45 protein-coding genes, 4 tRNA genes and 1 pseudogene (1 of these 50 cut by a window edge) are annotated in these 57,671 nt (G+C 60.9%); 32 read left to right on the plus strand and 18 right to left on the minus strand.

The window, feature by feature from the left end; genetic code table 11:
* Positions 1-63: 63 nt before the first annotated feature.
* From rpmG to C3Y91_RS26935, 9 genes are all read right to left on the minus strand, one after another.
* A complete protein-coding gene (gene rpmG / locus C3Y91_RS26895; RefSeq protein WP_003547442.1) occupies positions 64-231 on the minus strand; it encodes a 50S ribosomal protein L33 in 168 nt (55 codons plus the stop codon).
* Positions 232-323: 92 nt separating this feature from the next.
* On the minus strand, positions 324-1,508 hold the full coding sequence (locus tag C3Y91_RS26900) for an MFS transporter (RefSeq protein WP_018069489.1): 1,185 nt from the start codon (positions 1,506-1,508) through the stop codon (positions 324-326).
* Between the two features lie 259 nt (positions 1,509-1,767).
* Positions 1,768-2,220, minus strand: a complete 453-nt coding sequence (locus C3Y91_RS26905) for a DUF983 domain-containing protein (protein WP_024321100.1) — start codon at positions 2,218-2,220, stop codon at positions 1,768-1,770.
* A 127-nt stretch (positions 2,221-2,347) separates the two neighbouring features.
* Positions 2,348-4,720 (minus strand): ribonuclease R, encoded by a 2,373-nt coding sequence (gene rnr, locus C3Y91_RS26910; protein ID WP_130664417.1) that lies wholly within the window; start codon positions 4,718-4,720, stop codon positions 2,348-2,350.
* 1 nt (position 4,721) lies between these two features.
* A complete protein-coding gene (topA, locus tag C3Y91_RS26915) occupies positions 4,722-7,376 on the minus strand; it encodes a type I DNA topoisomerase (RefSeq protein WP_168576031.1) in 2,655 nt (884 codons plus the stop codon).
* Positions 7,377-7,624: 248 nt separating this feature from the next.
* Positions 7,625-8,767: a DNA-processing protein DprA gene (dprA, locus tag C3Y91_RS26920; RefSeq protein ID WP_018494098.1), complete on the minus strand. Its 1,143-nt coding sequence runs from the start codon at positions 8,765-8,767 to the stop codon at positions 7,625-7,627.
* Positions 8,767-9,387, minus strand: coding sequence for a glycerol-3-phosphate 1-O-acyltransferase PlsY (gene plsY, locus C3Y91_RS26925; RefSeq protein WP_017963882.1), 621 nt, complete (start codon positions 9,385-9,387; stop codon positions 8,767-8,769). Before plsY ends, dprA begins: the two co-directional genes overlap by 1 nt.
* 78 nt (positions 9,388-9,465) lie before the next feature.
* Positions 9,466-10,755, minus strand: a complete 1,290-nt coding sequence (locus C3Y91_RS26930; protein ID WP_024321097.1) for a dihydroorotase — start codon at positions 10,753-10,755, stop codon at positions 9,466-9,468.
* Positions 10,752-11,708: an aspartate carbamoyltransferase catalytic subunit gene (locus C3Y91_RS26935; protein WP_018069495.1), complete on the minus strand. Its 957-nt coding sequence runs from the start codon at positions 11,706-11,708 to the stop codon at positions 10,752-10,754. The genes C3Y91_RS26930 and C3Y91_RS26935 overlap by 4 nt, the downstream gene beginning before the upstream one ends.
* A gap of 179 nt (positions 11,709-11,887) precedes the next feature.
* On the opposite strand from C3Y91_RS26935, the gene C3Y91_RS26940 reads away from it, so the two are divergent.
* Entirely contained in the window at positions 11,888-13,546 is a 1,659-nt protein-coding gene (locus tag C3Y91_RS26940) for an acyl-CoA dehydrogenase family protein (RefSeq protein WP_168576032.1), read from the plus strand.
* Positions 13,547-13,716: 170 nt separating this feature from the next.
* Here the strand turns inward: C3Y91_RS26940 and C3Y91_RS26945 are convergent, their stop codons facing one another.
* Positions 13,717-16,578: an Rne/Rng family ribonuclease gene (locus C3Y91_RS26945; protein ID WP_024321095.1), complete on the minus strand. Its 2,862-nt coding sequence runs from the start codon at positions 16,576-16,578 to the stop codon at positions 13,717-13,719.
* Positions 16,579-17,202: 624 nt separating this feature from the next.
* Between C3Y91_RS26945 and C3Y91_RS26950 the strand changes: the two genes are divergently transcribed.
* The 11 genes from C3Y91_RS26950 to dhaL (C3Y91_RS27000) all read left to right on the plus strand — a co-directional run bounded on the left by C3Y91_RS26950 (position 17,203) and on the right by dhaL (C3Y91_RS27000) (position 32,105).
* On the plus strand, positions 17,203-18,459 hold the full coding sequence (locus tag C3Y91_RS26950; protein WP_168576033.1) for an N-acetylmuramoyl-L-alanine amidase: 1,257 nt from the start codon (positions 17,203-17,205) through the stop codon (positions 18,457-18,459).
* Between the two features lie 374 nt (positions 18,460-18,833).
* The gene (locus C3Y91_RS26955) at positions 18,834-21,293 is read left to right on the plus strand and encodes a penicillin-binding protein 1A (protein ID WP_024321094.1); all 2,460 of its coding nucleotides are present in this window, start codon (positions 18,834-18,836) and stop codon (positions 21,291-21,293) included.
* Positions 21,294-21,395: 102 nt separating this feature from the next.
* A protein-coding gene (prfB, locus tag C3Y91_RS26960) for a peptide chain release factor 2 (RefSeq protein WP_128404385.1) occupies positions 21,396-22,527 on the plus strand; the annotation gives its coding sequence in 2 pieces (ribosomal slippage) (positions 21,396-21,464 and positions 21,466-22,527; 1,131 coding nt in all).
* Positions 22,528-23,017: 490 nt separating this feature from the next.
* A complete protein-coding gene (locus tag C3Y91_RS26965; protein WP_024321093.1) occupies positions 23,018-24,496 on the plus strand; it encodes a sugar ABC transporter ATP-binding protein in 1,479 nt (492 codons plus the stop codon).
* Positions 24,497-24,539: 43 nt separating this feature from the next.
* Entirely contained in the window at positions 24,540-25,544 is a 1,005-nt protein-coding gene (locus C3Y91_RS26970) for an ABC transporter permease (RefSeq protein WP_024321092.1), read from the plus strand.
* An 88-nt stretch (positions 25,545-25,632) separates the two neighbouring features.
* Entirely contained in the window at positions 25,633-26,619 is a 987-nt protein-coding gene (locus tag C3Y91_RS26975; protein WP_018494091.1) for a substrate-binding domain-containing protein, read from the plus strand.
* Between the two features lie 58 nt (positions 26,620-26,677).
* A complete protein-coding gene (locus C3Y91_RS26980) occupies positions 26,678-27,448 on the plus strand; it encodes an SDR family oxidoreductase (protein WP_075224171.1) in 771 nt (256 codons plus the stop codon).
* Between the two features lie 22 nt (positions 27,449-27,470).
* On the plus strand, positions 27,471-28,466 hold the full coding sequence (locus tag C3Y91_RS26985) for a dihydroxyacetone kinase subunit DhaK (RefSeq protein WP_024321090.1): 996 nt from the start codon (positions 27,471-27,473) through the stop codon (positions 28,464-28,466).
* A 15-nt stretch (positions 28,467-28,481) separates the two neighbouring features.
* Entirely contained in the window at positions 28,482-29,132 is a 651-nt protein-coding gene (gene dhaL, locus C3Y91_RS26990) for a dihydroxyacetone kinase subunit DhaL (RefSeq protein WP_024321089.1), read from the plus strand.
* 155 nt (positions 29,133-29,287) lie between these two features.
* Positions 29,288-31,387, plus strand: coding sequence for a bifunctional sugar-binding transcriptional regulator/dihydroxyacetone kinase subunit DhaK (locus C3Y91_RS26995; RefSeq protein ID WP_075224246.1), 2,100 nt, complete (start codon positions 29,288-29,290; stop codon positions 31,385-31,387).
* A gap of 61 nt (positions 31,388-31,448) precedes the next feature.
* Positions 31,449-32,105, plus strand: a complete 657-nt coding sequence (gene dhaL / locus C3Y91_RS27000) for a dihydroxyacetone kinase subunit DhaL (protein WP_024321088.1) — start codon at positions 31,449-31,451, stop codon at positions 32,103-32,105.
* Positions 32,106-32,176: 71 nt separating this feature from the next.
* On the opposite strand, the pseudogene C3Y91_RS27005 reads toward dhaL (C3Y91_RS27000), so the two are convergent.
* The 3 genes and pseudogenes from C3Y91_RS27005 to C3Y91_RS27015 form a co-directional block, all read right to left on the minus strand.
* Positions 32,177-33,207, minus strand: a pseudogene (locus C3Y91_RS27005) (alpha/beta hydrolase family protein).
* Between the two features lie 34 nt (positions 33,208-33,241).
* Complete coding sequence (locus tag C3Y91_RS27010; protein WP_024321086.1) at positions 33,242-33,757, minus strand: hypothetical protein; 516 nt, start codon at positions 33,755-33,757, stop codon at positions 33,242-33,244.
* A gap of 4 nt (positions 33,758-33,761) precedes the next feature.
* Positions 33,762-34,535 (minus strand): NAD kinase, encoded by a 774-nt coding sequence (locus C3Y91_RS27015; protein WP_024321085.1) that lies wholly within the window; start codon positions 34,533-34,535, stop codon positions 33,762-33,764.
* Between the two features lie 159 nt (positions 34,536-34,694).
* Between C3Y91_RS27015 and C3Y91_RS27020 the strand changes: the two genes are divergently transcribed.
* Positions 34,695-34,770, plus strand: a tRNA-Thr gene (locus tag C3Y91_RS27020).
* 113 nt (positions 34,771-34,883) lie between these two features.
* A complete protein-coding gene (locus tag C3Y91_RS27025; RefSeq protein ID WP_018069514.1) occupies positions 34,884-35,303 on the plus strand; it encodes a hypothetical protein in 420 nt (139 codons plus the stop codon).
* 31 nt (positions 35,304-35,334) lie between these two features.
* Here C3Y91_RS27025 and C3Y91_RS27030 read toward each other — a convergent pair whose 3' ends face one another.
* The 4 genes from C3Y91_RS27030 to rlmB all read right to left on the minus strand — a co-directional run bounded on the left by C3Y91_RS27030 (position 35,335) and on the right by rlmB (position 37,434).
* Positions 35,335-35,472, minus strand: coding sequence for a hypothetical protein (locus C3Y91_RS27030; RefSeq protein ID WP_018069515.1), 138 nt, complete (start codon positions 35,470-35,472; stop codon positions 35,335-35,337).
* Between the two features lie 65 nt (positions 35,473-35,537).
* Positions 35,538-35,696 carry a hypothetical protein gene (locus tag C3Y91_RS27035; protein WP_003558513.1) on the minus strand — a complete coding sequence of 53 codons (159 nt, stop codon included), beginning with the start codon at positions 35,694-35,696 and terminating at the stop codon, positions 35,538-35,540.
* Positions 35,697-35,824: 128 nt separating this feature from the next.
* Positions 35,825-36,517 carry an AprI/Inh family metalloprotease inhibitor gene (locus tag C3Y91_RS27040; protein WP_168576034.1) on the minus strand — a complete coding sequence of 231 codons (693 nt, stop codon included), beginning with the start codon at positions 36,515-36,517 and terminating at the stop codon, positions 35,825-35,827.
* Between the two features lie 26 nt (positions 36,518-36,543).
* Positions 36,544-37,434, minus strand: a complete 891-nt coding sequence (gene rlmB, locus C3Y91_RS27045; protein WP_024321083.1) for a 23S rRNA (guanosine(2251)-2'-O)-methyltransferase RlmB — start codon at positions 37,432-37,434, stop codon at positions 36,544-36,546.
* 203 nt (positions 37,435-37,637) lie between these two features.
* Between rlmB and C3Y91_RS27050 the strand changes: the two genes are divergently transcribed.
* The 14 genes from C3Y91_RS27050 (at position 37,638) to rpoC (ending at position 53,336) form a co-directional block, all read left to right on the plus strand.
* Positions 37,638-37,722, plus strand: a tRNA-Tyr gene (locus tag C3Y91_RS27050).
* Between the two features lie 25 nt (positions 37,723-37,747).
* Positions 37,748-37,821 (plus strand) — tRNA-Gly (locus C3Y91_RS27055).
* Between the two features lie 347 nt (positions 37,822-38,168).
* Complete coding sequence (gene tuf / locus C3Y91_RS27060; RefSeq protein ID WP_024320555.1) at positions 38,169-39,344, plus strand: elongation factor Tu; 1,176 nt, start codon at positions 38,169-38,171, stop codon at positions 39,342-39,344.
* 202 nt (positions 39,345-39,546) lie between these two features.
* Positions 39,547-39,681 carry a hypothetical protein gene (locus tag C3Y91_RS38470; protein ID WP_018068027.1) on the plus strand — a complete coding sequence of 45 codons (135 nt, stop codon included), beginning with the start codon at positions 39,547-39,549 and terminating at the stop codon, positions 39,679-39,681.
* Positions 39,682-39,852: 171 nt separating this feature from the next.
* A complete protein-coding gene (locus tag C3Y91_RS27065; RefSeq protein WP_024323954.1) occupies positions 39,853-40,746 on the plus strand; it encodes an NAD-dependent epimerase/dehydratase family protein in 894 nt (297 codons plus the stop codon).
* 173 nt (positions 40,747-40,919) lie between these two features.
* Positions 40,920-40,995: transfer RNA gene (locus tag C3Y91_RS27070), tRNA-Trp, on the plus strand.
* Positions 40,996-41,190: 195 nt separating this feature from the next.
* Complete coding sequence (secE, locus tag C3Y91_RS27075) at positions 41,191-41,391, plus strand: preprotein translocase subunit SecE (RefSeq protein ID WP_003547514.1); 201 nt, start codon at positions 41,191-41,193, stop codon at positions 41,389-41,391.
* A 17-nt stretch (positions 41,392-41,408) separates the two neighbouring features.
* The gene (gene nusG / locus C3Y91_RS27080) at positions 41,409-41,939 is read left to right on the plus strand and encodes a transcription termination/antitermination protein NusG (RefSeq protein ID WP_003547516.1); all 531 of its coding nucleotides are present in this window, start codon (positions 41,409-41,411) and stop codon (positions 41,937-41,939) included.
* Positions 41,940-42,115: 176 nt separating this feature from the next.
* Positions 42,116-42,547, plus strand: a complete 432-nt coding sequence (rplK, locus tag C3Y91_RS27085; protein ID WP_003547518.1) for a 50S ribosomal protein L11 — start codon at positions 42,116-42,118, stop codon at positions 42,545-42,547.
* 4 nt (positions 42,548-42,551) lie between these two features.
* On the plus strand, positions 42,552-43,253 hold the full coding sequence (gene rplA, locus C3Y91_RS27090; protein ID WP_018068029.1) for a 50S ribosomal protein L1: 702 nt from the start codon (positions 42,552-42,554) through the stop codon (positions 43,251-43,253).
* A gap of 327 nt (positions 43,254-43,580) precedes the next feature.
* Positions 43,581-44,099, plus strand: coding sequence for a 50S ribosomal protein L10 (gene rplJ / locus C3Y91_RS27095; RefSeq protein ID WP_003547522.1), 519 nt, complete (start codon positions 43,581-43,583; stop codon positions 44,097-44,099).
* 58 nt (positions 44,100-44,157) lie between these two features.
* Positions 44,158-44,535, plus strand: a complete 378-nt coding sequence (rplL, locus tag C3Y91_RS27100) for a 50S ribosomal protein L7/L12 (protein WP_017963902.1) — start codon at positions 44,158-44,160, stop codon at positions 44,533-44,535.
* Positions 44,536-44,798: 263 nt separating this feature from the next.
* Complete coding sequence (rpoB, locus tag C3Y91_RS27105; protein WP_018068030.1) at positions 44,799-48,938, plus strand: DNA-directed RNA polymerase subunit beta; 4,140 nt, start codon at positions 44,799-44,801, stop codon at positions 48,936-48,938.
* 189 nt (positions 48,939-49,127) lie between these two features.
* On the plus strand, positions 49,128-53,336 hold the full coding sequence (rpoC, locus tag C3Y91_RS27110; RefSeq protein ID WP_018068031.1) for a DNA-directed RNA polymerase subunit beta': 4,209 nt from the start codon (positions 49,128-49,130) through the stop codon (positions 53,334-53,336).
* Between the two features lie 139 nt (positions 53,337-53,475).
* Here rpoC and C3Y91_RS27115 read toward each other — a convergent pair whose 3' ends face one another.
* Positions 53,476-53,769: a hypothetical protein gene (locus C3Y91_RS27115; protein WP_003547528.1), complete on the minus strand. Its 294-nt coding sequence runs from the start codon at positions 53,767-53,769 to the stop codon at positions 53,476-53,478.
* Between the two features lie 497 nt (positions 53,770-54,266).
* Here C3Y91_RS27115 and rpsL point away from each other — a divergent pair, with 497 nt between their 5' ends.
* The 4 genes from rpsL to tuf (C3Y91_RS27135) form a co-directional block, all read left to right on the plus strand.
* The gene (gene rpsL, locus C3Y91_RS27120; protein WP_003547537.1) at positions 54,267-54,638 is read left to right on the plus strand and encodes a 30S ribosomal protein S12; all 372 of its coding nucleotides are present in this window, start codon (positions 54,267-54,269) and stop codon (positions 54,636-54,638) included.
* A 76-nt stretch (positions 54,639-54,714) separates the two neighbouring features.
* Positions 54,715-55,185 (plus strand): 30S ribosomal protein S7, encoded by a 471-nt coding sequence (gene rpsG / locus C3Y91_RS27125; protein WP_168576035.1) that lies wholly within the window; start codon positions 54,715-54,717, stop codon positions 55,183-55,185.
* A 29-nt stretch (positions 55,186-55,214) separates the two neighbouring features.
* Complete coding sequence (gene fusA / locus C3Y91_RS27130) at positions 55,215-57,314, plus strand: elongation factor G (protein ID WP_018068032.1); 2,100 nt, start codon at positions 55,215-55,217, stop codon at positions 57,312-57,314.
* A 68-nt stretch (positions 57,315-57,382) separates the two neighbouring features.
* Positions 57,383-57,671: the 5' end (the start) of an elongation factor Tu gene (gene tuf, locus C3Y91_RS27135; protein ID WP_024320555.1), read on the plus strand. Its footprint extends 887 nt past the window's final position; the window shows 289 of its 1,176 coding nt (coding positions 1-289); the start codon lies at positions 57,383-57,385; its stop codon lies off the right edge, out of view.

Below are 57,671 nucleotides of genomic sequence, written 5' to 3' on the forward strand. Positions count from 1 at the left end.
AACCGGCAATAAAAAACGCGCACCGAAGGCGCGCGCTTTTGTGAAATCCGTCAGGCCAAGTGATTACTTGATCTTGGTTTCCTTGAACTCGACATGCTTCTTTGCAACCGGGTCGTACTTCGTCTTCGTCATCTTGTCCGTCATCGTACGGCTGTTCTTCGTGGTGACGTAGAAGAAACCGGTGTCGGCTGTCGACAGCAGCTTGATCTTGATTGTTGTAGCCTTGGCCATGGTCGTCCTGCCTTTAAGAAAATGAAAGCCGTGGAAGCCGGATGGGCTCCACGGCAAATCCTGGCGCGAAACTACGAATCCCGCCCGAAAAGTCAAGCCCGTTTTCGAATGAACATCAGTCTGATGCCGGAAAGTAGGGCGTAAAGACCGAAGAAAGCGGCAATCGCCCAGGCAAACCCGTTATTTCCAGCGACATCGATCGCCGCGCCGATCGCCTGCGGCCCGGCCACGGTTCCCATCGCATAACAGAAGACGAAGGCAGCATTGGCCGCAGCAAGATCGGAGCCCGTCAGCCGCGAGCCGAGATGGCTGAGGCCGACCGTATAGAGACCTGAGACGCAGCCGCCCCAGAAAAGCAGGAGCCCGGCCATCAGCAGCCAGTTGTTGAGCAACAGCGGCAACATCATCGAGCCGATGAAGCCCATCAGCGCCATGCCGGCCAGAAGCGGCCGCTTGTCGGCGATGCGGTCGGAAAGCAGGCCGAGCGGGATCTGAAAGATGACGTTGCCGACGCCCATCATGGTGAGCAGAAGTGCTGCCTGCGATTCGGTGAAATGGGCGCGCACGGCAAAGATCGGGAAAAGCGACAGCCCGCCCGCTTCGACCGCGCCGAAGATGAAGACCGCCGCCGTCGCCGTCGGCACCAGGAAAACGTAGCGCATGAAATGCAGCTCCGGTTTTTCCTCGAGCACCGGGCTCTCGTCGCGGGCGATGAAGATCGGGATGGCCGCAAGCAGGATGGCGGCGGCGCCAATCAGGAAGGGGAAGATGCCGTCGCTGCCGAGGACCGAAAAGAGCAGGGGTCCGGCCGCGAAGCCAAGGGAAAGCACCGTCGCATAGATGCCGAGCACGAAACCGCGCTTGGAAGGCGGCGAAGCCGCATTGATCCAGAATTCGGAGAGGATGAACAGCGTCGTCGTCGCGCCATGGAAGGCGAAACGCAGCGGGAACCACATCCAGAAATCCTGGGCGTAATAGAAACCGAGCGCGCTCAGCGCCGAAATCAGCACGGCCCAGAGCATTGTCGGCGCAACACCGTATTTATGGGCAAGCTTGGTGGTAACAGGTGCGGCGGCCATCGCCGCGACCCCGGCCATCGCCGTGTTGAGCCCGATCAGGGTGGAGGAGATGCCACGTTTTTCGAGGATGATGCTGAGAAGCGGGAGTCCGAGGCCAATTGCTATGCCAACGGCTGATATGGACGAGATGGCTGCCACCAGAGAAGGCCAATGGATTTCTTCGACATCGCCCGGTGTGCCGGTTCTCGGCTGAGACATTTATCCATCCTTAGAAAGCTAAGCGAGCGAAACGGCCGGTCACCTCACACAGAAAGACACAGGCGTGCCAAATCCAGGTGACGGGCAGCGTTTCGCAGTATTTCCGATGTGAGTGACCACCTACGGAATGTAAAGCCTGTTCAGACAAGAAAAGCTTACCATGTCAAGTCGTTGAGGATCGTCGGCTGCCGCGTTCGGGTGGGTGGTGGTCGGTGGAACGCTGGCACTACACGTTAAATATGTCTGGAAGGTGAAGGCGTTAATCCGGCCGGCTGGGGATGTCATAATCGTCCGGGCCATCGCTCTCTCCACCGAAGCCGTGCATGCGCAGCGCCCATTGCAGGCCGATGACTCCGCCCTTGATCGGCTGGATCGAGGCAAGCGCGGTGATGATGGTGATTGGCGCCCAGATGGCAAGATGGACCCAAACCGGCAGCACGAAGGTCATGTCGGTCAGCATATAGCCGCCGACCACGACGTGGCCGAGGACGAGGATGACGATATAGGGCGGCAGATCGTCCGCGCGTTGGTGATGCATCGCCTCGCCGCAGGCCGCGCAATGATCGACCGGCTTCAGGAAGGCGCGAAAGAGCTTACCGCTGCCGCAGGCCGGGCAGCGGTTCATCAGCCCGCGCATGATGGAGCGCCCAAGCGGACGCTCGACCTCGGGCGTATCCCCGTAGCGGGCGACCGGATCGGTCGGTGTGCTCATCGCATGTTCCTCTTCGGATCTAAAACATGTCGTTATCGCGAAACTGTGCAGCGGTTTCGCGGTAACGACATGCGTAAAAACAAGGACCTAAAGCGCGGGGAGCCAATCTGAACGATTGCGACGCGCTTTAGTGCCGTCCGCGCGGCGGCCTCGTTCCGGGCTTCTTGCGAACCTGGCCCCTGTCGCGGCGGCCCGCCTTGTGGAAGGAGCGCACCGCCGCCGGCATCTCGCGGCCCTCGCTGATCATCTCGAAACGCAGCGCACCGGCAAGCGGGATCGCTTCGGCAAGTTTCACGGTGACGCTATCGCCCAGGCGATAACCGAGCCCTGTTCGTTCACCCGAGAGTGCCTGATGCGCCTCGTCATAGATGAAATAATCGCTGCCGAGCGTAGATATAGGGACGAAACCGTCGGCGCCATAGTCCGGCAGAGAGACAAAAAGTCCCGATTTCGTCACGCCCGAGACCCGCCCGGCAAATTCTTCGCCGACGCGGCCGCTGAGGTGATGGGCGATCAACCGGTCGACGGTCTCGCGCTCGGCTGCCATGGCCCGGCGCTCGAAGGTCGAGATTTCAGCGGCGATATCATCGAGCGCTGCCTCTTCGTCGGGCGTGATGCCGCCTTCGCCGAAGCCGAGCGAGCCGACGAGGGCGCGATGCACGATGAGATCGGCATAGCGGCGGATCGGCGAGGTGAAGTGGGCATATTTCATCAGGTTGAGGCCAAAATGGCCGATATTCTCGGGACCGTAGATCGCCTGGCTCTGCGAACGCAGCACCATCTCGCTCACCATGGTCTGATGCGGTGTGCCGTCCGCCTTCGCCAGAATGCCGTTGAAGTTGTTGGCGCGCATGTTGCCGCCCTTGGCAAGCGAGATGCCGAGCGTGGCCAGGAACTCGCGCAGGATTTCCTGCTTGGCAAGCGTCGGGCCGTCATGGATGCGGTAGATCAGCGGCTGACGTTTCTTTTCCAGCGTCTCGGCGGCGCAGACGTTTGCCTGGATCATCATCTCCTCGATCAGCTTATGCGCGTCGAGCCTTGGCGGCACGACGACCCGGTCGACCGTGCCGTCGGACTTCAGCAGGATCTTGCGCTCCGGCATGTCGAGTTCCAGCGGCTGGCGCCTGTCGCGTCCGCGCTTCATCACCTCATAGGCGTGCCAGAGCGGCTTCAGGATCGGCTCGAGCATCGGTCCGGTCTGATCGTCCGGTTTGCCGTCGATCGCCGCCTGCGCCTGCTGGTAGGACAGCTTGGCCGCGCTCTTCATCATGATGCGGTGGAAAATGTGGCCGATCTTGCGGCCTTCGCCAGAAAAGCTCATGCGCACGGCGAGCGCCGGGCGGTCGACGCCTTCCTTCAGCGAGCAGAGATCGTTGGAGATGCGCTCCGGCAGCATCGGCACGACGCGATCCGGGAAATAGACCGAGTTGCCGCGTTTCAGCGCTTCGCGGTCGAGCGGCGAATTCGGGCGGACATACCAGGAGACGTCGGCAATCGCGACGGTGACGACGACGCCGCCAGGATTGTCGGGCGAGGGGTCGAGCTCGGCATAAACCGCGTCGTCATGATCCTTGGCATCGGCCGGGTCGATGGTGATCAGCGGCACGTCGCGCCAATCCTCGCGATGCGACATGCTGGCCGGTTTTGCGGCTTCCGCCTCGGCGATGACAGCCGGCGGGAAGACATGCGGGATGCCGTGCGCATGGATCGCGATCATCGAGATCGCCTTTTCCGAACCGACGGAACCGACGACGGAAAGCACCTTGGCGCGCGGCAGACCGAAACGGCCGAGACGGGCGATTTCGACTTCGACCAGGTCGCCATCCGCGGCGCCGCCGGTGAACTCGGGATCGATCACCATCTCCTCGCCGCGCCGTTCGATCGGCAGCAGCCGGCCGCCGCCACCGGGTGCTGTGCGGAAGACGCCCATCGAGGCGCCGCGGCGCCTGTCGATCACCTTGATGATCCGCGCCGTATAGGCCGGCCCGCCGCGATCGACAGCCGGGAAGATCTTCGCCAGGATACGGTCGCCGAGGCCTGCGACCGGCGCCTTACCCTTGCCCTGCCGGCCTGCTGGAGATTGCTGGCGGATGGCGACGGCGGGTGCCACGCCCTGATCCTCCGGCCATTCCGCCGGCCGGCCGATCAGATCGCCATCCTTATCGCGCGTGGTGATATCGAGAACCGTGACGGGCGGCAGCGCACCGGGACGGATCAGCGACTTGCGGTTCTTCTGCAGCATGCCTTCCTGCTCGAGCTCCTGCAACATGTGCTTGAGCTCGACGCGGTTGTCGCCTTTCAGGCCGAAAGCCTTGGCGAGTTCACGCTTGGACGCTTTCTGTGGATGATCGGCGATGAAGCGCAAGATCACCTCGCGCGAAGGCAGCGCGCCGTGGACGATGTTCAGCGGCTCGACGGCGGGAGCATCCTTGCCGGCGCGGCCGATCTTGCCCGGGCGCTTGCCCGCAGGGTTCGTTCTCTCACGTGGTATTCTGCTCACGTCAGCTCTTTTTCGATTTCGCGGGCGCTTTCGCCTTCGTTGTCTTCGGCTTGGCGGCTGTCTTGGTGGTCTTGGTTTCGGCGGCTGCGGCCTTTGGCTTGGCTTTCGCCTTGGCCGCCTTGCCCACAGGTGCCTTGCCTGCCTTTTCGGCGATCAGCGCAAGCGCCTCCTCGACGGTGATCGCCTGGGGATCCTTGCCCTTCGGCAGTGTGGCGTTGACCTTGCCCCAGTTGACATAAGGGCCGTACTTGCCGTCGCGAACGGTGATCGCGCCACCATCAGGATGATCGCCGAGCGTCTTCAGTGCCGCTGGCGTGCCGCGCGCACCCCGGCCCGGTGCCTGTTTCGCCTTTTCGGCGATGACAGTCACGGCGCGGTTGAGGCCGACCGAGAACACGTCCTCGACGGTTTCCAGATTGGCATAGGAGCCGTCATGCAGGAGGAACGGTCCATAGCGGCCGATGCCGGACGAGATCATCTTGCCCGATTCAGGATGCTTGCCGATATCGCGCGGCAGCGAGATCAGCGCCATCGCCTTTTCATAATCGATGTCCTCGGGCTTCCAGCCCTTCGGCAACGAAGCGCGTTTGGCTTCTTTGCCGTCGCCGCGCTGGATATAGGGGCCGAAGCGGCCGGAACGGAGCGTCAGCTCCTCGCCGGTGGTCGGATCGGTGCCGAGGTTCTTCGGCTCGTTGAGGGCAGCACCGTCCGCTTCTCCACCATTTTCCGAGGAGAGCTGGCGCGTGTAATTGCATTCCGGATAGTTCGAGCAGCCGACGAAGGCGCCGTATTTGCCGAGCTTCAGCGACAAGTTGCCGGTGCCGCAGACCTGACAGATGCGCGGATCGCTGCCGTCCTCTCGTTTCGGGAAGACGAGTGGTGCCAGCGCCTCGTTCAGCGAATCGAGCACGTTGGTGACGCGCAGTTCCTTGGTGTCCTCGATCTGGGCGAAGAAATCCTTCCAGAAATCGCGCAACACCTGCTTCCAGTTCAACTCGCCGGCGGAAATCCGGTCAAGCTTCTCTTCGAGATCGGCGGTGAAATCGTATTCGACATATTTGGTGAAGAAGCTCTCGAGGAAAGCCGTCACCAACCGGCCCTTGGCTTGCGGGATCAGCTTGCGCTTGTCGATCGTCACATAGTCGCGGTCGCGTAGCGTTGCGAGCGTCGCGGCATAGGTGGAGGGGCGGCCGATGCCGAGCTCTTCCATCTTCTTGATCAGCGTCGCTTCCGAATAGCGCGGCGGCGGTTCGGTGAAATGCTGCGTCGAATTGATCTTTTGCTTGGCGAGCGCCTCGCGCGCATTGATCTCCGGCAGGCGGCCATCCTCGTCGCCGTCGTCGCTCTGTTCGCCGTCCTCTTTCTGGTCGGTATAGGCGGCGATGAAGCCGTCGAAGCGGATGACCGAACCGACGGCGCGAAGCCCGGCTTTCTCGCCCTTGTTGTCAGCGGTGATTTCAGCTGTCGTGCGCTCGATCTCGGCCGACGCCATCTGGCTGGCGATGCCGCGCTTCCAGATCAGCTCGTAGAGCCGGATCTGGTCGGCATCGAGGAATTTGCGGACACGGTCGGGCGAACGATAGAAATCGGTCGGACGGATCGCCTCGTGCGCCTCCTGGGCGTTTTTCGCCTTGGTCGAGTAGAAGCGCGGCTTTTCCGGCATGTAGCGCTGGCCGAACTGGTCGACGATGGCACTGCGCGCCGCGTCGATCGCCTCGGGCGCCATTTGCACGCCGTCGGTTCGCATATAGGTGATGAGACCAACGGTCTCGCCGCCGATATCGACGCCCTCATAGAGCCGCTGCGCGATCTGCATGGTACGCGAGGCGGAGAAGCCGAGATTGGAGGAAGCCGCCTGCTGCAGCGTCGAGGTCGTAAACGGCGGTCCCGGGTTGCGCTTGACCGGCTTCGCCTCGACCGTATCGACGACATAGCTCGCACCTTCGAGCAAGGCCTTGAGCCGGCCGGCATCCTCGCTGTTGCCGATTGCGCGCGGCTGCAGCCGTTTGCCGTTCGCCGAAACCAGTCTTGCCTCGAACTCGTCGCCGCGCGGCGTCTTCAGAAGTGCCGAGATGTTCCAGTATTCTTCCGAAATGAAGCGCTCGATCTCGGATTCGCGGTCGCAGACGAGGCGAAGCGCCACCGACTGGACGCGGCCGGCCGAACGTGCGCCGGGCAGCTTGCGCCACAGCACCGGCGAAAGATTGAAGCCAACGAGATAATCGAGCGCGCGGCGCGCGAGATAAGCGTCAACCAGCGGCACGTCGATATCGCGCGGATCGGCCATCGCGTCGAGCACCGCCTTCTTGGTGATCGCATTGAAGACGACGCGCTTGACCGGCTTGCCGTTCAGCACACGCTTCTTGTTCAGCATGTCGAGAACGTGCCAGGAAATCGCTTCGCCTTCGCGATCCGGGTCGGTCGCGAGAAACAGGCCATCGGCAGATTTCACCGCGTCGGCAATGTCCTTCATCCGCTTGGCGGAGGCGCTGTCGACCTCCCAAAGCATTTCGAAATCCTGATCGGGGAGGACTGAGCCATCCTTGGCAGGCAGATCGCGCACATGGCCGAAGGAGGCGAGCACTTTGTATCCCGGACCCAGATACTTGTTGATCGTCTTAGCCTTGGCAGGCGATTCCACCACTACAACATTCATCATGATTCTCTAAAAAGGAAAGGACGCCAGCGTTGAAACCAGCGCACACACACCGCAACTTGGATACCGGCCCTTCGACATGGACAGGGAAATCGCCGCGGTCAAGGGGTTTGCTACAATTTTACCTCTTGCATCTGTTGCAGCCGAGAGGGGATTGTCGGGAAAATACAATTTTAGATGGGTTGGCAAAGGTTTTTCGACACAGGGTTCGGCAATTCGCAAAGCCACCGCCTGATGTCGCGCAAGGTTCAATCGGAAAGCGAGACAAGGCCGCCCTGATGCCGGTGCAGTCTGCCTGATATATCGAGTTCCAGAAGGATGAGATAGACTGCGGATGCCGAGAGGCCGGTATGACGGATGACGTCGTCTATCTCAACCGGGGTCGGCCCGAGCGCATCGATGATGCGGGTTCGATCGGAATCGCCTGGTGGCACCGATATGGGCTTGCCGTCACGCGCAGGCTCCTCTGCCATCGATGACGAGAACAGGTCGAATTGCGTAAGCGGCGCCAGGGCCTCGATGACATCGGCGGGTGCGGTGACGATCGAAGCACCTTCCTTCAGCAGGCCGTTGGTGCCATGGCAGCGCGGATCGAGCGGTGAGCCGGGCACGGCAAACACCAGGCGGCCGAACTCGCCGGCAAGCCGTGCCGTGATCAGCGAGCCCGAACGCGATGCCGCTTCGATGACGACGAGACCGAGTGCGATACCGGCGATCAGCCGGTTCCTGCGCGGGAAATCGCGGGCGCGGGGCTCCCAACCGAAAGGCATTTCGCTCACCGCCAGGCCGTTGCCGCCGGTTATCTCCTCGAGCAGGCCGATATTCTCCGGCGGGTAGGGCTGGTCGAGGCCGCCGGCGAGCGCCGCGATCGTGCCCGTGTCGAGGCTTGCCCGGTGGGCTGATGTGTCGATGCCGCGTGCCAGGCCGGAGACCACTGTATAACCCGCCCGACCGCAGTCGCGCGCCACCATCGCCGCGAATTTCGCACCAGCGATCGAGGCGTTGCGAGAGCCGACGATGCCGACGGCCGGGCGTTTGGCGGCGGCAAGTGCGCCCTTGACGGCCAGAAGCGGCGGCGCGCCGTCGATCTGTTTCAGCGCTTGCGGGTAGTCCGGCTCGCCGATGCCGACGAAGCGGGCGCCGAAGCGATGCGCCGCCTCCAGTTCCCGATGCGCCTCGGCCTCGCTGGCGATGCGGATTGCCCGTGTGGCGCCGCCGCGCGCCGAAAGCTCCGGCAGTGCGGCAAGCGCTGCCTCGGCCGAGCCGAAATGATTGATGAGGTCGCGAAAGGTGGCAGGGCCGATATTGTCGGAACGGATAAGGCGCAGCCAGGCAATTCTCTGCCGTTCGGTCAGCACGACGCCTTTTGGTCCCGCGCTCAGCGCATCCATTATCCCTTTGCCCCGATCTTGCTTTCCGTCCCGCTCATCAGGCGGGAAATATTCGCCTTGTGCTTCCAGTAGGAGATGAGGGTCATGATCGCCATGACAGCCGCAACCTTTTCGTTACCCAGTATCCACAGCGCAACCGGAATGACAAGCATGGCGACCAGCGCCGACAGCGAGGAGTAGCGGGTAGTGAAAGCGACCGCCAGCCAGACGGCAGCGAAGAGCACGACCATGATCGGCGCGACGCCGAGCAGGGTGCCGATATAGGTGGCGACACCCTTGCCGCCCTTGAAGCCGATCCAGACCGGGAAGAGATGGCCGATGAAGGCGAAGAAGCCGGCGATGATCGCGGCCTCCTCACCGAGGAAATAGCCGACGATCCAGGCTGCGGCCGATGCCTTCAACGCATCGAGCAGCAGCGTCGCCGCGGCGAGCGACCGGTTTCCTGTTCTGAGCACATTGGTCGCGCCGATATTGCCGGAGCCGATGCTGCGCACGTCGCCGAGGCCGGCGGCGCGCGTGAGGATCAGACCGAAAGGGATCGAGCCGAAGAGGTAACCGATAACAGCGGCGGCAAGCGCGATCGGCAGCGTGATCTGCCATGACATGAGATTGGATAACATATGCCCCTCAGCCCCTCCGTGACTTATCCTCAGGTCCGACCTTCTTCCGCTGCGGGATGGACGGCGATGGTGTCGATCCTAAATTGCGTGGACAAGCTTTCCCGAGACGTATGTTGCGACCGCCCGTCCGCTGAAGCGCGCATCCTCGAACGGCGTATTCTTCGAGCGGGAGAGAAGCATGTCTTTGGCGACAAGCCAAGGCTCATCGAGATCGATCAGCGCGATATCGGCCGCAGCGCCCGGCTTCAACGTGCCGGCCGCGAGGCCGAAGATTTGCGCGGGGCGGGTGGACATGGCGTCGATCAGGCGCATCAGGCTCACCTGGCCGCCATGGTGAAGCCTGAGGGCTGCCGCCAGCATGGTTTCGAGGCCAATCGCGCCGTCCTCCGCCTCGCCGAACGGCAGGCGCTTTGTATCGACATCCTGCGGGTCGTGTGAGGAGACGATGATATCGATCGCGCCGTTCGCAAGGGCGTCGGCCATGGCCACTCGGTCATCTTCCGGGCGCAGCGGCGGATAGAGCTTGAAGAAGGTGCGGTATTCGCCGATGTCGTTTTCGTTGAGCGCCAGATTGTTGATCGAGATGCCGCAGGTCACCTTGGCGCCGCGGCTGCGGGCGCGTTCGATCGCCTCGACCGATTCCGGCACCGAGATCATCGCGGCATGATAACGGCCGCGCGTCAGCTGCGCGATCCTGAGATCGCGTTCGAGCGGGATGAGTTCGGCTTCCTTTGGAATGCCGGAGAGCCCGAGCCAGCTGGCGAAAAGCCCCTCATGCATGACGCCGTTGGCGCCGAGATATTTGTCGCGCGTTTCGCAGGAGACGACGGCGCCGAATTCGCGCGCATAGGTCATGATCCGGCGCAGCACCTGCGTGTCGTGGACGCTGGAATGGGCATCGGTAAAGGCGACGGCGCCTGCCTGCATCAAGAGGCCGATCTCCGTCATCTCCTCGCCGGCGAGGCCCTTGGTGATGGCGGCTGCCGGATAGACGTTGACGGCGGCTGTGTCCCGCGCCGTCTTCTTGACGAATTCGACGAGCGCGATGTCGTCGATAACAGGATCGGTGTCCGGCATCATGATGATCGAGGTGACGCCGCCGGCCGCCGCTGCCCGGCTCGCCGAGGCGATCGTCTCACGGTGTTCGCCGCCGGGTTCGCCGACATGGACGCGCGCATCGACGAGGCCCGGCGTCGCGACAAGGCCCGTGCAGTCGCGGATGACGGCTCCATCAGGCGCGCCCTGGTTCTGCGCCTTGTGGCCGGCGGTGAGAATCACGCCGTTTTCGGCGATGATCGTCCCGACTTCATCGAGATTGCGAGACGGATCGATGATGCGGACGTTCTTGAGGACGATCGGGTTGCTCATGCCATCATTCCCTCGCTTCGGGGACCCTGGTTCTGCGAGACGAGCAGCGTCTCCATGACAGCCATGCGCACCGCGACCCCCATTTCCACCTGTTCGGCGATCACGCTCTGCGGCCCGTCCGCCACTTCCGAGGCAATCTCGACGCCGCGGTTCATTGGGCCGGGATGCATGACCAGGGCATCGTCCTTCGCCGCTTTCAGCGTTTCGGCGTCAAGACCGTAGAAGTGAAAGTATTCGCGCACCGAAGGCACGAAGGCGCCGGACATGCGCTCACGCTGCAGCCGCAGCATCATCACGACGTCGGCGTCCTTCAGCCCTTCCTGCATCGAATGGAAGACCTCGACGCCCATCTCGGCGATGCCGGCCGGCAGGAGAGTCGCAGGCGCGACGACACGCACGCGGGCGCCCATCGCGTTGAGCAGCAGGATATTGGAGCGCGCCACCCGCGAATGCAGCACGTCGCCGCAGATCGCCACGATGATACGCGAAAGCTTGCCCTTGGCGCGGCGGATCGTCAGCGCGTCGAGCAGTGCCTGGGTCGGATGTTCGTGCTGCCCGTCGCCGGCGTTGACGACCGAGCAGGAGACCTTCTGGGCGAGAAGGGCGGCCGCGCCGGCGCTTGAATGGCGGATCACCAGCACATCGGGGCGCATGGCATTCAGCGTCATTGCCGTGTCGATCAGCGTTTCGCCTTTCTTCACCGAGGAATTGCCGACCGACATGTTCATGACGTCGGCGCCCAGCCGCTTGCCGGCAAGCTCGAAGGAGGCCTGCGTGCGAGTCGATGCCTCGAAGAAGAGGTTGATCTGCGTCAGCCCGCGCAGCGTCGACGTCTTCTTTTCTCTCTGGCGGCTGATCTTGACGGCCTCGTCCGCCTTGTCGAGAAGATAGGTGATATCCTGCTCGGTGAGGCCCTTGATGCCGATGAGGTGGCGGTGGGGGAAAAAGACCATGACCCTGCCTCTTGCTGTCTCTGGCGGGTCTATAAAGAGTGCTGCCCGCCGGGGCAAGCATGTGCTGTGGGCAAAGGCTTATGTCCCCATGCATTTTCGCCCGAATTCCGATAGAGCAGAATGAACCGAATCATAACTTCCGGTTTCCCTTTGCCGGGTTCTTACACTAGAAGCGAATTATGACCTCCGCCAACCGGACTGACGACAAACTCGCAGAACTCAACCAGCCGAGCCTGTGGTCCGGCATCAATGCCTATCGATCCGATCCGTTGATCGTCGATCTGACGGCGGCCCTGCCGCGCGGCATCCGCGAAGACCTGGAAAACATGGGCCGCTACGTCACCTCGCCGGAGGCGCAGGAGATGGCGCGCATGGCAAACCAGGGCGCGCCGCAGCTGCGCACCCACGGTCCGCGCGGTGAGCGCCTCGACGTCGTCGAATTCCATCCTGCCTGGCATGCATTGATGCGCCGCTCCATGTCGGTCGGCCTGCATTCCTCCGTCTGGGATCCCCAGGCCGATACCGATGCCAAGGACGAGGCCCACAAGGTTCGTGCCGCGCGGTTTTATCTGACGTCGCAGCTGGAATCCGGCCATCTCTGCCCGCTGACGATGACGAGCGCCTCCGTTGCGGCGCTCTCGGCTTCGCCCGCGGTCCAGAAGGACTGGGCGCCAAAAATTCTCTCGCGCAAATATGATTCGTCGAACAAGCCCGCCATGCAGAAATCCGCCGTGACCATCGGCATGGGCATGACGGAAAAACAGGGCGGCACAGATGTGCGCGCCAACAGGAGCGCTGCCGAAAAGGTCAGCGAGGGCATCTACCGGCTGTCCGGCCATAAATGGTTCATGTCGGCGCCGATGAGCGATGCCTTCATCATGCTGGCGCAGACGAAGGAGGGCATGGGCTGTTTTCTCGTGCCGCGCCTTCTGGAGGATGGTTCCGCCAACGGCCTGCAATTCCAGCGGCTGAAGGACAAGGTCGGCAACCGCTCCAACGCCTCGTCCGAGGTCGAGTTCAGCGACACGTTCGGTTTCCTGCTCGGTGGGCCGGATGCCGGCATCCGCACGATCCTCGACATGGTGACGCTGACCCGCCTCGACTGCGCGCTGGCCTCGTCAGGCATGATGCGCGCCTCGCTCGCCGAAGCCGTGCACCACACCCGCGGCCGCAGCGTCTTCGGCAAGATGCTCGTCAACCAGCCGATCATGACGCGCGTGCTCGCCGACATGGCGCTCGATGTTGCCGCCGCGACGGCACTGTCCTTCCGTCTTGCCGACGCCTTCGACAAGGCGCGCGGCAATGCCGAGGAAGCAGCCTATGCCCGCGTCATGACGCCGGTCGCCAAATACTGGTGCTGCAAGATCGCGCCCGCGCTGATCTACGAGGCGATGGAATGCATCGGCGGCAATGGCTACATCGAAGAACGCCCGATTGCCCGCCATTACCGCGAGGCTCCCGTCAATGCCATCTGGGAAGGCTCCGGCAACGTCATGGCGCTTGACGTGCTGCGCGTGCTCAACCGCGGCAAGGATCTGTTCGAAACGGTCTTCGCCGGCCTTGCCCGCGATCTCGGCCCTGCCGGCAAGAAGACGATCGACGTGCTGCGCGCCGCAATTGCGCTGTGTGAACAGGATGAGGGCGCCGCGCGCCTGCTCGTCGAACAACTGGCGCTCGCCGCCGGTGCCGCCGAACTCTATCGGCTTGGGGCAGGGCGCATTGCCGATGCCTTCATCGAGACGCGTCTTGCCGGCGGCTGGCGCTCCACCTACGGCATGCTCGATTCCCGCTTCGACGCCAGCTACATCGTCGACCTGCTCTATCCGCCTGCCGCCTGACCGCAAGCGGGTCAGGCGATCCTGAGGCCGAGTCGCTCGGCCATCGGATTGACCTGTCGACGATAATCACCGTTTATCATCGGGCCGGTCGCGACAAATCCTCGCCATAAACAATAATCCGGCCGCGTCGCCGCGGCCGGATTTCAGTGTTTACGTCCGAAAATCAGCGTTCAGAAGAAGCCACGGCGCTGCCACCAGCCGGCTTTCTTCGGCTTGCCGTCATCGCCTTCGCCATTCTCGACGCGGGTGGATTTCACCGTTGGCTCGGAGGAGGAGATGTTGGATTCGCGGTTGGCGCGAACCGGCTTTGCCTCTTCCTGAACTGGCGTTTCGAGATCGGCGGAGGCTTCAACCAATTCCGGTTCGGCCTCGGCCACAGGTGCCGTCTCTGCAACTGGTTCCTCGACCGGCGCTGCGGCCGGTTTGCGGCGGCCGCGGGTACGGGCGGGCTTCACTTCTTCGGTTATAACAGCCACGCTCTCGACGGCTGCCATCGCGGCCTGACCTTCGTCAGCCTGCTCGGCAATCGCCTCGACCGCTACAGCTTCGCTCGGAGCGCCGTCGTTCGAAACGTCGTCGCCATCGTCCTCGTCGCCGCCATTGTCTTCACCGGCTTCGCCAGCCGTCAGTTCGGAACCATCCTCGGCGCGATTGCGACGGCCGCCACGTTTGCCGCGACGGCGGCGCTTGCGGCGCTGCGATTCCTCGCTTTCGGCGCGTGTCTCAGGCGTAGCTTCGGTGTTTTCATCACCTTCGCTGCCCTCGTCGTCACCGTCCTCATCCTCGTCGCCGGCTTCGCCTGCTGCCGATGCCGGCTGCTCGGCATTGCCGTTGCGGCCACGGCGGCGCCTGCGGCGCTTGCGCTTGCGGTTGCCGTCAGCTTCGCCTTCCGAGCGTGCTGCGACGGGCCGTTCGGCAACGGCCGTCTTTTCTTCGAGTTCCTCGTCTTCCTCCTCATCCACTTCGATGACGATATCGTCGTCGTCGTCCTCAGGAATGGCTGCGAAGTTGAAGAGCGTTTCGATCTTGACCGGGTTTTCCACCGGATCGCCGCGATCGATCGCGAAATGCTGTGCGCCGACCGAACCGTCTGCATCGATGACGATTGCGACGCCGAAACGGCTTTCGTAATCGATGATCGTCTGGCGCTTGTGGTTGAGCAGGTAGAGCGCGATGTCAGGCGTGGTGCGCACGGTGATGTTGTGCGTGGTATTCTTCAGCAGATATTCCTCGATGCCGCGCAAGACATGCAGCGCGACGGAGGACTGCGAGCGCACATGGCCGGTGCCGCCGCAATGCGAGCAGACCTGCGTGGTCGATTCGAGAACCGAAGCTCGGATGCGTTGACGCGACATTTCGAGCAGACCGAAATGCGAGATCCGGCCGACCTGGATGCGAGCGCGGTCGTTCTTCAGGCATTCCTTCAGCTTCTTCTCGACAGCGCGGTTGTTGCGCTTCTCTTCCATGTCGATGAAGTCGATGACGATCAGGCCGGCAAGGTCGCGAAGGCGAAGCTGGCGCGCGACTTCGTCTGCAGCCTCGAGATTCGTCTGCAGTGCGGTGTCTTCGATCGAATGTTCGCGGGTCGAGCGGCCGGAGTTGACGTCGATCGAGACCAGCGCTTCGGTCTGGTTCATGATCAGGTAGCCGCCGGACTTTAGCGTCACCTGCGGCTGCAGCATGCGGTCGAGCTGAGCCTCGATGCCGGAACGTGAAAAGATCGGATGGATGTCGCGGTAGGGCTGAACCACCTTGGCATGGCTCGGCATCAGCATCTTCATGAAGTCTTTCGCTTCACGATAGCCTTCTTCGCCGGAAACGATGACTTCGCTGATATCCTTGTTGTAGAGGTCGCGGATCGAGCGCTTGATCAGCGAGCCTTCCTCATAGACGAGGCAGGGAGCGGTGGACGCCAGCGTCAGCGTGCGCACATTCTCCCACAGGCGCATCAGATATTCGAAGTCGCGCTTGACCTCGACCTTGGTGCGGTTGGCACCGGCGGTGCGAAGGATGACGCCCATGCCCTGCGGCACCTCGAGCAGGCGCGCGATTTCCTTCAGGCGCTTGCGGTCGGCAGGGTTGGTGATCTTGCGGGAAATGCCGCCGCCGCGCGCCGTGTTCGGCATCAGCACTGAATAGCGGCCGGCGAGCGAAAGATAGGTGGTAAGGGCTGCGCCCTTGTTGCCGCGCTCTTCCTTGGCAACCTGCACGAGCAGGATCTGGCGGCGCTTGATGACTTCCTGGATGCGGTACTGCTTGCGCGGCTTGCGCTGCACGCGGTCCGGCACTTCTTCCATCGCATCTTCGGCGCCGACGGATTCGATGACTTCCTCTTCGCCGTGATCGTCATCATCGTCGTCATCATCGTGGCGACGCTTGCTGGTATCGACGTCTTCGGAGATCGAGTCGGTTTCCACCATCGCGGCCATCGCGCCGCCGGTCGAACCGTCATCCTCATTGTCGACAGTCGACGCGCCTTCGGCTTCGACGTCTGTGGGAACAGCGTCCTCGGTCGCGGTCGTTTCGGCGGCCGGTTCTACGACCTTCTTGCGGCTGCGGCGCGGCCTTGCCTTCTTCGCAGGCGCTTCCTCGGCGGCCGCGGTCTCTTCCGCTGCCGTCTCTTCCGTTACGGCAGCCGTTTCCGGCGCCTCCGCCGGAACGATGCCGACATCCGGCTGATCCTGCTTGGAAAGATCGACCATCGGTGCGGTTTCGACATGCTCGACGTCTTCGTCGCGGCGATGCTCCTCGGCTTCGGCCCGAAGCAGCGCCTGACGGTCGGCAAGCGGTATCTGATAATAGTCGGGATGGATTTCGGCAAAGGCCAGGAAGCCGTGCCGGTTGCCGCCATAATCGACGAAGGCGGCTTGCAGCGAGGGCTCGACCCTCGTTACCTTTGCAAGATAGATGTTGCCGCGGATCTGCTTCTTGTGCTGGGACTCGAAGTCAAATTCTTCTATGCGGTTCCCGCGAACGACAACGACGCGCGTCTCTTCCTCGTGAGACGCATCGATAAGCATTTTGTCTGCCATGTAAGCTGTGCTCCTCGGCGTGGCCGCGAGAGCGCATTCCCGACTGCTGTTGAGACAGAAAGAATGCGGTCCGCAGTGGCCGCGCCGGATAATGAAAGTCGCGCCTGATGCGAGGGGGAGGGCAGCAGCCAGACCGCAGCCGGAACCATTTCGGTCCGGGGCCTGTACACTTCAGATAAAACCTGCTGCGAAACCATCAACAACCAAGCGTGATCGACAAATACGAAGACCCGTTCGGGTCCGATGAGTTTGCTCCCTGAGAGCGTGGTGGCTGATCCACCAATGAATTCCGACAATAAGCCGGAAAATCAGGATCCAGTTCTAGGGATTAAGCGCATGAGACGGCGGACGATGGCCGGTGTGGCGCCAGGTCCTGATCTGGCTGGCAGCCTTTGCGGCGACTCTATCCCGTCAACACTTTACCCTGAAATTCGTTGTATGTTTTCTGTGTCACAATAGCAAGGGAAAAGCCAAATGTGCCATAATATTGATGGATTTCGCAACGCATAGAAGCTGGGGATAAAGTGATCGCGATTCGGCAGGCTGCAGCGGGTGTTTCGTCACAGCGACGTTCGCCGCAGCCGCGTCGGGTCCATTGCAATACAAATAGGGTGTGGCGGTTTATTGTTTAAGAGGGCTCGGATCGCGGCGAAATCCGCAGCGCGGCGATCGACAATCGCAAGGCGGGTTCTGGCGGCGCTTTTGGCCGCCAGTCTCCTGCCGGTCGCTGCGAGCTCCGTCGAGGCCAGGGATCCGCTGCTTGCCTATGGCGCGCGCATCGTCGGCGACGATGCAAGGACCCGCATCGTCATCGATTTCGATCGCGAGCCGCGTTTCTCGGTCCATTATATCGCCAATCCGGAACGCATCGTCGTCGACCTGCCGGCGACCGCCTTCGGTTTTCCGGCGAAGGATCTTGCCGCCCGCGGCCTGTTCAAGGATATCCGCTACGGCAAGATGGACGAGGAGAGCGCCCGCATCGTGCTGACGACGGCAGGGCCGGTGAAGCTGGCGCTTGCCAAGGTGCAGGCCGATGAGACGGGCAACGGCCATCGCCTCGTGCTCGATGCCGAGATGATCGACAAGGAGGCCTTTGCCGAATTGGTGAAGACGCAATCCTGGAGCGATCGGACTGAGGCGGCGCAGACGACGAGCGCCATTCCGGCACCGGAAAAAGCTGCTCCCGGCGATTTCGTCATTGCCGTCGACGCCGGCCATGGCGGCATCGATACCGGCGCGATCGGCGTCGATACCAAGACCGAGGAAAAGCAGGTGACGCTTGCCTTCGCCAAGGCTTTGACCGACCGGCTGAACAAGGAACCAGGCATCAAGGCCTTCTTGACGCGCGAGGATGACGAGTTCCTGTCGCTTTCGCAGCGCGTGCTGATCGCCCGCCAGAACCATGCCGGCCTCTTCATTTCGCTGCATGCCGACACGTTGAAGCAGAAGGATATCCGCGGCGCCACCGTCTACACGATCTCCGACAGGGCATCCGACAAGCTCGCCGCCGACCTTGCCGAACGTGAAAACCTCTCCGACCAGATCGCCGGCAAGGAGACGGTTGCCGAGCCGCCCGAGGTCGCCGACATCCTGCTCGATCTGACGCGGCGCGAGACACAGGCCTTCTCCATCTCACTGGCCGAGAGTGTGCTGAATTCCTTCAAGGATCAGGTCGGCACCATCAACAATCCGCACCGTCATGCCGGCTTCCGCGTGCTGCGGGCCCCTGACGTGCCGTCGATCCTTCTCGAGATCGGGTTCCTCTCGAATGCCGAGGACGAGAAGCTGCTGCTCGACGAGGCCTGGCGCGGCAAGATCGCCGGTCTCTTGACCGACGCAGTGAAGCGATACCGCGCCGCCGTCATGGCGAATGGCGGCTGACGGCCGCCGCCCAAAAATCTGTAGCGGTTGCGGCACGGCGGCCGCATAAAAACAAAGATTCATAAAAACAAAGATTTAAGTGCGCCGCATGAATCAAATTCTGAGCAAGATACCCCAGATTGGCGGTGGGGACGGGCGTTGCTTGGATGTGACAGTTCTAATGAAACGCGGCCGCAGCGGTGAATGCGGCGCAGACAGCCCTATTTTGCTCACATTCGCGCCGTTACTCCGGCTTATGTTTCGCAGCCTGAGGCGCGAAATCGGCTTGTGGCGGTAGCGCTCATAGAGTAAGCCGCGCAACGTGCAAATTGCCTTGATCTGTGCAATCGTTGCGGCTGCGCCGATTGAAGATCGAAGAGACCGGTAGCTGAAATATGGTTAGACTTTTTGGATATTTCTTCGGAATGGCCTGCGTCCTGTTTCTGGTCGCGGCGGCGGGTGTTGCCATCTATCTCGCCAATGTCGCGAAGGATCTCCCGGACTATGCCGTTCTGAACAGCTATGCGCCGCCGGTGACGACCCGCGTCCATGCCGGCAACGGCGCCCTGATGGCCGAGTACGCCAAGGAAAAGCGTCTCTTCCTGCCGATCCAGGCTATTCCCGACCGAGTGAAGGCGGCTTTTCTGTCGGCCGAAGACAAGAATTTCTACAATCATCCGGGCGTTGATCTCACCGGCCTCGGCCGCGCCATCCTCGTTAACCTGCAGAATTTCGGTTCCGGCCGCCGCCCGGTCGGTGCCTCCACAATTACCCAGCAGGTGGCCAAGAACTTCCTTTTGAGCTCGGACCAGACGATCGACCGCAAGATCAAGGAAGCGATCCTCTCCTTCCGTATCGAGCAGGCCTACAGTAAGGACAAGATCCTCGAACTCTACCTGAACGAGATCTTCTTCGGTCTGAATTCCTATGGCATCGCCGGCGCAGCACTCACCTATTTCAACAAATCCGTCACCGAACTGACCGTCGCCGAAGCCGCCTATCTGGCATCGCTGCCGAAAGGCCCGGCCAATTATCATCCCTTCCGCCATCCGGAAGCAGCGCTCGAGCGTCGCAACTGGGTGATCGACCGGATGGTCGAGAACGGCTATGTCAGCCAACCTGACGGCGAGGAAGCCAAGAAGCAGCCGCTCGGCGTCACCGCCCGCACCACCGGCCCCTCGCTCTTTGCTTCGGATTTTTTCGCCGAAGCCGTGCGCCGCCAGCTGATTGACCAGTACGGCGAAAAGGTCCTCTATGAGGGCGGCCTTTCGGTGCGCACGTCGCTCGATCCGCAGATGCAGCTCGCTGCCCGCAAGGCGCTGCAGGACGGTCTGGTCACTTACGACGAGCGCCGCGGTTTCCACGGCCCGATCAAGCAGATCGATGCGAGCGGTGATTGGGGCAAGGCGCTTGCCGATATTCCCGCACTGTCCGATGTGCCGGAATGGCGGCTTGCCGTGGTACTCGCCGTGTCAGACAGCACCGTCGACATCGGCCTGCAGCCGGCCAAGGATGGCAGCGGCAAGGTTGCGGCCGATCGCCAGCGCGGCACAATCGACGCCAAGAACATGCAGTGGGCCTTCCGTTCGGCCGACGGCGCCCGCAAGACCACGAAATCGCCGGTCGGCGCCGTGTCCCCCGGTGACGTTGTCTATGTCGCAAAGCTCGGTGACGACGCGTCGACCTCCTATCGCCTGCAGCAGCCGCCGAAGGTGCAAGGTGGCCTGGTCGCCATGGATCCGAAGACCGGCCGCGTGCTCGCCATGGTCGGCGGCTTCTCCTATGCCCAGTCCGAATTCAATCGCGCCACCCAGGCGATGCGCCAGCCGGGCTCCTCGTTCAAGCCTTTCGTCTACGCGGCGGCAATGGACAATGGTTATACGCCGGCTTCGGTCATCATGGACGCGCCGATCGAAATCGTCTCGGGCGGCCAAGTCTGGAGGCCGGAAAACTACGGCGGCGAATCCGGCGGCCCGTCGACGCTGCGTTCGGGCATCGAGCATTCGCGCAACCTGATGACGGTGCGCCTCGCCAACGATCTCGGCATGAATATCGTCGCAGAATATGCCGAACGCTTCGGCATCTACGACCACATGATGCCGGTTCTCTCCATGTCGCTCGGCGCCGGCGATACGACGGTGCTGCGCATGGTCTCGGCCTATTCGGTCATTGCCAATGGCGGCAAGCAGATCAAGCCGACGCTGATCGACCGCATCCAGGACCGCTACGGCAAGACCATCTTCAGGCATGAGGAGCGTCTGTGCGAGGGCTGCAATGCCGGTGATTGGCAGAACCAGGAAGAGCCGAATATCGTCGACAACCGCGAAACCGTGCTCGACCCGATGACCGCCTACCAGATCACCTCGATGATGCAGGGCGTTATCCAGCGCGGCACTGCTGCCGGCAAGGTCGATCTCGGCGGCCGCGACGTCGCCGGAAAGACCGGCACGACCAATGACGAGAAGGATGCCTGGTTCGTCGGCTTCACGCCGGATCTGGTCGCAGGCCTCTATATGGGTTTCGATACGCCGGCCCCGCTCGGCCGCGGCGGCACCGGCGGCGTACTTTCGGCGCCGATCTTCAACGAATTCATGCAGACCGCCGTCAAGGACATGCCGGAATCGAAGTTCGTCATCCCGCCCGGCATGAATCTGATCTCGATCGACCGTAAGACCGGCATGGCGGCCGTCGACGGCGATCCGAACACCATCATCGAGGCTTTCAAGCCGGGGACCGGCCCGGCCGACAGCTTCTCCGTCATCGGCATGGACAGCACCATGGCGCCGGAAGAGATACTGAAGACCTCGCCGCAGGCGAACCAGGCCGTACAGACCGGCACGCCCGGCCTGTTCTGACCGAGGCCTGAATTTTGCACGCCCGCCGCGGCCCTTTACATCCGCGGCGGGCGTCTCTATGTCACCAGCACCTGAAGAAGACCGAGACAGAGAAGCAGGAAAATGCGAGCGGAAATCGAAAACGTGGTCGATGAAACCAAGCAGGCTATCACCCTGCTGAGGAGGCATCTTTGACTGGGATCAGGCGATAAGACGGCTGGACTGGTTGAACAACAAGGCAGAGGATCCGAACCTCTGGAACGACGCTTCCGAAGCGCAGAAGCTGATGCGCGAACGCCAGCAGCTCGATGACGGCATCAACGGCGTCAAGCAGCTCGAGCAGCAGCTGAACGACAATATCGAGCTGATCGAGCTTGGCGAGGAAGAGGGCGACCAGAGCGTCGTCAAGGAAGCCGAGGATACGCTGAAGGCCTTGAAGGCCGAGGCCGGGCGCCGCCAGGTGGAAGCCATGCTCTCCGGCGAAGCCGATGGCAACGACACCTATCTCGAAGTCCATTCCGGCGCCGGCGGCACCGAAAGCCAGGACTGGGCGAACATGCTTTTGCGCATGTACACCCGCTGGGCCGAACGCCAGCGCTTCAAGGTCGAGCTTCTCGAAGTCCATGACGGCGAAGAGGCGGGCATCAAGTCCGCGACCCTGCTCGTCAAGGGCCACAATGCCTATGGCTGGCTGAAGACGGAATCGGGCGTGCACCGCTTGGTGCGCATCTCGCCCTACGACAGCAATGCGCGTCGTCATACGTCCTTTTCGTCGATCTGGGTCTACCCGGTTGTCGACGACTCGATCCAGATCGAGATCAACGAAAGCGACTGCCGCATCGACACCTACCGTTCCTCGGGTGCCGGCGGCCAGCACGTCAACACCACCGACTCGGCCGTGCGCATTACGCATATTCCGACGGGTATCGTCGTGCAGTGCCAGCAGGAGCGCTCGCAGCACAAGAACCGCGCCAAGGCCTGGGATATGCTGCGTGCCCGCATGTATGAAGCCGAATTGAAGAAGCGTGAGGACGCCGCCAGCGCCGAAGCCGCTTCCAAGACCGAGATCGGCTGGGGCCACCAGATCCGCTCCTACGTGCTGCAGCCCTATCAGATGGTCAAAGACCTGCGCACCGGCGTCGCCAGCAGCGCGCCGGACGACGTTCTCGACGGCGACCTGAACGAGTTCATGGAAGCAGCCCTCGCTCACCGCATCAGCGGCGCCGCCGACGCGGTTGTCGAGGATGTCGACTGATCGGATTGTCGATGGATTGAGACAACAAAAGCCCCGGAGACGGGGCTTTTGTTTTGAAAGGCCTTGGACAGTCCATTCAAAGTGTTAAGGGCGTCCTTTGCGCGTCTGAAAAGACGCGCGGCGCTATAGATCGTTGAGGCGATCACAGCCCTTGCTCGACGCATAACCAACCGCTTCAGCTCATCGAGACGCGCTTAAATGACATCGAGAAGAGGTTTGCCCGCGCTATCGGCGCCTATGGCGATCTTTCCTGTGCGTCTTCTGATTTTCATTGATCCTCCGCCTGGCCCGTGAGTGCAGGTCTTCTCACTGCGGATTCTCGTGGTGCGATTTGCCCCTGAGGCCGCCCTCGCATTTATATGTTCGACACTGACTTGACATTTGTCGAGTCAGTGTCGAATAATGTCATCATTGATATCGGGGCTGGAGATCACCGATGTCGATCGGCTCCCGCCAATCGGTTGCCGGTGCATGTGTGGAGGAGAAGAGGGTGGAGCTTTTGCTGGATGTGGAAGGGCTGAAGAAGTCCTTTGGTGGTGTCGCGGCATTGCGCGACGGCCGCTTTGAACTTCGCGCCGGCTCGGTCCACGCACTTTGCGGCGGTAACGGCGCAGGCAAGTCGACCTTTCTCAAAATCCTCATGGGCATCCATAATCGCGATGCTGGCTCGATCCGCCGTCGTGGCAAGGACGTGGACTTTGCCGGTCCCGCCGACGCGCTCGCCTCCGGCATTGCCATCATCGAGCAGGAGCTGAGTCCGGTTCCGCACATGACGGTGGCGGAAAACATCTATCTCGGCCGCGAGCCCTCGACACGTTTCGGCGGTATCGATTTCCGGACGATGAACCGCTCCGCCCAAGGGCTTCTCGACGATCTCGAATTCGATATCCGCGCCACCCAATACATGATGAACCTCTCCGTTGCGCAGATGCAGCTCGTCGAGATCGCCAAGGCGCTAAGCCACGATGCCGAGGTCATCTTCATGGATGAGCCAACCTCGGCAATCGGTGAGAAAGAGGCTCAGCAGCTCTTCGCGGCCATCCGGCGCCTGAAGGGGCAGGGACGCGGCATCGTCTATGTCTCGCACCGGCTTTCGGAAATCTTCCAGATCGCCGATTCCTATACCGTGTTTCGCGACGGTGCCTATGTCGGCAGCGGAGACCTCAAGCAGATCAGCCGTCCTGATCTCATCCGGATGATCGTTGGCCGGGAGCTGGCCGAGGAATATGTCAAGACCAATACGCCCACATCCGAAACCGGCCTCGAGGTTACGGCGCTGAGTTGCCCGAACAAGATCGAGGACATTTCCTTCTCCGCCCGCAAGGGCGAGATCTTCGGCATCTACGGGCTGATGGGCTCGGGGCGAACCGAGATCTTCAATTGCCTTTTTGGCCTCGAAAAATCCTCCGACGGCAGGATCGTGGTCGACGGTGCCCGCATCTCCGTGTCGAAGCCGGCGGATGCGATGGCAAATGGCCTGGCGCTGGTGACGGAGGATCGCAAGCTCACGGGCCTCAATCTCTCCGACTCCGTTCGTGCCAACATCTGCATGGCAAGCTTACCGGAGATGAGCCCTTCCTTTGCCATGAGCCGCCGTCTCGAGGCCGAGGCCAGCCGTCGGATACAGGCGCAATTTCAGATCAAGGCCGCCCGTGACACCATGCCGGTCTCGGGCCTGTCTGGCGGCAATCAGCAGAAAGTGGTGCTCGGAAAATGGTTTCTGCGCAATCCGAAGGTGCTGCTCCTCGATGAGCCGACACGTGGCGTCGATGTCGGCGCCAAGCGCGAAATCTACCGCATCATCTGTGATTTTGCCGCGGCCGGCGGAACGGTCGTGATGATCTCATCGGAAATCGACGAAGTTCTGGGCATGTCGGACCGTATCATGGTGATGCGCGCCGGCAGGAGCGCGGGAATTTACAGCCGGGAGGAAACGGATGCCCAATCACTCGTCCACTTATCGACCTGATCAGGATCAGGTCATCCGTACGGCGCCAGAGGAGCGAGCAAGAGTGTCAGAGAGCGACGATAGCAATGCCGGCGGCTGGTTCAGTTCGGATCGGCGGCGGCTGTTGATTCAGGAATACGGTATCTTTCTCGCTTTTCTGCTTCTCGTGGTGGTCCTTTCGTTCTCGAACGAGTTCTTCCTGACCGGCGGCAATATTTCCAATGTGCTGCTGCAGACTTCGATCAACGGCGTGCTTGCCATCGGCATGACTTTCGTGATCCTGACGCGCGGCATCGATCTTTCGGTCGGTTCCGTCGTGGCGCTTGCCGGTATTGTCAGCGCCAGCTTCTCGACAACCTCCGCCACGGCGGCGATTGCCGGTGCGCCGTACCCGGTGGCCATCGGACTTGCGGTCGGCATTCTGGTTGGCGTTGCCTGCGGCGCGATATCGGGGGCGATCGTCTCGCGATTTTCCGTTCCGGCCTTCGTCGCCACTCTTGGCATGCTTTCGGCCGCGCGCGGCTTGACGCTGATCTATGGCGGTGGTCGCCCGGTTCCCGCGTTGACGCCGGCCTTCCGGTGGATCGGCACTGGCGACGTCTTCGGCATTCCGGCCCCCGTCATCATTCTCGCTCTCGTTTTCGCGGCTTCGTGGTGGATCCTCAGCCGGACGCGCTTCGGCCGCTACATTTATGCCGTGGGAGGCAATCCGCATGCGGCGAAGACCTCCGGTATCGACATCGGCCGCATCCGTTTCATTGTCTATGTCATTTCCGGCGGTCTTGCCGGTCTTGCCGGCATGTTGCTCAGCGCTCGTACGGGCTCGGCCTTGCCGCAGGCGGGCATTGCCTATGAGCTGGACGCGATTGCGGCGGTCGTCATCGGCGGCACAAGTCTGTCGGGCGGTGTCGGCCGGGTGACGGGCACACTGATCGGTGCGCTCATCATCGGCGTCATGAACAACGGCCTCGATCTGATGGGGATCCAATCCTACTACCAGCAAGTGTTGAAAGGTGCCCTGATCGTCGGCGCCGTGATGCTCGACCAGAAGCGAACTTACGGGGCCTGAGCCCCATCGGAAACCGTGCCGGCCCTTGCCGGCCCGTTGCAGAGGCGAGCCATGCCGGCCGCTAAAACTTAAAGTGGAGGAGATTGAAATGAGAAAGCTTATGATTGCGCTTGCTTCGGCAACTGCCTTACTGGCCTCGTCGGCCGTGGCCCAGGAAAAGATCAAGATCGGGGCAGCCCCTTACGGCCTCAATGCGGAGTTCATGCAGATCTGGGCGGCAGCGATGCAGGAGCACCCGGCCGTCAAGAGCGGCGAGGTCGAGCTGACTGTTTTCGACGGTCGCTATGACGCGCTGGTTCAGCAGGATCAGTTCAAGACGATGGTCACGCAGAAATACAATGCGATCATCTTTGCACCGATCGACGTCGATGCAGGTGCAGCGGCCGTACAGTCGGCGGCGGATGCCGGCATTCCGGTGATCGGTTCGAACACCCGCGTCAATTCCGACCTGCTGACCTCCTATGTCGGTTCCGACGATACCATCTCGGGCTACATGGAAGCCAAGACCGTCCTCGACAAGCTCGGCTGCAAGGGCAATGTCGTCATCCTCGAAGGCCCGGTCGGTCAGTCCGCACAGATCTCGCGCCTGGAAGGCAATAAGAAGGCGCTCGCCGAATGCCCTGACGTGAAGGTCCTCGAAGACCAGACGGCGAACTGGTCACGTGCCGAAGCCCAGACGCTGATGGAGAACTGGCTGACCGCGCATCCGAAACAGATCAACGGCGTGATCGGCCAGAACGACGAGATGGCGCTCGGCGCCATCGAGGCGATCAAGGCTGCGGGCCTCGACGAGAAGAGCTTTGCGATCGCCGGCATCGACGGCATCACCGACGCTCTTCGCGCCGTCAAGGCCGGCGAGATGACGTCGATCCTGCAGGACGCACGTGCTCAGGCTCAGGGCGCTCTCGACCTTGCCATCTTCCATGCCAAGAAGGGCAACTACAAGCCGCAGTCCGATATCTGGGCGACCTACAAGGACATGCCGTGGAACGACGGCAAGGACAAGAATTACAATGTGCCGTGGACGCCGGTGACAGCCGACAACGTCGACAAGCTGCTCGCAACACGTAAATAATCCATTCTGTGGGGCGGGTTCGCCCGCCCCATTTCTCAGACAGGCCGGGAAAAGATCCATGACCGATTCAAAACAGATTGATCTGAATTTTTCGCTGGGCGGCAAGGTCGCCCTGGTAACGGGTGGGGCCTCCGGCATCGGCGATGCCATCGCATCGGCATTTGCCGCCAAAGGCGCGGTCGTCGGCGTGATCGACATCAATGAAACCGTCGCGAAATCCAAGGCCGAGGCCCTCGGAAATGGCGCGAAAGCCTTCGTCTGCGACGTTTCCAACCCGCAATCGGTGGAAGCCGTCATCGCTGCGGCGCAGGCGGCCTTCGCTCATATCGACATCGTCGTCAACAGCGCCGGTGTCGCCATGCTCGCCCCCGCCGAGGATCTCACCCTGGAGGCCTGGGACAGGACCATCGACATCAATCTCAAGGGAACATTCCTCGTCTCTCAGGCGGCCGGCCGGGTCATGCTCAAGGCCGGCAAGGGCGGCAGGATCATCAATATCGCCTCGCAGGCCGGCACGGTCGCCATCGATCAGCACGTGGCTTATTGCGCCTCCAAATTCGGCGTCATCGGCCTTTCCAAGACGCTCGCTGCCGAGTGGGGGAAACACGGCATAACCGTCAATACGATCTCGCCGACAGTGGTTCTGACCGAGCTCGGAAGAAAGGCCTGGGATAACCCGCGCGGAGAGGAGCTGAAGAAGCGCATCCCGATGGGGCGCTTCGCCTATCCCGAGGAGATCGCTGCGGCGGCGGTGTTTCTGGCGTCGAGCGGCGCCGAGATGATCAACGGCGCGGATCTTCTGGTCGATGGCGGCTATACCATTGTCTGACACGCGGAAAACAGGAGGAACCATGCAGCGGTTTATCAACAATCCGGACGAGGTCGTCGAGGATACGGTCAAGGGCTTCGTCAAGGCGCATGCCGATATGGTCAGGCTCGGCAACGGCAATCCGCGCGTTATCGTTGCGCGCCATGCGCCCGTCGCGGGCAAGGTCGGCGTCATCACCGGCGGCGGTTCCGGCCATGAGCCCGCCTTTATCGGCTATACCGGGCGCAACATGCTGGATGCCGTCGCGGTGGGCGAGCTGTTTTCGTCGCCGACGGCCAAGAGTTTTCTCGATGCCGCGCGCGAAGCCAATGGCGGCAACGGCGTCGTCTGCCTTTACGGCAATTATGCCGGTGACAACATGAATGTGAAAATGGCGATCAAGCTCGCCGCCAAGGAAGGCATCACGATCGCGACCGTCGTCGCCAATGACGATGTATGTTCGGCCGGACCGGACGAGCGCGAGAAGCGACGCGGCGTTGCCGGCGAGATATTCATGTGGAAATGCGCGGGCGCCAAAGCTTCGCAAGGGGCGAGCCTCGAGGACGTGCAGGCGACAGCGCAAAGGGCGATCGACAATTGCCGTTCCATCGGCATCGGCCTCGGTCCCTGCACGCTGCCCGCCGTCGGGCATCCCAACTTCCAGATTGCGCCGGGCACGATGGAAGTCGGCATTGGCCATCACGGCGAGCCGGGGGTCCGGGTCGAGCCGCTGAAGCCTGCCGCCGAGGTCGCACGCGAAATGGCCAAGATCGTTCTGAATGACCACGGTCTGACGTCCGGAACCGAAGTGGCCGTCATCGTCTCCGGCCTCGGCGCGACACCTTTGAACGAGCTTTATATCCTTCACGACACGATCGAAACCGAGATTACCGGGCGCGGACTGAAAATCTACAAGACCTATATCGGAAATTACTTCACCTCGTTGGAAATGGTCGGTGCGACGCTGACCGTTATGGCGCTTGACGGCGAGTTGAAGACGCTACTCGACGTCGATGTCCACTGCCCGGCAATGCCTTGATGGGAGACCAAGCGAATGCAGCAATTTGACAACGCCTCCTCAGGCGACATCGTTTTCTCGCTCGCAGATCGGATCATCGAGAACCGCGCTTATCTCAGCGAGATCGACGGCAAGATCGGCGACGGCGATCACGGGGTTAATATGGCCAAGGGATTTGGCATGGCAGCCGAACGGATCAAGGGCGCAGACATGTCGCTCGCAGAAGCTCTCGACACGCTCGGCACGGTGCTGATGACGGAAATCGGCGGGTCGATGGGGCCGCTCTACGGCGTCATGTTCATTCAGTTCGGTGAAACGATCGAAAAGGCTGCGCAGATCGATGCGGGGATGTTCAGCGCAATGCTGCACAATGGTCTTGAAGGCATTCAGGCGATCGGGTCCGCAAAAGTGGGCGACAAGACCCTTCTCGATACGCTCGTGCCCGCCATAGAGGCGTTCGATCTGGCCAATAGCGACGGAAAGTCGTTTGCGGAATCGCTGAATGTTCTCGTCGCAGCGGCGGAGGCCGGCCGGGACAGCACCCGTGATCTGGTGGCGAGGATCGGCCGGGCAAGCAGGCTCGGCGAACGTTCGCTTGGCGTTCTGGATGCCGGCGCCACCTCCTGCGCGCTGATCCTCCAGTCGCTCGCACTTGGCGTCGAGGCAAGGCTTCGGCCATCCGCATGAAAAACAGCGGGTTTTGGTGAGAGCCGTGATCCTCCAGAGCATCACCTTTCCGGCTGCGTTGGTGGCCGGAAATCATTGTGCGGAGAATGTTGAAAACCGGAGACTTTACGCTCATCTTCGCGGGCGATTTGAACATCGCAGGGAAACCAGGAAGCATGACCGTCAAGACATCATCAGCGCGGAAGAACGGTAGCGTGCGAAACAGCGCTGACGATGCGTCGGAACCCATCCCGCTGCGGTTTGGCGATGATCCCTATGTCTGGGCCTGCTGGCTCTATTATGAGGACGGCATGACGCAGGGCGACATTGCCGATACAATGGGGATTTCGCGGGCAACGGTGAACAGCTATCTCGCCGATGCGCGCGCCCGCGGAATCGTCAATATCTCCATCGAGCCGTCGCGCCTGAGTTCGCTGACGATTGCTCAGGAGTTGAAACGGCATTTCGGTTTGCAGGACTGTCTCGTCGTCCCGAGCGACGACAATACCCGTCCGCTCATCGACCGTCTCGGGCGCGCAGGCGCTCAGGCGCTGCAGAGGCTTTTGAAATCCGGTGATAAGCTGGCCGTCGTCTGGGGCCGCACGGTCATGGCGGTCGGTGAACAGACCTCGATAAGCGGCCTGCAGGACGTCACGGTGGTTCAGGCAACCGGCGGAACCAGTGCGACATTCGCCTATACACCCGAACTTTGCGCAGCGGCCTTTGCCGATGCCGTGGACGCGCGGCTGATCAATATCGCAGCTCCGGCGATCGTATCCGCTCCTGATGTCCGCAATATCCTGTTGCGTGAGCCATTGATCGAAAGTCAGTTCGAGGCGCTTTCACACGCCAACAAGGTGATTTTCGGTATCGCCTCCATGCGCCCGAATTCGACCATCCATACCAGCGGATTCTTCGAGTCGGTATCGTTGCAGCAATATCTGGCGAAGGATGCCGCAGGCATCGTCGCCGGACGTTTCATCGACGGGCAGGGCCGCCCGGTCGCAGGCCCGCTGGATGACCGCACGGTCGGAATATCACTCGACATGCTGAAGAAGATCGGTCTGCGGATCGCTGTCGCCGGCGGTTTCGACAAGGTGCCGGCAATCCTCGCAGCCCTTCGCGGCGGCTATGTCAACGTGCTGATCACCGATGCCGCGACGGGCCGCGGCATCCTGCATGCGGACGGTGTGACCGAGGTCGACCAGAAGCTTTTGCAGCGCCCAAGGGTCGAAATTGGTACGCCGCCAGCGACCGGTTTCCGCACTCACATCAAGAAATTTCTGAACAATCCTGACGAGGTCGTCGAGGAAATGCTCTATGGGGCAGTGAAGGCACATGCTGCCTATCTCGAGCCGGTCGACAATTCTCACCGCGCGCTCGTGGCCCGGACGGGACCGCGCGCCGGCAAGGTCGGTCTTGTGATCGGCGGCGGCACGGGACACGAGCCTGCGTTCTTCGGCTATGTCGGGAAGGGTCTTGCCGATGCCGTTGCTGTCGGCAATATCTTCTCCTCGCCGCCTCCCGGCCCGATCCTTCAATGTACCAGGGCGGCGTCCGGCGGAGAGGGTGTGCTTTTCGTCTACGGCAACTATGCCGGCGACGTCATGAATTTCGAGATGGCAGCCGAGATGGCGGCGGAGGAGAACATCGCGGTCCGCACGGTCGTGACCACGGACGACATCGCCTCATCGCCGCTGGAAGACAGGGAGGGCCGACGGGGCGTCGCCGGTAACTTTTTCATCTTCAAGGTCGCCGGAGCAGCCTGCGACCGCGGCCTGTCGCTTGCTGCCTGCGAAACGGCGACGCGCAAGGCCAACGCACGGACATTTACGATGGGCGTTGCATTGGAACCGTGCTCGCTTCCTCAGACCCGTCGCCACAACTTTGAAATTGGTCCCGACGACATCGAGATCGGCATGGGCATCCATGGTGAACCCGGCGTCATTCGCGAAAAGATGATGACTGCCGATGAAATCACCGATCGGGTGATGGATCGCATATTCGCGGAAATGAAGCCGGCATCGGGCGACCGCGTCGCAGTATTGGTCAATTCCTTCGGCGCAACGCCGCTGATGGAGCTCTACATTCTCTTCCGGCGTGTCGAGCAGCGGCTGAGTGCGAAAGGCATCGCCATAGAGGCGAATTGGGTGGGACACTATTGCACCTCGCTCGACATGGTCGGTGCATCCATATCGATCTTGCACCTCGATCAGGAATTGACGGAATTGTTGCATCATCCTTGCGATACCGCGTTTCTGCGGGTCGCGAACTGAAGGTATAAGAGATGCGCCCGGCTGACATGGGCCGCATCCTGCTCGAACTGGGAGGATCATGATGTCGGAAAGCGCTGCGCGCCACCTTAGCAGGATGTTTCATCGCATCTCCGTTGCGATTGCAGCGGAGAAGGACCGTCTCTCGGATCTGGACGGGGCTATCGGCGACGCCGATCATGGAATCACCATGGTGCTCGGCTTCACGGCGGTGAACGGGGAACTCGCGAAACTCGACCTCGACCACATGCTTCCATCAGAGGTGTTCACGTCGGCGGCGACAGCCTTTCTGAATGCCGTCGGTGCATCCACGGGACCGCTTTACGCCACGGCATTTCGCAGGGCCGCCCAGGTCCTGAAAGAGGACGAACACCTTTCAGCTGCCGATCAGGCGGCGATCGTCGAGGCGATGACGGCCGGCATCAGGGAGCGCGGAAAGGGGCAGCGCGGCGACAAGACGATGCTCGATGCCTGGATTCCCGCGACCGAAGCCGCCGTCACTGCACGGGCGCGGGCGGCCGGAAGCCTCGAAATGTGGACCAGCATACTGCAGGCCGCCGAAACCGGCGCGAATTCGACCCGTTCCATGGTTGCCACTCGGGGGAGGGCGGCCCGGCTCGGCGAGAGGTCGCTCGGACACATCGATCCAGGCGCGGCCTCGGCAGTCATAATCCTTCGCGCGATGAAGGAAACCTTCGCCGGCGACACTGTGAAAAAGTAGGATCGGTGACGGAATTTGCATGCAGGATCATCTGCGCGGAGCAAATGCGTCTTCGTTCCCCGGGGGCATCCTCAATTCGTGGCCTTTTCCGCGATGATGCCGCTGCCTTGAAACAGCGTTGCCGACAGATCGGCAATCTCTTCGTGAACGGCCGCGCGCTCGATGCCGGGGGGGGGGCGGTAAAGAGTTCTGCCGCAAAGGCGAGGCCGAGCGCCGTGCCCTCCGGCACAAAGACATAATGTCCAAGGCCGCCGCCGAAGATTTTAAGAGCGCTGCGCCGGAGCCGCGCATGCAGCCATGATGAGCATTCTTCGGCCGGTGCCGCCCTGTCGGCATCACCGACCAGGATGAGGGCGGGCGCTTCGACAGCTTTCAGGCTTTCCTCGCTGAAACCGAGAACGGACCGGCCCGGCGCGCAAACGAGCGCGGCCTTGATTCTGTCGTCTCGGTAGGACTTCGACATGCGGGACCATGAATCGGAAAACACCTCGCTGGTGCGCAGCAATGCCGGAATATGATCGGCAAGGTCGGGAAATTCCCTGGGTCCGCGCGCGCCACTCGGCTTCATCCTGGACGGTTCGAACTGCGAGAACTGGGCGATAGCGCCAAGCAGCAGCATCACGCTATAGGCTCCCGCCGAAAATCCGGCCGCGAACACACGAGTTGTTTCGATATGGCCCGAAAGATCACTCAGCCACGCATCGCTGTGGTCGAGCATGTAGCTTAGATCCGGCGCCCGCTCCCAAAGGCAGGCAAAGCCTTCAGCGCGATAGGGCTCGTTGCCGGTATTGCCATGGTGGTTGACGCCGAGCGCTGCAAATCCGCGATCGACCAGGCGTCGCGCCAGCCATTCCAGCCCGGCCGCGGATCCGCCTGTGCCATGCGACAATAGGACGAGCGGACAGGGCGCGGCCTCCCGCCGGATGGGTGCATCGCGGGCGACGGCCGCTTTCTGGAACCAGCTTCTTTCCGGTATTTCGCTTTCTCGCGCGTCATCGGCAGCGGGATACCAGAGGGACCAACTGATGGGTCTGGGGCCGGTTGCGTCCCAGTTCGACCTTTTCTCGTCGTAGAGGACGCCGTCGCGAAAGCCCAGTTTCATCTCTCGGATGCCTCTCTGAACAATTCCGCGCGGTTCAATTCGTCGCCTTCTCCACGGTGATGTCGCCGAATTCGTCGATCAGCACGGTCCAGCCATCCGGCTCCGCGGCAGGGTCGGTCTTCAGATAGACCGTAGCGAAGAGACCCGGTTCCTTGATGATGCCGTTCGAATTCTCGGGGCGTATATCGGTAACGTAAGGTTTCAGGTCGCTGAACTCCTGCAGCTCGATGGTCGAGGCGATCGCCGGGCCGGTCTCGGTCTGGGCAATCTGCTGCAGATAGACCTTCGAAGTCCTGTCCGGCTGGCGGACGGCAAAGAGCTTGTAGTAGCCGTGGCGCTGAGCGGCCGTTCCTTCGGGGTCGGCAACGCTCTCGGCGCCTCTCGGCGCCCGCTCGACATCAGGTGCATTGCCGTCATCCTCCCAGTAGCCGGTGCTGGTCGCGAAAATCACTGATGCCGGCAGGATGGCATCCTGTGCCGGAGCGGCATCAGCCGCAATGCTCCATCCCGCAAGCAGGAGGCTCGTCATCAATACCCGTCGCATTGCCATCGTCTCAATCCTTGAACTGCTCGGCGAGAATACGGTCGGACCAAGAGCGGTCGGGATCAGAAAGGATGCGTGCCGTCATATGCTCCGACTGGGCGATGCGGACATGCAGCACCGATTTGACCTCGGTATTGTCGGCCACTGCGTTCACCGGCCGCTTCACCGGCTCGAGGACGTCGATATCGACGGTCACCTTGTTTGGAAGAAGTGCGCCCCTCCAGCGCCGTGGTCTAAACGCGCTGACCGGCGTCATGGCGAGCAGTGGCGCCTCGAGCGGCAGGATCGGGCCATGGGCGGAAAGATTATAGGCCGTCGATCCGGCAGGGGTCGCCACCATCAACCCGTCGCAGATCAGTTCCTCCAGGCGAACACGCCCGTCTACCGTGACCCTCAGATTCGCCGCCTGATAGGATTGGCGGAAAAGATAGACCTCGTTGATGGCGAGCGCCGTCGAGTTGGTCCCGTCGGCATTGGCCGTCGTCATTTGCAATGGCCGGAAGACGTTTTCAACGGCTTCGCAGATGCGCTCCTGAAGTCGTTCGCTGCGATAGTCGTTCATCAGGAAGCCGACCGAGCCGCGATTCATGCCGTAGACCAGCTTGCCCGAGTTCATGGTGTTGTGCAGCGTCTGCAGCATGAAACCGTCACCACCGAGCGCGACGATGACGTCGGCTTCGTCAGCCGCTACGTCACCATAGATGCGAATCAACTCCTCGCGCGCGGCAAGCGCCTCCGTCGTTGGTGAGGCTAGAAAGGAAAGCGTCTGAAATGAACGACCCATGCAATGCCCTTTATGATGCTGCCCTAGCTAAAGGATAAAGGCCTTGCGCGACAAGGACGTTTTCTATCGCGAAGCGTTTTGAGCTGCAGCAGACCTGTCCGCGCGGCCGCGGATTTTCCCTTTACAGAATCACAAAATCTGTTAGTTGGGGCAATTATCGCCCTTGTAGCTCAGTTGGTAGAGCACCTGATTTGTAATCAGGGGGTCGCGGGTTCGAACCCTGCCGGGGGCACCATTCTTTTCCGCGCGATACGGCCTGCCAACTCATAGCCTGGGTTCGACGCTGCTTCGCTCAATCTCGCACCGGCAGATCTTTTCAGATAGCACGCATCGCTTGATGAACCGCGCGTGAAGGGCTGCTTCAGCGCCAATTCAGGCGCGCCCGCATATCTTCGCCTCATCATCAATGAGGAAACAGCCATGAAGCTCGCTCATCTCTTTCTCGCCGCAACCATTTCCGTCGGTGCGGCTTTCGCGTCCGTCGCACCGGCCACCGCCATGCCGGCCGAGCGGCCGGCGGTGTCGACGCAGGGCGATGTCGTTCAAATCCGTGATGGCTGGCGAGGTGATCGCGACCGCGACGACCGTGGCTGGCGAGGTGATCGCGACCGTGACGACCGTGGCTGGCGCGATGGGCGCGACTGGCGCCGCTCCGACTGGCGTGATGATCGCCGTCACTGGCGGCGGTGGCGCGCCGAGCGTTGGCAGGAACGCCGTGAGTGGCGTGATCGCGATCGCGGCATGCCGTTCTGGCTCTACCGCAGCTGACGATAACGGCCCGGATCATCCGGGCCGTTACTCATTGAGTGACGGGTTCGTTGACGCTCGCCTCGATCCTGTCGCCATTGCCGGCCTGTCCAGCGCCGGAGGGCGACATCATCGCAATGCTGAGCACGGAGGCGACCATGAAGGCGACGACGGCGATCATTATGCGCATAAGCGTTCAATCCTCGTTCGATTCCGGGATTAACGCATGATCGCCGTCCGCGTTCCTGCCAGTAATTATTGTACCTGTCCCGGCGTCGCCGGGCCGGGCGCCGTCGGCGACAGAGGATCGGGCTGGTGGATGGGGTGCGACGTGTCCACCCAGATGATACTGATGATAATCACGACGAAGACCGCGATGAAGAGGATACCGAAAATCAGCGGTCGAATGGCCATGATAGGGATCGTTCCTTCTTGCTTCTGAGCCGGTTGCGGCAACCGATCATTGCTCGATCATAGTGCTCCGGGGCGTCATTCCAAGGCAAAAGTGGATTTTTCTGGCATCGGAGCCGACTGACTATGGGTTAGCGGCGAACGAGTGAAAGCGGCTTGCCGCCTTCCTCCTTCGATTTGTCGAAATTGCCGTCAGCGCGCATGTCGAAGCCAAGCGACGAACCGTCAATGCTCATCAGCGTCAGCCCGAAACCCTCAATATGCCAGACGGCGAGCTTCAGACTGGCGACGTTGGCAGCGCAGTCCCCCGAAAGGGACAGCGGCGCGTTGCCCTCCGCATCGACACGGCCGTTGAGTGTCACGCCGCAAAGCCTTTCGCCGTTCGGTCTTTGCATCGTCCATATCCCGGCAAGGCTGGCAACGCTCGGCAGGTGATCGACGCCGTCAGGTGCGGCGATCAGCAACAACGGCGCACCATCCTCCGTCTTCATCGGCGAACCTTCGTTCTCGACGAAGCGAGCGAGCACCTTGCGCGTCGCATCGATCAGGATGACGCCGCCATTGCCGTCGAAATTCCAGGAATAGGCTTCGGCGAGTGCCGGCAGCGGCTTGATGCAGGAGGCCTGACCGGAGACCGAATAGCCGCCGATCGCTTCGCCGGTTTCCAGCGTCAACCGGCATCCGCTCGCACCGTCCTCCGGGGCAACGAGATAGGTTCCGGCCTGCGCTTTGAGAATATCGGGGTCGATACCCTGTCCATATGCCAGTCCACAGGCAAGCAGCACCGCTGCCGGAGCCATCAGTCTAGGGATGAAACGGACCATGACAATTACCCTTTGCCGCAGCCAGCCTATACCTTCAAGTGGAGCCGCGCCGCATAAAGCGCGATCGCCGCCGCATTCGAGACGTTGAGCGATTTGATCGCGCCTGGCATGTCGAGACGGGCAAGTGCGTTGACGGTTTCCCGCGTCTTTTGCCGAAGCCCCTTGCCCTCGGAGCCGAGCACCAGCGCCACTTTCTCGCCGGAGAAGGTGCCTTCGAGCGGCGCTGGCCCTTCCGAATCGAGGCCGATGGTGGAGAAACCGAGCTTGTGTAATTCGCCGAGCGCATCGGCGAGATTGGTAACTTGTATATAAGGTATCAGTTCCAGCGCGCCCGAGGCGGACTTGGCGAGCACGCCCGATTCGGTCGGGCTGTGTCGCTGCGTGGCAATGACCGCACCCGCGTTGAAGGCGACCGCCGAGCGCATGATCGCGCCGACATTGTGCGGATCGGTCACCTGGTCGAGGACGAGCAGGAGAGGGCTGTCCTTCAGCGCTTCGAGCCGGCGTACCGGAAGTGGCCGTGTTTCCAACATCACGCCCTGATGGATCGCCTCCGGGCCGAGCACCTTGTCGATCTCCTGCGGCGAAACGATCTCGAAGGGAATGCCGAGCGCCTCGACGTCGACTTCGAGCCGCGCGAGCGCGTTCTGCGTTACGAACAGCTTGATCTTCTTGCGCTCGGGATTGTCGAGCGCCGCGCGCACCGTATGCAGGCCATAGAGATGCACCTGGTCGGGCGCAAGCGCCGGCGGCTTCCAGTCCTCACCGCCGCGCTTTCGCTTCTGCGGTTGAGGTGTCGGAATCTCCCCGCGTTCGCGCTTGGCGTCGCGGTGGGCGCGCCGCAGAGTGGCGTAATGCGTATCCTTGGCGGATGGGTCTGTAGCGGTCTTGCCGCCGGATTTGTCGTCTTTGCTCATGCAGCTTTATAGCCATGGCGCTCGCTGCCGCATAGGCTTTCTTTCATATGCCGGCTTTCGGTGGTGAATGAAATTTTTCGTGTTTTTTCCGTTGTCATCGTGTTGACAGACTGGAATGCTCCGGTCATATACGCGGCGCAGACGACGGGCCGCAACGCTTCGAAGTCTGACGAACTTGGTCTTGCGATCCGGACGAAAAAACTGGAGAGATGCCCGAGTGGTTAAAGGGGACGGACTGTAAATCCGTTGGCTCAGCCTACGTTGGTTCAAATCCAACTCTCTCCACCATTCGTCATCGGATCGGACCACCCGCGCGGGTATAGCTCAATGGTAGAGCAGCAGCCTTCCAAGCTGAATACGCGGGTTCGATTCCCGCTACCCGCTCCAGTTTCCGCTACGCCACTTCATACGACCGCTGCAGCGATCGTCCCGAGATGTCTCCGGCGCTGGCGGAGAAGCTGACGATTGCGGTTATCGGCTGGCAGGGAAGGGCGCTCGACGCCGAACGTCTATGGCGCGTCTCAGGCGGTCGATGCGATTTTCTCTAAGATTTCAGCGATTTTCGAGGGGGCTTTGGCGAATCGCCTTGCAGGCGGCGAATTGTCTCCCATATGCGCTGTCAGGCCAAGTTTGGCGTCTGCAATTAAGTCTTGCGCAATGTCGCCGAAAGCCTTAAACGGCGGCACTAAACCGGTTCGCCGGGGCCACCATTTTCGTTCACAGGAAGCATTCAAATGGGAAAGAGTAAGTTTGAGCGCAACAAGCCGCACGTCAACATTGGCACGATTGGCCACGTTGACCACGGCAAGACGTCTCTGACGGCAGCGATCACGAAGTACTTCGGTGAGTACAAGGCGTACGACCAGATCGACGCGGCTCCGGAAGAAAAGGCGCGTGGCATCACGATTTCGACGGCGCACGTCGAGTATGAGACGCCGGCCCGCCACTACGCCCACGTCGACTGCCCCGGCCACGCCGACTACGTCAAGAACATGATCACCGGTGCTGCCCAGATGGACGGCGCGATCCTGGTGTGCTCGGCTGCTGACGGCCCGATGCCGCAGACGCGCGAACACATCCTGCTGGCCCGCCAGGTCGGCGTTCCGGCGATCGTTGTGTTCCTGAACAAGGTCGACCAGGTTGACGACGCCGAGCTTCTCGAACTGGTCGAGCTCGAAGTTCGCGAACTGCTGTCGTCCTACGACTTCCCGGGCGACGAAATCCCGATCGTCAAGGGTTCGGCGCTTGCTGCTCTTGAAGATTCCGACAAGAAGATCGGCGAAGATTCGATCCGCGAGCTGATGGCTGCTGTCGACGCCTACATCCCGACGCCTGAGCGTCCGATCAACCTGCCGTTCTTGCTGCCGATCGAAGACGTGTTCTCGATCTCGGGCCGCGGTACGGTTGTGACTGGCCGCGTCGAGCGTGGCATCGTCAAGGTTGGCGAAGAAGTCGAGATCGTCGGCATCCGCCCGACGACGAAGACGACGGTGACCGGCGTTGAAATGTTCCGCAAGCTGCTCGATCAGGGCCAGGCTGGCGACAACATCGGTGCGCTGATCCGCGGCGTCACCCGTGACGGCGTTGAGCGTGGCCAGATTCTGTGCAAGCCGGGTTCGGTCAAGCCGCACAAGAAGTTCATGGCAGAAGCCTACATCCTGACGAAGGAAGAGGGTGGCCGTCATACGCCGTTCTTCACCAACTACCGTCCGCAGTTCTATTTCCGCACGACCGACGTGACGGGCATTGTGACGCTGCCGGAAGGCACGGAGATGGTGATGCCAGGCGACAACGTCACGGTATCGGTCGAGCTGATCGTTCCGATCGCGATGGAAGAAAAGCTGCGCTTCGCTATCCGCGAAGGCGGCCGCACCGTCGGCGCCGGTATCGTCGCCTCGATCGTCGAGTAACTTTCGAGTTATCCGCAATTATGAAGACCCCGCTGGAAACAGCGGGGTTTTTCATTTTGATGGCTTCCTGTAGGTTTAACAGGTGTTGTAAAAATATCGTTAAATTGGCCTGTCACAGTATTTTGTTCATCTCACGTTCAGAAACCGGTTTGTGATTGGGCCATTGTAGTCCAGACTCCTTCTTGCAAAGAGGAGAGCCCGGATGATTCCAAAGGCCACATTCGCTGCGACGATATTCGCGATGTATGTTTTCACGATGTTTTTCATCGCTGCAATTCCGCAAGAAGTTGTTCAGTCTGCCGGAGTGCAGATTGGCGAGGTAAGTGTCGTCAAGTGACGACCTTTGCCGAGCATCGCAGGGTTCTGCGATGATCGGAAATGATCGGCCAGGTGCTCCCGGATAGGATGCTCCTGGCGACGCGGGGGTGAACCCTTGCATGACGCTCGCTTGCTCTTCGCGCGGAAGCGTCTATCTATGCCTCCGATTTCATGACGCGGAGGATATTCCATGAAGAGACGTATTCTGTTCACGGGCGGTTCGGGCAAGGCAGGCCGCCATGCTGTGCCGTGGCTCGTCAGTGCCGGCTACGAGGTTCACAACCTCGATCTCGTTCCGCTGGATAGCCCCGGCGTCACCAATCTCATCGCCGACATCACCGATAGCGGTCAGGTGTTCAACGCGCTTTCGATGCATCGCGATTTTCCCGATCTCGATGCGGGCAGGGGCGTGCAGCCCTTCGACGCCGTCGTGCATTTCGCCGCCATCCCGCGCATCCTGATCAAGCCCGATAACGAAACCTTCCGCATCAACACGATGGGCACCTATAATGTCATCGAGGCGGCGGTGAAGCTCGGCATCAGGAAGATTATCGTCGCATCGAGCGAGACGACTTATGGAGTCTGCTTTGCCGAAGGCCATCGCGATTTCCACCAGTTCCCGCTGGAGGAGGATTACGACGTCAATCCGATGGATTCCTACGGCCTTTCGAAGGTGGTCAACGAAAAGACGGCGCGCGCCTTTGCCGAACGTTCGGGCTTCGACATCTATGCGCTGCGCATCGGCAACGTCATCGAGCCTGACGAATACGAGAAGTTCCCGACCTATTTCGCCCATCCCGAGATGCGCAAGCGCATCGCCTGGAGCTATATCGACGCCCGCGACCTCGGGCAGATCTGCCACCTCTGCATCGAGAAGGACGGTCTCGGCTACCAGGTCTTCAATGCCGCCAACGACACCGTCTCGGCCAAAACGCCATCGATGGAGCTTGCGAGGCGATTCTTTCCGAACGTGCCCTTCACCCGCGAGATCGGCGAATATGAGGGCCTGCTCTCCAACCGCAAGATCCGCGAGGTGCTGGGCTTTAAGGAGGAGCACGATTGGCGCAAGTACGTGAAGGCCTGAACGGATCGTGGTTATGCGATTGAATTGAAAGGCCGATCGTTCGCATATCAGGAGAATGGCTTTGAAAATCGAAAATCGTGCTTGCCAATCCCGTGTCGTCGTCTTAAAGGGAGCGCCATGCTTTTCAGCAGCGATTTGCGGGCCTTGGCTCAGGCGCTGAATGATCGGTATGAAGGGGTATAGCTCAGTTGGTAGAGCGGCGGTCTCCAAAACCGCAGGTCGTAGGTTCGAGCCCTACTGCCCCTGCCATTTTCCTGGATGCGGGACAGCGCGCACAAGCTCGCGGCATTTCCGGCCGGGGATTGATTGGTGGTAAGTAATTTCGTTAAACTTCGGTTTCCCTCTTGTGTATTCGGAAATCGGTGTTTATTTAGGGTTCAACAGACACGCGGTGCGTGGGGCTGATAGTTTCAGCTTTACGCGCCGTAATTGCGTGGGCAGTCGATGGCATCCAAATCCAATCCGTTTGCGTTTCTGCAGCAGGTTCGCTCCGAGACGTCCAAAGTTACATGGCCGTCGCGCCGCGAGACCATGATCTCGACGGTCATGGTGCTGGTGATGGTGGTTTTCGCCGCGCTGTTTTTCTTTGCCGCTGACCAGCTGATCGGCTGGGCTCTGAGCTTCGTGCTGAATACCGGCAACTGATACGGGTGGAGATAAAAATGGCGGCACGTTGGTACATCGTCCACGCGTATTCCAATTTTGAAAAGAAGGTGGCTGAAGACATCGAGAACAAGGCTCGCCAGAAGGGGCTTGAGCACCTGTTCGAGAAGATCCTCGTGCCGACTGAAAAGGTGGTGGAAGTGCGTCGCGGCCGCAAGGTCGATTCCGAGCGCAAGTTTTTCCCGGGCTATGTCATGGTTCGTGCCAATCTGACGGACGAAGCCTATCACCTGATCAAGAATACGCCGAAGGTCACAGGTTTCCTCGGCTCCGACAATAAGCCCGTTCCGATTCCGGATTATGAAGCCGAGCGCATTCTCGGCCAGGTCCAGGAAGGTGTCGAGCGGCCGAAGGCCTCCATTACCTTCGAGATCGGCGAGCAGGTCCGTGTTTCCGACGGCCCGTTCGCTTCGTTCAACGGCACGGTTCAGGATGTGGACGAAGAACGTTCGCGCCTGAAGGTGGAAGTGTCGATCTTCGGCCGCGCAACGCCGGTCGAGCTGGAATACGCTCAGGTCGAGAAGGTCTGATTGGAGAAACTGGAGGCTGGCCCTTGTGGCCTGTTTCCTGCGGACCTTGTCCGCACCCGCGTGGAAGGTGAGGGGTCTTAGCCGGACCTTAAGGATCCGCACCACGCAACCGCAGCCGCCGGAGAGATCCGGCATCACGGGCCGGGCAACCGGCCGTTCATGAAAGGCAGAGAGATATGGCTAAGAAAGTTGCAGGCCAGCTCAAGCTTCAGGTCAAGGCAGGATCGGCAAACCCGTCCCCGCCGATTGGTCCGGCGCTTGGTCAGCGTGGCATTAACATCATGGAATTCTGCAAGGCGTTCAATGCCGCCACGCAGGAAATGGAAAAGGGCATGCCGATCCCGGTCGTCATCACCTATTACCAGGACAAGTCCTTCACCTTCGCGATGAAGCAGCCGCCGGTCAGCTACTGGCTGAAGAAGGAAGCGAAGATCACATCCGGTTCCAAGACGCCCGGCAAGGGCGCTAAGGCCGGCTCCCTCACCAAGGCTCAGATCAAGTCGATCGCCGAAGCCAAGATGAAGGATCTGAACGCAGCGGATATCGAAGGTGCAATGGCGATGATCGAGGGCTCCGCCCGCGCCATGGGCCTGGAAGTGGTGGGTTAAGATCATGGCTGGTAAGCGCACGCAGAAGATCAACGAAGGTGTTGATCCCACCAAGCTCTACGCTCTGACCCTGGCCATCGGCATGGTCAAGGAACGGGCTGTCGCCAAGTTCGACGAAACCATCGAAGTCTCGATGAACCTCGGCGTCGACCCGCGCCATGCGGACCAGATGGTCCGCGGCGTCGTCAACCTGCCGAACGGCACGGGCCGTACGGTTCGCGTTGCCGTCTTCGCTCGTGGCGCCAAGGCTGACGAAGCCAAGGCCGCTGGTGCCGATATCGTCGGTGCCGAAGAGCTCGTCGAAATCGTCCAGGGCGGCAAGATCGAATTCGATCGCTGCATTGCCACCCCCGACATGATGCCGCTCGTCGGCCGTCTCGGTAAGGTTCTCGGCCCCCGCGGCATGATGCCGAACCCGAAGGTCGGCACCGTTACGATGGATGTCGCTGGAGCTGTCAAGGCTTCCAAGGGTGGCGCTGTCGAGTTCCGCGTCGAGAAGGCTGGCATTGTTCATGCCGGTATTGGCAAGGCCTCTTTCGAAGCCAAGGCCCTGGAAGAAAACATCCGCGCCTTTGCTGACGCCGTCATCAAGGCGAAGCCGGCTGGCGCCAAGGGTAACTACGTCAAGCGCGTAGCGATTTCCTCGACCATGGGTCCGGGCGTCAAGATCGAGCCCGGCTCGGTCACCGGAGCGCCGACCGCATAAGTTTATGCCGGGCTTTAAGTCCGGTGACTGAATTTCCGGCCTCGCAGGGGCCGGAATATTCCGGAGAAATCCGGAATCCTGTCCGAGATTGCAGGTGGTTTTCCCTTAATCACTGTGCCTGCATGAGACGGGTAAGACCCGAATTGCATGAAGTTCGCTTCTAGGAACTCGGTTCGAGCCTTGGATGCCTTGTGCCTCTTTAGCCTTGATTGGCGCGAGAGCGCGGGGGGACAGGATCCTCAAGCGTCGCTTGGGATCTCGCATGATCCCAGGAGGCAAAAGGCAACCGGCGGGCCCATTTTCGGTCCCGCCAACTGGAGATAGGCAGTGGAAAGAGCGGAAAAACGCGAATTCGTCACGGAACTGAACGAAGTCTTCAAGGCTTCGGGCTCAGTTGTCGTGGCCCACTATGCTGGTGCCACAGTCGCGCAGATGAACGATTTTCGTTCGAAGATGCGCGCAGCTGGCGGCACCGTCAAAGTCGCGAAGAACCGCCTGGCCAAGATTGCCCTTCAGGGTACGGAAGCGGAAGGGATGTCCAATCTCTTCAAGGGTCAGACGCTGATTGCATACAGCACCGATCCGATAACCGCTCCGAAGGTCGTCATGGATTTCGCCAAGACCAATGACAAGATCATTGTTCTGGGCGGCGCCATGGGAACAACCACGCTCAACGCCGATGCAGTCAAGTCGCTTGCGACCCTGCCTTCGCTCGATGAGTTGCGTGCGAAGCTGCTGGGCATGATCCAGACACCGGCTACCCGCATCGCTGGGGTTGTTGCAGCACCGGCAAGCCAGCTTGCCCGCGTGTTTGCGGCCTACGCCAAGAAGGACGAAGCCGCGTAAGGCGGTTTTTCGCTGTTTATAATCAAACGGTTCGAACCGAACAAAAGGAACTAGTAAAATGGCTGATCTCGCAAAGATCGTTGACGACCTCTCCTCGCTGACCGTTCTGGAAGCTGCAGAACTGTCGAAGCTTCTTGAAGAAAAGTGGGGCGTTTCCGCTGCTGCTCCGGTAGCTGTTGCTGCCGTTGGTGGCGGTGCTGCTGCTGCTGTCGTTGAAGAAGAAAAGACCGAATTCGACGTCATCCTCACGGATGTCGGTGCCAACAAGATCAACGTCATCAAGGAAGTCCGCGCCATCACCGGTCTCGGCCTCAAGGAAGCCAAGGACCTCGTCGAAGCTGCTCCGAAGGCTGTCAAGGAAGGCGTCAACAAGGCTGAAGCCGCTGACATCAAGAAGAAGCTTGAAGACGCTGGCGCCAAGGCCGACGTCAAGTAATCCTAAACTGCTTTTGGGAGGCAGTATTTCTACTGCCTCCCATTTGCCGTTTTTCTGAACGAATTACCCAAAAGCCGCGTCGAAACGGCTTTTGGGTAATGGGTTCTTCAAAAGGATGGTCTCCCACCGAGGGCAGCACAGCAATCCGAGCTGAGCGTTTTCCGGGGTTGGACGAGATTGAACTACTCATTGATTGACGGGATCGACTGGCCATCGGTTCCCGTCCGTTGCAGGCCCGGGTGCAAGATTTTGAAGGAGCGACGATGGCTCAGACCCTTTCGTTCAACGGTCGCAGGCGCGTACGCAAGTTTTTTGGTAAGATCCCCGAAGTCGCAGAAATGCCGAACCTCATCGAGGTTCAGAAGGCGTCCTACGACCAGTTTCTGATGGTTGAAGAGCCGAAGGGCGGCCGGCCCGATGAGGGTCTTCAGGCCGTCTTCAAGTCGGTTTTCCCGATCACCGATTTCTCCGGCGCATCGATGCTGGAATTCGTGTCCTACGAGTTCGAGCTGCCGAAGTTTGACGTTGACGAATGCCGTCAGCGCGACCTGACCTATGCGGCGCCGCTGAAGGTGACGCTGCGCCTCATCGTGTTCGATATCGACGAGGATACCGGCGCGAAGTCGATCAAGGACATCAAGGAACAGTCCGTCTACATGGGCGACATGCCGCTCATGACCAACAACGGCACGTTCATCGTCAACGGCACCGAGCGCGTCATCGTCTCCCAGATGCACCGTTCGCCGGGCGTCTTCTTCGACCACGACAAGGGCAAGAGCCATTCGTCCGGCAAGCTGCTCTTTGCTGCGCGCGTCATCCCTTATCGCGGTTCCTGGCTCGATATCGAATTCGACGCCAAGGACATCGTCTACGCCCGTATCGACCGCCGCCGCAAGATCCCTGTGACGTCGCTGCTGATGGCGCTCGGCATGGACGGCGAGGAAATCCTCGATACCTTCTACACGAAGTCGCTCTATAAGCGCGACGGCGAAGGCTGGCGCATTCCCTTCAAGCCGGAAACGCTGAAGGGTGCCAAGGCAATCACCGAAATGGTCGACGCCGATACCGGTGAAGTCGTTGTGGAAGCCGGCAAGAAGCTGACCCCGCGCCTGCTGCGCCAGCTTTCCGACAAGGGCCTGAAGGCACTCAAGGCCGCCGACGACGATCTTTACGGCAATTACCTTGCCGGCGACATCGTCAACTACTCGACGGGTGAGATCTACCTCGAGGCCGGCGACGAAATCGACGAGAAGACGCTCGGCATCATCCTGGCGAACGGCTTCGACGAGATCCCAGTTCTCGGTATCGACCACATCAATGTCGGCGCCTATATCCGCAACACGCTGACAGCCGACAAGAACGAGAACCGTCAGGACGCTCTGTTCGACATCTATCGCGTCATGCGTCCGGGTGAACCGCCGACCATGGAATCGGCCGAAGCCATGTTCAACTCGCTGTTCTTCGATGCGGAGCGTTACGACCTCTCCGCCGTCGGCCGCGTCAAGATGAACATGCGCCTCGACCTGACCGTCGAAGACACGGTCCGCATCCTGCGCAAGGACGACATCCTGGCCGTGGTCAGGATGCTGGTCGAACTGCGCGACGGCAAGGGCGAGATCGACGACATCGACAACCTCGGCAACCGCCGCGTCCGTTCGGTCGGCGAGCTGATGGAAAACCAGTACCGTCTCGGCCTGCTGCGCATGGAGCGCGCGATCAAGGAACGCATGTCCTCGATCGAGATCGACACGGTCATGCCGCAGGATCTGATCAACGCCAAGCCGGCCGCCGCTGCCGTTCGCGAATTCTTCGGTTCCTCGCAGCTCTCGCAGTTCATGGACCAGGTCAATCCGCTCTCTGAAATCACCCACAAGCGCCGTCTTTCGGCTCTTGGCCCGGGCGGTCTGACCCGTGAGCGCGCCGGCTTCGAAGTCCGCGACGTGCATCCGACCCACTATGGCCGCATCTGCCCGATCGAAACGCCGGAAGGTCCGAACATCGGTCTCATCAACTCGCTTGCGACCTTTGCCCGTGTCAACAAATACGGCTTCATCGAAAGCCCGTACCGCCGCATCGTCGACGGCAAGGTGACGAGCGACGTGCTCTACCTCTCCGCCATGGAAGAGGCGAAGTACTACGTCGCCCAGGCCAACGCCGAGATGAACGCCGACGGTTCCTTCGTCGACGAATTCGTCGTCTGCCGTCATGCCGGCGAAGTCATGCTCGCCCCGCGCGACAGCATGAACCTGATGGACGTCTCGCCGAAGCAGGTCGTTTCGGTCGCAGCCGCGCTCATCCCGTTCCTGGAAAACGACGACGCCAACCGCGCGCTCATGGGCTCGAACATGCAGCGTCAGGCAGTGCCGCTGCTGCGTGCCGAAGCTCCGTTCGTCGGGACCGGCATGGAGCCAGTCGTTGCCCGTGACTCGGGTGCTGCCATCGGCGCCCGCCGCGGCGGCGTGGTCGACCAGGTCGACGCGACGCGTATCGTTATCCGCGCCACTGAAGACCTCGAAGCCGGCAAGTCCGGCGTCGATATCTACCGCCTGCAGAAGTTCCAGCGTTCGAACCAGAACACCTGCGTCAACCAGCGCCCGCTGGTCACCGTCGGTGACGAGGTCAACCGCGGCGACATCCTCGCCGACGGCCCGTCGACCGATCTCGGCGACCTGGCGCTCGGCCGCAACGCACTCGTCGCGTTCATGCCCTGGAACGGCTATAACTACGAAGACTCGATCCTGCTCTCCGAGCGTATCGTTGCCGACGACGTGTTCACCTCCATTCACATCGAGGAATTCGAAGTGATGGCGCGCGACACCAAGCTTGGTCCTGAGGAAATCACCCGCGATATTCCGAACGTTTCGGAAGAAGCGCTGAAGAACCTCGACGAAGCCGGCATCGTCTATATCGGCGCCGAAGTTCAGCCGGGCGATATCCTCGTCGGCAAGATCACGCCGAAGGGCGAAAGCCCGATGACGCCGGAAGAAAAGCTTCTGCGCGCCATCTTCGGCGAAAAGGCCTCCGACGTGCGCGACACCTCCATGCGCATGCCGCCCGGCACCTACGGCACGATCGTCGAAGTCCGCGTCTTCAACCGCCACGGCGTTGAAAAAGACGAGCGCGCGATGGCGATCGAGCGCGAAGAGATCGAGCGTCTGGCAAAGGACCGCGACGACGAGCAGGCGATCCTCGACCGTAACGTCTACGGCCGTCTGATCGAGATGCTGCGCGGCCAGGCCTCTATTGCCGGCCCGAAGGGCTTCAAGAAGGGAGCCGAGCTTTCGAACGCCGTCGTCTCCGAATATCCCCGCTCGCAGTGGTGGATGTTCGCGGTCGAAGACGAAAAGGTCCAGAGCGAGCTCGAAGCGCTGCGTGGTCAGTACGACGAATCCAAGTCGCGCCTCGAACAGCGCTTCATGGACAAGGTCGAAAAGGTCCAGCGCGGCGATGAAATGCCTCCTGGCGTCATGAAGATGGTCAAGGTCTTCGTCGCTGTAAAGCGCAAGATCCAGCCCGGCGACAAGATGGCCGGCCGTCACGGGAACAAGGGCGTCGTCTCGCGCATTGTGCCGGTGGAGGACATGCCGTTCCTCGAAGACGGTACGCATGTCGACGTCGTTCTGAACCCGCTCGGCGTGCCTTCGCGCATGAACGTCGGTCAGATCCTGGAAACCCATCTGGGTTGGGCTTGTGCCGGCATGGGTCGCCAGATCGGCGAACTGATCGAAGCATACAAGGCCAATGGCAACATTGAGCCGCTGCGCAAGACCATCGGCGATGTCGTCGGAGACGGCCCCAAGGCCGAACAGGTCCACGAGTTCGACGATGACTCGGTTCTGCGTCTCGCCGACCAGTGGAAGCGCGGCGTTTCGATTGCGACGCCTGTTTTCGACGGCGCGAACGAAGCCGACGTCAACGACATGCTGCGTCTGGCAGGTCTCAAGGATAGCGGTCAGTCGACGCTCTATGACGGCCGTACCGGTGAGCAGTTCGACCGCCAGGTGACCGTGGGCTATATCTACATGCTGAAGCTCAACCACTTGGTCGACGACAAGATCCATGCTCGTTCGATCGGTCCTTACTCGCTCGTGACCCAGCAGCCGCTGGGCGGCAAGGCGCAGTTCGGCGGCCAGCGCTTCGGCGAAATGGAAGTCTGGGCGCTCGAAGCATACGGCGCGGCCTACACGCTGCAGGAAATGCTGACGGTGAAGTCGGACGACGTCGCCGGCCGCACCAAGGTCTATGAAGCCATCGTTCGCGGAGACGACACGTTCGAAGCCGGTATTCCGGAAAGCTTCAACGTTCTCGTCAAGGAAATGCGCTCACTGGGCCTCAGCGTCGAGCTCGAGAACACCAAGCTTGACGAGGCGCAGGCAGCTCAGCTGCCCGACGCGGCCGAGTAAGCACTTGATAGGGCGTGCGCTGCCAATGCGGCGCACGCCGGTCCCACCGGGCGCCGTATCTATGTCGGCCCGGAAGGGAAGTTTCGCCGCATCCAGCGGTTATTCTCGTTTAAGCGAGGGAGGCGGCTCCCGGGAATTGCCGCCGACCATCGCATTTTGAGGGCGCTTTAGCCCATGAAGGAGACAGGCATGAACCAAGAGGTCATGAATCTTTTCAATCCGCAGGTGCCTGCACAGAATTTCGATTCTATTCGGATTTCGATCGCGTCTCCGGAGAAGATCCTCTCCTGGTCTTACGGTGAGATCAAGAAGCCGGAAACCATCAACTACCGTACGTTCAAGCCGGAACGTGACGGTCTGTTCTGCGCGCGCATCTTCGGGCCGATCAAGGACTACGAATGCCTGTGCGGCAAGTACAAGCGCATGAAGTACAAGGGCATCATCTGCGAAAAGTGCGGCGTCGAAGTTACGCTGTCGCGCGTTCGCCGTGAGCGCATGGGCCATATCGAGCTCGCCGCTCCCGTTGCCCACATCTGGTTCCTGAAGTCGCTGCCATCGCGCATTTCGACGCTGCTCGACATGACGCTGAAGGATGTCGAGCGCGTCCTCTACTTCGAAAACTACATCGTCACCGAGCCGGGCCTGACCGCCCTGAAGGAGCACCAGCTCCTCTCGGAAGAAGAGTACATGCTCGCTGTCGACGAATACGGCGAAGACCAGTTCACCGCGATGATCGGCGCCGAGGCGATCTACGAGATGCTGGCCTCGATGAACCTCGAAAAGATCGCTGGCGACCTGCGTGCCGAGCTTGCCGACACCACGTCGGATCTCAAGCAGAAGAAGCTGATGAAGCGCCTGAAGATCGTCGAGAACTTCATGGAGTCGGGCAACCGTCCGGAATGGATGATCATGAAGGTCGTTCCGGTCATCCCGCCGGACCTGCGTCCGCTGGTTCCGCTCGACGGCGGCCGTTTCGCGACGTCGGATCTGAACGATCTCTACCGCCGCGTCATCAACCGTAACAACCGTCTGAAGCGCCTGATCGAGCTTCGTGCGCCGGGCATCATCATCCGCAACGAAAAGCGCATGCTGCAGGAATCCGTTGACGCGCTGTTCGACAACGGCCGTCGCGGCCGTGTCATCACCGGCGCCAACAAGCGTCCGCTGAAGTCGCTCTCCGACATGCTGAAGGGCAAGCAGGGCCGCTTCCGCCAGAACCTGCTCGGCAAGCGCGTCGACTATTCCGGCCGCTCGGTCATCGTCACCGGTCCGGAACTGAAGCTGCACCAGTGCGGCCTGCCGAAGAAGATGGCGCTCGAGCTCTTCAAGCCGTTCATCTATGCCCGCCTCGACGCCAAGGGTTACTCCTCGACCGTCAAGCAGGCCAAGAAGCTGGTCGAAAAGGAAAAGCCGGAAGTCTGGGATATCCTCGACGAGGTCATCCGCGAGCATCCGGTTCTCTTGAACCGCGCACCGACGCTGCACCGCCTGGGCATCCAGGCCTTCGAACCTATCCTGGTTGAAGGCAAGGCGATCCAGCTGCATCCGCTCGTCTGCACGGCCTTCAACGCCGACTTCGACGGTGACCAGATGGCCGTTCACGTGCCGCTGTCGCTCGAAGCCCAGCTCGAAGCCCGCGTGCTGATGATGTCGACCAACAACATCCTGCACCCGGCCAACGGCGCGCCGATCATCGTTCCCTCGCAGGACATGGTTCTCGGCCTCTACTATCTGTCGATCCTCAACCAGAACGAGCCGGGCGAAGGCATGGCCTTCTCCGATCTCGGCGAGCTGCATCACGCCCTCGAAAGCAAGGTCGTCACGCTGCACACCAAGATCCGCGGCCGCTTCAAGTCGATCGACGAGGATGGCAAGCCTTACTCGAAGATCTATGAGACGACGCCTGGCCGTCTGCTCATCGGTGAACTGTTGCCGAAGAACGGCAAGGTGCCCTTCGATATCTGCAACCAGGAAATGACCAAGAAGAACATCTCGAAGATGATCGACACGGTCTACCGCCACTGCGGCCAGAAGGACACGGTCATCTTCTGCGACCGCATCATGCAGCTCGGCTTTTCCCATGCCTGCCGCGCCGGCATCTCGTTCGGCAAGGACGACATGGTCATTCCGGATGCCAAGGCCAAGATCGTTGCCGACACCGAAAACCTGGTGAAGGAATACGAGCAGCAGTACAATGACGGCCTCATCACCCAGGGCGAGAAGTACAACAAGGTTGTCGACGCCTGGGGCAAGGCGACCGAAAAGGTTGCCGAAGAGATGATGGCCCGCATTAAGGCGGTCGAATTCGACGAGAAGACCGGTCGCCAGAAGCCGATGAACTCGATCTACATGATGAGCCACTCCGGTGCCCGCGGTTCTCCGAACCAGATGCGCCAGCTGGGCGGCATGCGTGGCCTCATGGCCAAGCCGTCGGGCGAAATCATCGAGACGCCGATCATCTCGAACTTCAAGGAAGGCCTGACCGTCAACGAGTATTTCAACTCGACTCACGGCGCCCGTAAGGGTCTGGCAGACACCGCCCTGAAGACCGCCAACTCCGGCTACCTGACCCGCCGTCTCGTCGACGTCGCGCAGGATTGCATCGTCACGCACGTCGATTGCGGAACGCAGACGGGCCTCACCATGACCGCCATCGTCGATGCCGGCCAGGTGGTTGCCTCGATCGGCGCCCGTATCCTCGGCCGCACGGCGCTCGACGACATCGATCATCCGGTCACGGGTGAGCGCATCGTCGATGCCGGCAGGATGATCCTCGAGCCTGATGTCGTCGAAATCGAGAAGGCCGGCATCCAGTCGATCCGCATCCGTTCGGCACTGACCTGCGAAATCCAGACGGGCGTCTGCTCGGTCTGCTACGGTCGCGACCTTGCACGCGGTACGCCGGTCAATATGGGCGAAGCCGTCGGCGTCATCGCCGCTCAGTCGATCGGCGAGCCGGGCACCCAGCTCACCATGCGTACCTTCCACCTTGGCGGTACGGCAACCGTGGTCGACCAGTCGTTCCTCGAAGCCTCGTACGAAGGTACGGTGCAGATCAAGAACCGCAACATCCTGCGCAACTCCGATGGCAACCTCGTTGCCATGGGCCGCAACATGACCGTCCAGATCTTGGACGAACGTGGTGTCGAGCGGTCGTCGCAGCGTGTGGCCTACGGTTCGAAGCTGCATGTCGACGAAGGCGACAAGGTCAAGCGCGGCCAGCGTCTGGCAGAGTGGGACCCCTACACCCGTCCAATGATGACGGAAGTGGCCGGTACCGTTCAGTTTGAAGATCTGGTCGACGGTCTCTCCGTTCTGGAAGCGACCGACGAATCGACCGGCATCACCAAGCGTCAGGTTATCGACTGGCGTTCGACCCCGCGCGGCTCGGACCTCAAGCCGGCGATCGTCATCAAGGATGCCAGCGGCAATATCGCGAAGCTGTCCCGTGGTGGTGACGCCCGCTTCTTCCTCTCGGTCGATGCGATCCTGTCGGTCGAGCCGGGCACGAAGGTCTCCCAGGGTGACGTTCTTGCCCGTTCGCCGCTCGAAAGCGCCAAGACCAAGGACATCACCGGCGGTCTGCCGCGTGTTGCCGAGCTGTTCGAAGCCCGCCGTCCGAAGGACCACGCCATCATCGCAGAGATCGATGGTACGATCCGCCTCGGCCGCGACTACAAGAACAAGCGTCGCGTCATCATCGAGCCGGCGGAAGACGGTGTCGAGCCTGTCGAATACCTGATCCCGAAGGGCAAGCCCTTCCACCTTCAGGAAGGCGACTATATCGAAAAGGGTGACTACATCCTCGACGGTAACCCGGCTCCGCACGACATCCTGGCGATCAAGGGCGTGGAGGCTCTGGCCTCCTACCTCGTCAACGAGATCCAGGAAGTCTACCGTCTCCAGGGCGTCGTCATCAACGACAAGCACATCGAGGTGATTGTCCGTCAGATGCTGCAGAAGGTGGAAATCACCGATGCAGGCGACTCGACCTATATCGTCGGCGACAATGTCGACCGGATCGAGCTCGAAGACGTCAACGATCATCTGATCGAACAGGGCAAGAAGCCAGCCTACGGCGATCCGGTTCTTCTCGGCATCACCAAGGCATCGCTGCAGACCCCGTCCTTCATCTCGGCCGCGTCCTTCCAGGAAACGACCAAGGTGCTGACGGAAGCTGCGATCGCCGGCAAGACAGACGGCCTGCAGGGTCTGAAGGAAAACGTCATCGTTGGCCGCCTCATCCCGGCCGGTACCGGCGGCACCATGACCCAGATCCGCCGCATCGCCACGTCGCGCGACGAGATGATCCTCGAAGAGCGCCGCAAGGGCACGGGTGCTGCCGTTGCCACGCCGATGCTGCAGGACATGGCCGAAAAGGCTCCGGCTGCGGAATAATCCGCGGCTGAAGTCGACGAATTGAAAAACCGCCCGGAGCGATCCGGGCGGTTTTTGTTTTATCGGCTCTGATTGGTCTGGCGGGGAGGGAGGCGCTGTGTCCGCTTATGCTGCTTGACAGCGTCAGCGGCGGCTCCCTTCAGTTGAACCGGATGATCGCGACTTCGCCTTCGACGGCGCCCTGGTAGGCAGATGCGTGCGGCTCTTCGGCCGGGACCTCGGTCAGCATGCCGATCTGGTCGAGATCGGCCTCGATGAAGCCTTCCTCGGCAAGGGCGTTCAAGGCCTCGCGGACAGCAGTGTCGTCGTCAGGCGCCTTCAGCATGATGTGCAGGTCGATGCCTTCGCTGGCGTCGGACTCGTAGCCCTTGCCGATGATGATGAAGATCATCGGGCCGTCGAAATTATTGTCGTTATCAGGTGTCGTGATCATCGCCTGTCCTTCGGCTCTTTGACGATTCGGTCGCTCGAATCCTGCTGTGAGGGCCGAACGCCGCAATTGCTGATTCCTTAACTGCTTTTGCTGCAATGCCCAAGTTTTTATCTTGGTGCACAGCCGTGAATTCGTCTAGAAGGATGAAACAGGGCGTTCGTCCGGCATATCAAGGCGATACGGCGAGTTTATTTCTTAACCGGCCTTGACGAGACGGGTGGAAACCAGTAGTACCCCGGCCATCAGATCCCATGTGAGGCTTGGCTGTTCGGGGCGACTCGCCCTGAAGTTCACCTCAAACAAGGTTCTAAACGCACGTTGAAGTCATGATGCTGCACGCACGACGCATATTTTATGCGTCCTCTGCTCCTTGTGGTCCATCTGCGGAAGCGGATCGGGCCATATTTTGCGCATTGACGGAAAGCGTACGTCACTGCCGGAGACGGCGCGAGTTCAAGCCCGCAAGGGTACTGAGATAAAACGTAAGGGATGGTTGAATGCCTACCGTAAACCAGCTGATCCGCAAGCCTCGCCAGGCGAACGTAAAGCGTAACAAGGTTCCCGCACTCCAGGAGAACCCGCAGAAGCGCGGCGTTTGCACGCGCGTCTACACGACGACGCCGAAGAAGCCGAACTCGGCTCTGCGTAAGGTCGCAAAGATCCGCCTGACCAACGGCTTCGAAGTCATTGGTTACATTCCCGGCGAAGGTCACAACCTTCAGGAACACTCCGTCGTCATGATCCGTGGCGGCCGCGTCAAGGACCTTCCGGGTGTCCGTTATCACATCATCCGCGGCGTTCTCGATACCCAGGGTGTCAAGAACCGCAAGCAGCGTCGCTCCAAGTACGGCGCGAAGCGTCCGAAGTAATTCGGTTTTTGAATAATCCGGCGCTGCGCGAGGTCCTCCGCGTCATGAAGCGCCTTAACGGTTGAAGAGACAAAATATGTCCAGACGTCATAAAGCAGAAAAGCGCGAGATCAATCCGGACCCGAAGTTCGGCGATCTCGTCGTCACCAAGTTCATGAATGCCATCATGCTCGACGGCAAGAAGTCCGTTGCTGAAAACATCGTCTACGGTGCGTTCGACGTAGTTCACGGCAAGTCCAAGCAGGAGCCGCTTGCGGTTTTCCATTCTGCGCTTGAGAACATTGCCCCGCACGTTGAAGTCCGCTCGCGTCGTGTCGGTGGTGCGACCTATCAGGTCCCCGTCGATGTTCGTCCGGAGCGCCGCCAGGCTCTTGCTATTCGCTGGCTGATCGCTGCTGCCCGCAAGCGCAATGAAACGACTATGGTTGACCGCCTTTCCGGCGAACTGCTCGATGCGTCCAACAACCGCGGCTCGGCCGTCAAGAAGCGCGAAGACACGCACAAGATGGCTGACGCCAACCGCGCGTTCTCGCACTATCGCTGGTAATTCCGAACGGTATCGAAAGGCAGTCCACAATGGCTCGCGAATATAAGATCGAAGACTACCGTAATTTCGGTATCATGGCGCATATCGACGCCGGCAAGACCACGACCACCGAGCGTATTCTCTATTACACCGGCAAGTCGCACAAGATCGGCGAAGTCCACGACGGCGCGGCCACCATGGACTGGATGGAGCAGGAGCAGGAGCGTGGCATCACGATCACCTCTGCTGCCACCACGACCTACTGGAAGGGCCGTGACGGCAAAATGCGCCGCTTCAACATCATCGACACTCCCGGCCACGTCGACTTCACCATTGAAGTCGAGCGTTCGCTGCGCGTTCTCGACGGCGCCATCGCGTTGCTCGACGCTAACGCCGGTGTTGAGCCGCAGACGGAAACCGTCTGGCGTCAGGCCGAGAAGTACAATGTCCCGCGGATGATCTTCTGCAACAAGATGGACAAGACCGGTGCGGACTTCTACCGCTCCGTCGAGATGATCAAGACCCGCCTCGGTGCAACGGCTGTCGTCATGCAGCTGCCGATCGGTGCAGAAACCGAATTCAAGGGCGTCATCGATCTGGTCGAGATGAACGCGCTCATCTGGCGCGACGAGTCGCTCGGCGCCCAGTGGGATGTCGTCGAAATCCCCGAGGACATGAAGGCCAAGGCTGAAGAATATCGCGAAAAGCTGATCGAGACGGTCGTCGACATCGACGAAGCCGCTACCGAAGCTTACCTCGAAGGCATTCTGCCCGACAACGATCAGATCCGTGCGCTGGTTCGTCGTGGCACGATCGACGTCAAGTTCCACCCGATGTTCTGCGGCACCGCCTTCAAGAACAAGGGCGTGCAGCCGCTGCTCGACGCCGTTGTCGACTACCTGCCGTCGCCGATGGACATCCCCGCGATCAAGGGCATCGATTTCAAGACGGAAGCTGAAATCGAGCGTCATGCCGATGACAGCGAGCCGCTTTCCATGCTCGCCTTCAAGATCATGAACGACCCCTTCGTCGGTTCGCTGACCTTCGCCCGCATCTACTCCGGCAAGCTCGAAAAGGGTGCGTCGGTCATCAACACGGTCAAGGACAAGCGCGAGCGCGTCGGCCGTATGCTGCAGATGCACTCCAACTCGCGTGAAGACATCGAAGAAGCCTTCGCAGGTGACATCGTCGCTCTCGCCGGCCTCAAGGAAACCACGACGGGCGACACGCTCTGCGATCCGTTGAAGCCGGTTATCCTCGAGCGCATGGAATTCCCGGAGCCGGTGATCCAGATCGCCATCGAGCCGAAGACCAAGGGCGACCAGGAAAAGATGGGCCTCGCGCTCAACCGCCTGGCTGCTGAAGATCCGTCCTTCCGCGTCAAGACCGACCAGGAATCCGGCCAGACTATCATCGCCGGCATGGGCGAACTGCATCTCGACATCATCGTCGACCGCATGCGTCGTGAATTCAAGGTCGAAGCAACCGTCGGCGCGCCACAGGTTGCCTACCGCGAAACCATCACCAGGACGCATGAAGAAGACTACACGCACAAGAAGCAGTCCGGTGGTACCGGTCAGTTCGCGCGCGTCAAGATCGTCTTCGAGCCGAACCCGGAAGGCGACGAATTCAAGTTCGAATCGAAGATCGTCGGCGGTTCCGTTCCGAAGGAATACATCCCCGGCGTCCAGAAGGGCATCGAAAGCGTTCTGTCTTCGGGACCGCTCGCAGGCTTCCCGATGCTCGGCGTCAAGGCGACCCTCATCGACGGCGCATTCCACGACGTCGACTCCTCGGTTCTCGCCTTCGAAATCGCATCGCGTGCCTGCTTCCGTGAAGCAGCCAAGAAGGCCGGCGCTCAGCTGCTCGAGCCGATGATGAAGGTCGAAGTCGTCACCCCGGAAGATTATGTCGGCGACGTTATCGGCGACCTGAACTCCCGTCGCGGTCAGATCCAGGGCCAGGAAAGCCGCGGTATTGCCGTTGTCATCAACGCGAACGTTCCGCTCGCGAACATGTTCAAGTACGTCGACAACCTGCGCTCCATGTCCCAGGGCCGCGCCCAGTACACGATGACCTTCGATCACTATTCGCCGGTCCCGTCGAACGTCGCAACTGAAATCCAGGCAAAGTATTCTGGTCAGAAGTGACCGGAATACCAATTGACCGATAACAAGAATTAGATCCCTTCGGGGACTAGCAAAACGGAGACCCGAAAATGGGAAAGAGTAAGTTTGAGCGCAACAAGCCGCACGTCAACATTGGCACGATTGGCCACGTTGACCACGGCAAGACGTCTCTGACGGCAGCGATCACGAAGTACTTCGGTGAGTACAAGGCGTACGACCAGATCGACGCGGCTCCGGAAGAAAAGGCGCGTGGCATCACGATTTCGACGGCGCACGTCGAGTATGAGACGCCGGCCCGCCACTACGCCCACGTCGACTGCCCCGGCCACGCCGACTACGTCAAGAACATGATCACCGGTGCTGCCCAGATGGACGGCG

Source organism: Rhizobium ruizarguesonis (assembly GCF_012349115.1).
Taxonomy (GTDB): Bacteria; Pseudomonadota; Alphaproteobacteria; order Rhizobiales; family Rhizobiaceae; genus Rhizobium; species Rhizobium ruizarguesonis.

Coding starts and splice junctions, on each gene's coding strand:
- rpmG (WP_003547442.1), bottom strand. CDS start 231: ATGGCCAAGGCTACAACAATCAAGATCAAGCTGCTGTCGACAGCCGAC.
- C3Y91_RS26900 (WP_018069489.1), bottom strand. CDS start 1,508: ATGTCTCAGCCGAGAACCGGCACACCGGGCGATGTCGAAGAAATCCAT.
- C3Y91_RS26905 (WP_024321100.1), bottom strand. CDS start 2,220: ATGAGCACACCGACCGATCCGGTCGCCCGCTACGGGGATACGCCCGAG.
- topA (WP_168576031.1), bottom strand. CDS start 7,376: ATGAATGTTGTAGTGGTGGAATCGCCTGCCAAGGCTAAGACGATCAAC.
- dprA (WP_018494098.1), bottom strand. CDS start 8,767: ATGGATGCGCTGAGCGCGGGACCAAAAGGCGTCGTGCTGACCGAACGG.
- plsY (WP_017963882.1), bottom strand. CDS start 9,387: ATGTTATCCAATCTCATGTCATGGCAGATCACGCTGCCGATCGCGCTT.
- C3Y91_RS26930 (WP_024321097.1), bottom strand. CDS start 10,755: ATGAGCAACCCGATCGTCCTCAAGAACGTCCGCATCATCGATCCGTCT.
- C3Y91_RS26935 (WP_018069495.1), bottom strand. CDS start 11,708: ATGGTCTTTTTCCCCCACCGCCACCTCATCGGCATCAAGGGCCTCACC.
- C3Y91_RS26940 (WP_168576032.1), top strand. CDS start 11,888: ATGACCTCCGCCAACCGGACTGACGACAAACTCGCAGAACTCAACCAG.
- C3Y91_RS26945 (WP_024321095.1), bottom strand. CDS start 16,578: ATGGCAGACAAAATGCTTATCGATGCGTCTCACGAGGAAGAGACGCGC.
- C3Y91_RS26955 (WP_024321094.1), top strand. CDS start 18,834: ATGGTTAGACTTTTTGGATATTTCTTCGGAATGGCCTGCGTCCTGTTT.
- C3Y91_RS26975 (WP_018494091.1), top strand. CDS start 25,633: ATGAGAAAGCTTATGATTGCGCTTGCTTCGGCAACTGCCTTACTGGCC.
- C3Y91_RS26980 (WP_075224171.1), top strand. CDS start 26,678: ATGACCGATTCAAAACAGATTGATCTGAATTTTTCGCTGGGCGGCAAG.
- C3Y91_RS26985 (WP_024321090.1), top strand. CDS start 27,471: ATGCAGCGGTTTATCAACAATCCGGACGAGGTCGTCGAGGATACGGTC.
- dhaL (WP_024321089.1), top strand. CDS start 28,482: ATGCAGCAATTTGACAACGCCTCCTCAGGCGACATCGTTTTCTCGCTC.
- C3Y91_RS26995 (WP_075224246.1), top strand. CDS start 29,288: ATGACCGTCAAGACATCATCAGCGCGGAAGAACGGTAGCGTGCGAAAC.
- dhaL (WP_024321088.1), top strand. CDS start 31,449: ATGTCGGAAAGCGCTGCGCGCCACCTTAGCAGGATGTTTCATCGCATC.
- C3Y91_RS27010 (WP_024321086.1), bottom strand. CDS start 33,757: ATGGCAATGCGACGGGTATTGATGACGAGCCTCCTGCTTGCGGGATGG.
- C3Y91_RS27015 (WP_024321085.1), bottom strand. CDS start 34,535: ATGGGTCGTTCATTTCAGACGCTTTCCTTTCTAGCCTCACCAACGACG.
- C3Y91_RS27030 (WP_018069515.1), bottom strand. CDS start 35,472: ATGCGCATAATGATCGCCGTCGTCGCCTTCATGGTCGCCTCCGTGCTC.
- C3Y91_RS27035 (WP_003558513.1), bottom strand. CDS start 35,696: ATGGCCATTCGACCGCTGATTTTCGGTATCCTCTTCATCGCGGTCTTC.
- C3Y91_RS27040 (WP_168576034.1), bottom strand. CDS start 36,517: ATGGTCCGTTTCATCCCTAGACTGATGGCTCCGGCAGCGGTGCTGCTT.
- rlmB (WP_024321083.1), bottom strand. CDS start 37,434: ATGAGCAAAGACGACAAATCCGGCGGCAAGACCGCTACAGACCCATCC.
- tuf (WP_024320555.1), top strand. CDS start 38,169: ATGGGAAAGAGTAAGTTTGAGCGCAACAAGCCGCACGTCAACATTGGC.
- C3Y91_RS38470 (WP_018068027.1), top strand. CDS start 39,547: ATGATTCCAAAGGCCACATTCGCTGCGACGATATTCGCGATGTATGTT.
- C3Y91_RS27065 (WP_024323954.1), top strand. CDS start 39,853: ATGAAGAGACGTATTCTGTTCACGGGCGGTTCGGGCAAGGCAGGCCGC.
- secE (WP_003547514.1), top strand. CDS start 41,191: ATGGCATCCAAATCCAATCCGTTTGCGTTTCTGCAGCAGGTTCGCTCC.
- nusG (WP_003547516.1), top strand. CDS start 41,409: ATGGCGGCACGTTGGTACATCGTCCACGCGTATTCCAATTTTGAAAAG.
- rplK (WP_003547518.1), top strand. CDS start 42,116: ATGGCTAAGAAAGTTGCAGGCCAGCTCAAGCTTCAGGTCAAGGCAGGA.
- rplA (WP_018068029.1), top strand. CDS start 42,552: ATGGCTGGTAAGCGCACGCAGAAGATCAACGAAGGTGTTGATCCCACC.
- rplL (WP_017963902.1), top strand. CDS start 44,158: ATGGCTGATCTCGCAAAGATCGTTGACGACCTCTCCTCGCTGACCGTT.
- rpoB (WP_018068030.1), top strand. CDS start 44,799: ATGGCTCAGACCCTTTCGTTCAACGGTCGCAGGCGCGTACGCAAGTTT.
- rpoC (WP_018068031.1), top strand. CDS start 49,128: ATGAACCAAGAGGTCATGAATCTTTTCAATCCGCAGGTGCCTGCACAG.
- C3Y91_RS27115 (WP_003547528.1), bottom strand. CDS start 53,769: ATGATCACGACACCTGATAACGACAATAATTTCGACGGCCCGATGATC.
- rpsL (WP_003547537.1), top strand. CDS start 54,267: ATGCCTACCGTAAACCAGCTGATCCGCAAGCCTCGCCAGGCGAACGTA.
- rpsG (WP_168576035.1), top strand. CDS start 54,715: ATGTCCAGACGTCATAAAGCAGAAAAGCGCGAGATCAATCCGGACCCG.
- fusA (WP_018068032.1), top strand. CDS start 55,215: ATGGCTCGCGAATATAAGATCGAAGACTACCGTAATTTCGGTATCATG.